Source organism: Hyphomicrobium sp., from assembly GCF_019753045.1.
GTDB lineage: Bacteria > Pseudomonadota > Alphaproteobacteria > Rhizobiales > Hyphomicrobiaceae > Hyphomicrobium_B.
Genome location: NZ_JAIELN010000020.1, coordinates 1 through 56,651, shown reverse-complemented (window position 1 = coordinate 56,651; position 56,651 = coordinate 1). Strand labels below are relative to the sequence as shown.

Sequence of the window (56,651 nt, the reverse complement as noted above, 5' to 3'; positions counted from 1 at the left end):
ACTGGGACCTCGACCCCGTTCCCGCGTTCGCGGCGATCGGACCATCGACTGACTTCTAAAGCGCAGGCTAGCACGCTTGTCGGCGCTTCCTTCCTCCCTGGACCTGCTCGCCCACACTCTGCGATCGGGTTACTTGAGACCGGTGGCTTCATCGGCCGCCGGTCTCTCTTTCATTACCAAGACGGCGTCGCGATGCTGACAAAGCACGCGATGTCTTCTCAGTTCTTCGTGCCCAACAACACCCAGTCAAAGAACTCGGTACATAAAAAGGATCTGCATATGACGATCGGGCGGACGACATCGCGGTTTGGTTTGGCGACGGCTCTTCTAATGGCGGTATCGCCCGGAGCGTTCGCGCAATCGAGCATTCTCAATGCTTCGTATGACGTCTCGCGTGAACTCTACAAGGAAATCAATCCGGCATTCGTTGCGAGCTGGAAGAAGTCGACGGGAAGCGACATTGGAGTCAAGCAAGCGCACGGCGGATCGACAAAGCAGGCGCAAGCCGTCGCCGAAGGCCTCGAGGCCGATGTCGTCACGCTCAATCAGCCGACGGACCTCGATTTCCTCGTGAGCAAAGGCGTTATTGCGAACGACTGGCGTACGAAATTCCCCAACGGCGCCGCACCCTACACGACCACCACGGTCTTTCTCGTCCGCAAAGGCAATCCCAAGGGAATCGCCGATTGGGATGATCTGGTGAAGTCCGGCACGTCAGTCGTAATTCCCAATCCGAAGACCTCAGGGAACGGACGCTATACCTATCTCGCGGCTTGGGGCTATGCAGTCGACAAGCTCGGTTCAGACGAAAAGGCGCGAGATTTCGTTGCCAAGCTTTTCGCCAACGTTCCGGTATTCGACGGCGGCGGACGCGGTGCCACGACAAGCTTTACACAGCGCGCCATCGGCGACGTTCTCGTGACGTTTGAGAACGAAGCCGCTCTCATCAAGGCCGAGGTCGATGGGCAGAACTTCGACGTCGTTTATCCCTCGCTCAGCGTCGAGGCGGCGCCGCCAATCGCGATTGTCGATACCGTCGTCGCGAAACGCAAGACAGCGGATGTCGCCAAGGCCTATCTCGATTTCCTTTATTCTGACGCGGCGCAGAGAATAATAGCCAAGCATCATTTTCGGCCGCGCAACGAAGCCGTGCTGAAGGAAGCGAACCTGCCGGCCATCAAAACCTTCTCGGTAGAAGACAAACTCGGTCCTTGGGCAACGGTCCAGAAAACGCACTTTGCCGATGGCGGCGTCTACGATCAGATTACGACCAAGCAGAATTGATCGGGTCTGCACACGCCTACGCACACAATTGGCAAGCCGCGACAACCTGCGCGGCTTGTTTCCTCCCATTCAGTCCCTCGTCGAAGCTTCAATTGACTGTTAGAAGCGCTACGGGACGCAGCCGTTCGCATTCGCGTCACCGGGACAAGGGAAATGGGGAGAGGTTCCGATGGGTGATCATTTTTGGCCGGCAATGTATCCGGGCCTGATAGTCGGAATCCTCTACGGCTTATCGCTGCGCGGAGTATTCAATACGGTCGTCGCCGCACTCGGCGGTCTGGTGGGCGCAGCCATCGCCTACGCGGGGTTACTCGCAGTCGACCTCAACGACGGCCTGCCTTCTGTGATTGGCTTGGTTGTTGCAGCCTTCGCCGGCGCATACCTTTTGACGAACATTGCACAAAGGTTTCGCGTCTCCGGCACGAAATCCTGAGCGTCGCTGGCCAAGCGGCCTGAAATGCACATCTTCCGCGAAGGCTTGCGTTGCCGCGCGGTAGTTTTCCCCTATGTCATGGATGCGTCGCGTAACTGTCGTCGAAATTTCACTGAATCCTGGAATGCAGCGGTTGGATTTTTAACCGGGTAGGTGAGATGGCCGATTTCGTCACGGCGGCGGCTCTAATCTTCTGCGTAGCGGCTACGGCAACACATCTCGTATCGGTCGCACTGGCGTTATCGCGCGTTATGTCGTCTCGGACCCGCCCGCGCGGCTTGAGTGTCGAGCCCGTCAGCATCGTCCGGCCTGTGTGCGGTCTGGATCATTTCGACGAAATGACATTGCGCTCGACCTTCGAGCTCGCCGATGGCACCTATGAGGTCATTTTCTGCGCTGCTCGCGAAGACGACCCGGCAGTGCCATTCGTCCGGAAACTGATCGCGAAATACCCGCATATCGACGCGATGCTGCTCATCGGCGATGACAGGCCGACAAGCAATCCCAAGCTGAACAACATCGTCAAGGGCTGGGCAGCCGCGCGGTATCCCTGGATCGTTCTCGCCGACAACAATGTGTTGATGCCCGAGAACTACCTGGGTGATCTCTTCCGCAGCTTCGAGCCGGGCGTCGGTCTCGTTTGCTCGCCGCCCGTGGGCAGCCATCCGATAGGATTTTGGGCCGGACTCGAATGCGCGTTCCTCAATACGTATCAAGCCCGCTGGCAAAGCGCCGCCGATACGATCGGCTTGGGATTTGCGCAAGGCAAGTCGATGCTTTGGCGCCGCGATATTCTCGATGAGGCAGGTGGCGTCGAAGCGCTGGGCGCCGAGATTGCCGAAGATGCCGCCGCGACGAAGATCGTCCGCGCACATGGTCTCCGCGTGCGCCTTGTTGACCGCCCGTTCAAGCAGCCGCTGGGTCCAAGATCCGTAAAGCAGGTGTGGGCGCGACAAGTACGCTGGGCGAGATTGCGCCGCGTCACGTTTCCCGTTTTCTACGCGCCGGAAATTCTTTCGGGCAGCATGCTGCCGATCGCATCGGGCTTCGCGGCAGCTTCGAGCATCGGTCTCGATCCGCTGACGGTGCTCGCAGGCCTGATTGCAGTCTGGTACGGAGCCGAAGCGCTTTTGGCGAGCGTCGCGGGCTGGCACTTGAAATGGCAGTCGCCGATTGCGTGGATGCTGCGCGACGCACTGCTCCCGCTGCTCTGGGTCGAAGGCTGGGCCGGAGACACGTTCGTCTGGCGCGGCAACGACATGAGCGTCGCCAAAGCAGACGCGGCCAATTCAAGCCGCGAACTCGCCGTCACGTCGAAGAGCATGTAGGGGTGACGGCCGCGAGGTCCTACTTCGTGAGCGCTAGGGCCGGATCTGGTGAAAGGCCGACCGTGCGTCCTCCAAAGCCCGCCGCGTCGAAATATTTGGTCTCGCCCACAACCTGATAATTGAGGATCGTCCGCAGGCCCGAAGACGACGGTCCCGACACGATCGTCTTGCGCTCCCACGTCGGCACTGTTCCCGCCGGCAACGCTTCCGTCAGCGCTCTGCCGACGAGTTTGCCATGACTTTCCGGCATCAACCCGAGGATCGCAGCAATCGTCTGCCCGATGTCGGCGTTGCTCGCGGGCGCCTCGCTGACGAAGCCCTTCTTGAAGTCGGGACCGAACGCCGCCATGAAGTTGGCCGTATCGGCACGGCCGAAGCTGCCATGCATTCCTTGGCCTTGCTGCAGACCGGTGTCGGCGACCTCAGCGGTGCAGAGAACCGGTTCTGCGCATCCCGTCGACACGCTTTTGAAATTGACGACGATTGATGGCCGCGGCATCAGCGACGAGCCCCGAAGATTGATCGCGCTTAACGGCAGCGTACCGGCGAAAGTACCGAGGCTATCGTCGATAAATAGCCCGCTGACGTAGTCCTGCGTGAGCAGTGCATCGATCGTCCTCTTGGCCAAGCCCGAGTCGCCGCTCGGAATATAGATGAGATCCGAGCCGCCATTTGCCGCGACGACAAGCTTCGGCGCATTCGCATCTTCGCCGATCAGGCCGTCTGCGTTTTTCGGATGCGTTCCGCCTTCGACTTTGGCGTTCCCGGCTTCGGGATCGTAAAGCGGCAGGTTCAGAGCCGCCGCAATGTCGATCGCCAGAAATCCCGGAGGCAGCAACCCCGCAGGCACGTCCGCGTAGCTTGCGCGAGCCGCGGCGCTGGTTTCACTTTGTTTCGAGATCGTCGAGAAGCCGTGGTCCGCCGAGACGACGATATCGGTCGTGTCGGAAAGCTGAAGGTCGTCGAGCGTTCGCCGGATCGCGGCGAGGTTTGAATCGGCATTGCGGATCGCCGCCATCGACGTCGGTCCATTGATGCCGGGCTCGAGCTTCAACAGACTGTCGCCCTGGTTATGCTGTGTGCCATCCGGATCGCGCGACCAGAAGACGATGACGAACGGCTTTCCGTCGGATTTGAACTTCGGCAGAACGACCCTTGTCAGGGCGGCAGCGAAATACCCCTGCTGAACGACATTGGCGTCCTTCGTTCCGGGCTCGTGGGAATTTCCGCTCTCTTTGTTCGTAAGCCGGCTCGGAGCCTCCACCGGCAGCCCCTGCGCTTTGAGACCGTCGCTCACCCACGATGCGAGTGGAATGCCTGCAGGCGTCCCCGTCGCATCATCGACGATGACGCTTTCGCCGCCACCGCGCGACGTGTGATCGAAAACGAGCGTCGGGCCAATCTTGCCGATAGCAGCCGTGTTGAACCCGGCGCGATGCGCCACGTGAAGGATCGTCTCCTCGTCGATGAAGTTGCCGGCAAAATGCTCGTCGATATCACCGATCACGCTATCGTTCTCGATGAAGGACATTCGAGCCGAAGCGGCCGTGCGGATCGGAAAGCCCGCATAAAGCACATTTCCGAAAACGCTGGTGTCGCCGAGGTAGTGCCCGGTCGCCATGCCGCTGGAGTTCGGCATCGTGAACGTCGGAAAAAGCGAATGGCTGTTGGCGAAGTTGACGCCCTTGTCCCGAATGTCGGCAAACGTCGGTGCCGTCTCGGGCGTCACGATGCCGGCCCGCAGCCCGTCCGGAACAAACAGTACGACGTTGTGCCTGGGCGCGTCCGCAAAAGCGGGGACTGCACTTACGAGTTCGGCCAGACATGCAATCGCGATAAAATATTTGGTCTTCATCTTCGCTCACTCATTCGAAAAGGAAATTGCATTTTTTATATCGATAAGCCGCGAGCGTAACGCCCGACAATGAACCTCTGATGTCGCGCGGACCATCGCGAAACCGCGGGGACGGGAGCAGTCGATCCGTTCAGCCTTCGGCCGTGCTCTTCCGCGGTAGAAATATCCGTTCAATTATGCCACAAGACGCCCCTCAATAGCAGGCATAGGGGGGCCTCGTGCGCTTTCTCGTCTTTCAGCACATTGCGTGCGAGCATCCTGGCATCTTCCGTAAGTTTTTCGCCGCCGATGGCATTTCATGGGACGCTGTCGAACTCGACGAGGGCGAGGCCATTCCGGCGCTCGAAAACTATGACGCGCTTTGGGTGATGGGCGGACCCATGGACGTGTGGGACGTCGAGGAATGTCCGTGGCTCATCGAGGAAAAGCGTGCGATCCGGCGCTGGGTTCGCGACCTCGGCCGTCCTTTCGTCGGGCTCTGCCTCGGGCACCAGCTCCTCGCCGATGCGCTCGGCGGCACATGCGGACCGCAACGTCCTTCTGAAATCGGCATACTCGACGTCGCGCTGACGCCTGAGGCCGGCAGCGATCCGGTGTTCGGCGATCTGCCAAAGCGGTTCAAAGCGGTTCAATGGCACTCGGTGCGCGTGGCCCAACCGCCGGAAGGCGCTGTCGTGCTCGCGCAATCGGACGTGTGCCCGTGTCAGGCAATGCGCGTCGGCCGCAATGCCTGGAGCATGCAGTACCACGTCGAGATCGAGGAAAATACGATCGCGGACTGGGGCAATATCCCTGCATACGCCGCGGCTTTGGAGCGAACGCACGGACCGGGCGCACTGCCGCGTATGGCCGAGACGGCGAAACCTCACACGGCGAACTTCGCTGCCGATGCAGAAAAGTTCTATCGCAACTTCATGCGAGAAATCAGTTCGCGCTAACGCCCGGACCGAAATTATCGGCGCTCCGTGCGATGCCTCCAGCGAAATCGATTTTATCCAGAATGCGCCAAATGCGTTGCGTTCACTGATTGCTGTGATAGCTTGAAATACCGCTAACTTAGCGGCCTAATTGGTTGTGATTGGTACAGGGTCCGCATGTCCAAATTGGACACCGAGCAACTAACCGGAGCCGCAGCGGACGCAAATGTCTGCAGCGCCTGGCTTTGTCCCAGGCGCGATCCACTTTTCGGAATTATGCTGATCGTTTAGCGCCACGCGCCGGAGACCCGGTTCGTGGCGTTTGTCGTTTTATCACGTCGCACGCGGATCAAACTCAAGCATCGGGGGATGCGCATGGCAGCGACTTACGAACCAGCCACCGGGGCAGATTCCGGAAACACACTTCATCGAGCCATCGATTGGCGTGGCGCCTTCTGGGTGGCGAGCGGAGTGCCCGCTCTCGTCCTCTTCTCGATTGGCGGCATCGCCGGCACCGCGGGCAAGCTTGCCTTTGTTGTCTGGACTGTCTCCATGATCATGGGGTTCTTGCAGTCCTTCACCTACGCAGAGATAGCTGGGCTTTTTCCTAACAAATCCGGCGGTGCTTCGGTCTATGGCGCGACGGCTTGGCTCCGCTATTCCAAATTGATCGCGCCGCTATCAGTTTGGTGTAACTGGTTCGCATGGTCGCCGGTTCTGTCCCTCGGATGCGCAATCGCGGCCGGCTATATCTTGAATGCCGTCGCTCCGATTCCGGCCTTCACAGCTCAATCGCCGGAAGTCATCGCTTGGCTCGCTGATCCCGCGAATGCCGGTAAAGCTGCGGCGGACGCTATCACCGCCGTAACCGCGGTTCACACGCCAGCTATCCAATCGTTCAATGCACTGAGCGTTGCGGTGCCGGGTCTTGGAACGCTGAACTTCAACTCTTCCTTCTTCATCGGCGCCGTATTGATGTTGATCGTCTTCGCTATTCAGCATCGTGGCATCCTCGGCACCGCGAACGCGCAAAAGTACATCGGCCTCCTCGTCATTATCCCGATGTTGATCGTCGGAATCGTCCCGCTCATCAACGGCCAGTTCCACGCGTCGAATGTCGCGGGCCCGTATCTCCCGGGTACCGGTGATAACGTCGGATGGACGCTTTTCTTCGGCGCTATGTTCATCGCCGCGTGGTCTACCTACGCCTTCGAAACAGCAATCTGTTACACGCGGGAATTCCGCAATCCTCGAACCGACACGTTCAAGGCGATCTTCTATTCCGGGCTCCTTTGCCTACTGCTCTATATTCTGGTGCCCTTCACGTTCCAGGGCGTTCTCGGCGTCGAAGGAATGAAAGATCCCGGCATCGTGGCGGGCACGGGCGTCGCCGACGCCATGGCCAACATGGTCGCCAGCGGTAGCGCATTCATCAAAGAACTCTTCGTCGCGCTTATGATCTTGGCGCTGGTGCTCGCGATCATGACGGCGATGGCCGGATCATCGCGAACGCTCTACCAGGGCTCAGTCGATGGTTGGCTGCCGCGCTATCTCAGCCATACCAACGAGCACGGTGCGCCAACGCGCGCCATGTGGACTGACCTCGTCTTCAACCTGTTCCTGCTCGCGATCGCGTCCGACTCGGCCGGCTACTTCTTCATCCTCGCGGTATCGAACGTCGGCTACATCATCTTCAACTTCCTCAACCTCAATGCGGGTTGGATGCATCGCGTCGATAGCGGCCATATCGACCGCCCCTATCGCGCGCCGACGTGGCTGATCGGATTGAATACGGTACTCGCGTTCGTCAACGCGCTCTTCATGGGCGCGGGCGCGAAAGTCTGGGGCTATTCGAACGCGCTCTTGGTCGGCTTCATTTTTGCCGGACTCATCATCCCGGTCTTCGCTTTCCGGCACTACGTGCAAGACAAAGGTCATTTCCCGAAAGGCGCGCTCGAAGATTTGGGATTGACCGGTCAGGATCTCGGCGAGCGGAAAGCCGGCATACTTCCTTACGTGGCGCTGCTCGGCGGCCTCGCCGTCGTGCTCGTTGCGAATTGGTACTTCCAGATGCCGCCAGCGTGACGGAGGTCGGGCTGAGTTAGTGGCAACACGTCCTGCGAAGGGCCGAAACGCCGGACCCTCACACCGCCGCGAGTGATTAAATTCGCGGCGCGCTGATGTGCGCCGAATTCGATTCTGACTGTTTTCTTTTAACGAAAGGGGGAAAGCAAATTGCTCGAACTATGCTGCCGGAATAATCGGCGATTGCCTTGAATTTGGCCTTGTACGGATCAGGACAACAGCAGCATAATTCAAAAATTATCACTCACAGGAAAAATCGGGCGATGCCGATTTCCTACGTTGATGTCAACAAAGTTGGCTTGGAGGCTAACCAATGTACCGTTCTGTCAAACGTGTTTTGACCGGTGGAGCTTGTGCTGCGTTGCTGTCGTTGACGGGCCTGCCTCTAGCCATGGCGGCACCCGAATCCAATGATCCAATCAAGATCGCGCTCTTCGATTGGACGAGCGTCAATCTCAACGCCAAAATCCTCGGCGGCATTCTCACCAAGCTCGGCTACAACGTCGAATATCCGACAGCGGACTACCTTTCGAGCCTTACGACAGGTCTCACCAACGGCGATATCGATATCGGCGTCGAATTTTGGGACACGACCGCAGCTGAGGCCATGAAGGCATCGGACGCGACGGGTCAGACCGAACGTCTCGGCGCGCTTGGCCCCAAGGCGAAGGAAGAGTGGTGGTATCCGCTCTACATGAAGGAAAAGTGCCCGGGCCTCCCCGATTGGAAAGCACTGAAAGATCCCAAATGCGCTCAGGCATTTTCAACGGCCGATACGGCCCCGAAGGGTCGCTATCTCGGCGGGCCCGTAACGTGGGAAGGCTTCGATGACGAGCGTGTCGAAGCGCTTGGTCTGCCGTTCACTGTCGTGCACGCCGGAACCGACGGCGCGATGTTCGCGGAGCTGGATTCAGCATATCAACGCAAAGCGCCGATCCTGCTGTGGATTTACTCGCCGCACTGGGCGCCCGCAAAATATCAGGGCGAATGGGTGCAATTCCCGGAATACGAAGCGGCCTGCTACACCGACCCGAAGTGGGGCGTAAATCCGGACAAGAAATACGATTGCGGCAAACCGCACGGCGAAATCTGGAAGTACTCCTGGAAGGGCCTGAAGGATAAGTGGCCCGGCGCATACAAGGTCGCCAAGGCCTACACGATCGACGTCAACGAATTGAACAAGATGTCGGGTCAAATCGATCTCGAAGGCAAATCGATTGACGACGTTGCCGCCGCGTGGATCGCCGCCAATGAGGCGAAGTGGAAGGAATGGGCGAAGTAAGAACCGGATTTTTTCTTTGCCGCACGTACTGAAACGACCAGAACCGGCGGCCTTTTCCAAGGCTGTCCGGTTCTCTTTGTTTAGAAGCAAATCCCAAGCGAGCGCATGAGGCAATCTGGAATGAACGATCAAGCGCCGATGCGCAAAGAAGCGGAACTGACCGAAGACGACCGGCCGGTGAAGCTGCGATGCAAGAATGTTTGGAAGGTGTTTGGCGCCGGAGCTGAAAAGTTTCTTGCCGATCGCGCGGGCATGGTGACGTCGGAAAATCTCAGCGAGGCCAAGCTCGTCGGCGCCGTACGGAATGCGTCGATTGAAGTGAAGCGCGGCGAAATCTTTATTGTCATGGGCCTGTCCGGATCGGGGAAGTCCACGCTCGTACGCTGTCTTTCGCGCCTCATCGAGCCGACGTGGGGAAGTGTCGAGCTCGACGGCATGGACCTTCTCAAAGCAAAGCCCGACGAGCTCATCGAAATTCGCCGTCACCGTATGGGCATGGTGTTCCAGCACTTCGCGCTGCTGCCGCATCTGACGGTGCTCGACAACATCGCATTTCCACTATCGGTGCAGGGCGTGGATCGCAAAACGCGTGAGGCCCGAGCCCGAAAAGTCATCGAGCTTGTCGGCCTCAATGGACGCGAGCAGTTCTATCCGCGCGAGCTGTCGGGCGGCCAGCAGCAGCGCGTCGGCATCGCGCGAAGCCTCTGCGTCGAGCCGGAGATCTGGTTTCTGGACGAACCGTTCTCGGCGCTCGATCCGCTCATTCGCAGAGAGATGCAAACCGAACTGCTTCGCTTGCAGAGCGTCCTCAAGAAAACGATCGTATTCATCACGCACGACTTCGATGAGGCGATCCGGCTGGCCGATCGCATCGCTATCATGAAAGACGGAGAAATCATTCAGACTGGCACCCCCGAAGAACTGGTCCTGCATCCGGCGACGGATTATGTCGCCGAATTCACACGCGACGTACAACGCGCCAAGGTCATGTCGGCTGCGCGACTGATGCAGCCTGTATCGCCGTCCGCGGATTACGGTGGAACGGTGCAGGCGACCGATAAAGTGTCGACGTTCTCGGCGCGGATCGTCGGCGTCCGGAAAAACTTCCTCGTGACCGGAGCCGACGGCAAGCCACTAGGAGAAGTGACGCCGGACGCGGTCATTGATTTGCTCGCCGATCGCGATCTGACGCGCGAGGTACGTATATGACCGTCGCCGAGACTTCCATCATGGCGCGGCCCGCACCGATATCCGCATGGACGCTCGTATGGATCGCGGCCATCGCCGTCGTTGCAATTCTCTACATGATGCCCGGCATCGCACCTTGGGCCGTCAAATATCCCTCCGACGCCGTCATCCCGGTCGCTGACTGGATATCGGCGTTCATGGCGTGGGTGAAAACCAATTTCACGTGGTTGACGCGAGGCATAACGGACATCTTCAATGTCCCGCTTCAGTGGGCCATCTCTCTGCTCGCGAAAGGTTGGAAATTCGGCTACGGCCCCGACGCTCTCGTGCTTCCTCGCCTCTCGTGGATTGGTATCTGCGCCGCGTTCGCGATCGCAGGCTTTGCCTTCGGTGGCGGCAGGCTCGCCGCACTCGCGGCAGGCTGCATGATTTATATCGCGCTATTCGGACAGTGGGATAGCGCCATGCTGACGTTGGCGCTCATTGCAATCAGCGTCCCGCTTTGCGTCGTCTTCGGCCTCGGGCTCGGCGTCGTCGCCTTTCGTAAGCCTTGGTTCGACCGCGCCATCATTCAGCCGATGCTCGATCTGATGCAGACGATGCCGACATTCGCCTATCTCATCCCGATGCTGCTCCTGTTCGGCAACAGCCCAGTGTCTGGCATGCTTGCAACGGCGATATTTGCCATGCCACCGATGGTCCGCGCGACAGTGCTGGCGCTAAAGCGCGTACCGCACGAGATCGACGATTTCGGTGAGATGGTTGGATGCACTGAGCGCCAGAAGTTGCTGAAGGTCCTGCTGCCGTCTGGTCGCCCGACGTTGATGGTCGGCGTCAATCAGGTCATCATGCTTGCGCTCAACATGGTCATCATTTCCTCGATGATCGGCGCAGGCGGCCTCGGCTATGACGTTCTGCTTGCTCTTCGGGCTTTGAAGATCGGGCAGGGCATGGAGGCAGGGCTCGCGATCGTTGCGCTCGCCATTGTTCTGGACAGACTGAGCCAGGCGGCCGCGCGCCAGCGGCCGTCCGTCCACGTCGCCGATCAGAATTTCGTCAACCGGTATCCGATGCTGACGGCCGCGGTCGCCGTTATCGCCGGTACAACTGTGCTGAGCCTTTTCGTGCCCGCGTTCGCGTCGGTTCCGGCCGCCATCAAGATGTCGACGGCGCCGTGGTGGAAGGCCGTCGTCGATTGGGTGAATATCCATTTCTTCGATGCCATCGAAGCTTTCCGGACATTCCTATTGCTCTACGTCCTCAATCCGATCCGGGATTTTCTCGTCGAATTCCCTTGGCTCGGAATGGTCCTTCTGGTGGGCCTCGCCGGCTATCGCCTTTCCGGTCCGCGGCTCGCCATACTCGTCGTCCTGATGACGGCTTTTTGCGCCGCGACCGGACTCTGGGAAAAGTCGATGGCGACACTGTATTTGTGTGGCGTCTCGGCGGTGATAGCCGCGATATTCGGCATCGCGCTCGGCATAGCGGCGTCTCGAAGCGATCGGTTTGCGGCCTTCCTCATGCCGATTTGCGACACGCTGCAGACGCTTCCGTCCTTCTGCTTCATCATTCCGGTCGTGATGCTGTTCCGCGTGGGTGACGTGACGGCAATGATCGCAACCGTCCTTTTCGCGATTGTTCCTGCGATCCGCTACACCAATCACGGTATCCGGCAGATCCCGGAAAATCTCATCGAAGCGGCGACCGTATCCGGCTGCACACCGCGTCAGATGTTCTGGCGGGTCCAGCTGCCGTTGGCGCTGCCGGAAATCATGCTGGGATTGAATCAGACCGTGCTACTCGCGCTTAGCATGATCATTATTTGCGCGATGATCGGAACGCGGGATCTTGGACAGGAAGTGTTCATTGCTCTCGCGAAAGCCGACGCCGGGCGAGGCCTCACGGCTGGCTTTGCCATTGCATTCATCGGCATCGTTGCCGACCGCCTCATCAGGGCATCGACCGATCGATTGCAGTCGCGGCTAGGCCTCGTCTAAGAGGCCTAACCGCACGTTCAAGCTTACTGAAGCACGCGTTCGATGGCGATGGCGGTCGCTTCGCCGCCGCCGATGCACGCGGACGCGATTCCCTTGGTGACGCCCCGATGCTCGAGCGCGTGAAGCAGCGTCACGATGAGCCGCGCGCCGGTCGCGCCAATCGGATGCCCGAGGGCACATGCGCCACCATTCACGTTGAGCTTGTCACGCGGGATCGAAAGTTCTTTCTGCGCAGCCATGGCAACTGCCGCGAAGGCTTCGTTGATCTCATAAAGATCGACATCGCCCGCCGACCATCCGGCCTTGGCAAGCACTTTGCGCATCGCCGGTATCGGAGCGGTCGTGAACCACGCCGGTTCTTGACTATGCGTCGCGTGGGCGCGGATCTCTGCAAGAATGGGAAGTCCTTCACGCTCGGCGATCGAGCGGCGCGTAAGAACCAGCGCGGCGGCGCCATCCGCATTCGCTGAGGCGCTCGCAGCGGTTATCGTTCCGTTCGGCCGGAAAGCCGGTTTCAATTTCGCGATCTTCTCAGGCGAAACCTTCAGCGGGTTCTCGTCGTCCGAAACGATTTTTTCGCCATCCTTGGCCGCAATTTTAATGGGCGCAATTTCGGCTTTGAAAGCTCCGCCTTGGACCGCGGCTCGTGCACGCGTCAAAGTCTCGACGGCGAAGGCATCCTGGTCCGCACGTGTGAACTGGTAGGCTTCCGCCGTGGCTTCACCGAAATCACCCATGCTCCGCCCTTTTTCATAAGCGTCTTCAAGACCGTCGAGCAGCATGTGATCCAAGACCTGCCCATGGCCCACGCGGAAACCGGTGCGCGCCTTCTCAAGAAGGTACGGCGCGTTCGACATGGACTCCATGCCGCCGGACACGATGATATCCGCAGAACCGGCCGCCAGTAGATCATGGGCGAGAAAGGTTGCCTTCATTCCGGACCCGCAAACCTTGTTGATCGTCGTCGCGCCGGTCGCATCGGGAAGCCCGGCAGCCCGCGCAGCCTGACGTGCCGGAGCCTGACCCTGGCCGGCGGTCAACACGTTACCGAAAACGACCTCGTCGACTTTCTCCGGCGAAAGTTTCGCGCGCTCGACCGCGGAGCGGATCGCATGCGCGCCGAGTTCTGACGCCCGGAGAGGCGCGAGGTCCCCCAAGAAGCGGCCTAACGGCGTCCTCACTGCGGATACGATGACGATCGGGTCTTGCGACATGTCTTGGATCCTCCCTCGATTGGCTATGCACGCCGTGAAGAATAATATATGATGACCGTAATTAAATAAGGCGAGGCCCGCCGCAACGCCGATGTTGCCGCACCCGGTTGCCGCGAATGCGCAGGTGAACTGGCAACCGCCTCGACACAGCAATGACTTGTGCTAATCAAGGCGTGGGTGGAACCACGACAATAATGAAAATAAGCGCCAAGCAGCCGCCAAGTCGGATGCGCGGGGCGAAGGAGGAAAAATTATGCCGCGAGTATCGCGCAAGCAGGCGGATCAGCACCGGAAAGACGTTCTCGATGCAGCGTCCCGGCTTTTTCTCGAGCACGGCATAGACGGCGTCAGCGTTCCCGATGTGATGGCTGAGGCCGGCCTCACCCACGGCGGCTTTTACGGACATTTCAGTTCGAAGGAGGCGCTCGTAGCGGAAGCATGCGCGAAGGCGTTTGAAGATCGGCGTAGCACTTACGAAGGGTTCATCGAGCGAAACGGCTCGGACCGGAAGGCAGCGCGAGCCGAGTTCATCAAGCGCTATGCATCAAAAAATCACCGCGACTCTGTTGGCCTCGGCTGTCCCGCGGCGGCGATGTGCGGCGACCTCGCGCGCGAAAATCCGAGAGGTGCAGTGCGCGCAACGTTCGCGGAATCGATGGATACATTAGTCGATAGGCTTGCCCCTGTATTGTCAGGAAAAAAGAAAGCCGCGACGCGTGAAGAAACTCTGGCGCAGCTCTCGATGCTCGTCGGCGGACTGGTGCTCGCGCGGTCAACCAAAGGTCACCCAATCTCGGATGAGATTTTGCAGTCCGTTCGATCCGCGCTCATCGACGAATAGCCTTCGCCGACACTTTGCCGGTCGGCCGGTATTTACCGATGTATTGTGCCGACCGAGACATGGGCCCACAGGATCCCATTTACTTTCAAGCGAGAAGCCGGTTTTATTCTAGAAACGGACGCGAGCGGATTATTTTCGGCGTTCGCCTTGCTGTCGAGAATTTTATGCAATTTTTCAATAGCTGGAACTGTTTTAGTTATACGTACGGATGACTTGGAGGTCGGCTATACCGAGCTATACTCTAGCAAGTGTCCAACCAAGGTTGCCAAATCATGGTCAATGGAGTGGCCAGACATCGAAGCCATTACCCGGCGAAGGAGACCGCCGATCGGCTGGCAGCCGCGGCATCCCAACATGGGCAAACTCTCCTGGCCCGAATCGATCATGCAGCCGCAGCGAAGAAAGTCGGACTCGAGCTTCTCCCGACAGAAGTGCTTTTTTTTGGCAACCCAAGCGTGGGTACGCTGCTTATGCAGCAGTCCCAAGAGATCGGATTGGAGCTCCCGCTGAGGGTTGTCGTTTGGGAGGACGATGAAGGCGTCACGTGGGTGGCGCATCTCGATTTGGACTGGCTGGTAAGCCAATACGGAATAGCGTCCGCCGTTGAGCCGACTTTAGATAAAATGTCCGCCATGTTAAAGGCGGTGCTCGAAGAAGCGACGGGGGAGCAATGTCTGTAGCGAACGAGCTGTGCTGAAGGATTTTTTAAGGCGCACTCTGGAAGGAACACTACTGAGGCAACAAAAGGTAAGGAACTACGAGTCATGAAAGCGGAATCCGCCAAGGCCCGACGTAAGCTCCCACTCGATACGCCCTCTCGCTTCGCCGACAATGCCATCAAAGATCTTTCTGGTGCACTGACGGCGCTTCTCGCAGATTTTTTCGCCATATATATCAAGACCAAGAATTTTCATTGGCACATGTCCGGCCCGCATTTTCGCGACTATCACTTGCTGCTGGATGAGCAGGGCGATCAGATTTTTTCTGCGACCGATGATATTGCGGAGCGCGTTCGCAAGATCGGCGGTACGACACTCCGCTCCATTGGCCAGATCAATAGCCAGAAGCGCATCCTCGATAACGATGCGCCCTTCGTTACCCCCAATGACATGCTCTCCGAGCTGAGGGACGACAATCTCCAACTCGTCGACGAAATGCGGCAGGTTCACAATCTATGCGACGAGCATGGCGATGTGGCCACTGCAAGTCTTCTCGAAAACTGGATCGACGAAGCGGAGCGGCGCGTGTGGTTCCTATTCGAGGCGACCCGAGACATTTCTCATAAGGCCTGAGGTCTTCGCCCGAAGACGCTCAGCTCACGAAGAAATTAATTTGCTTAAATGTGGCGCCGGAACTTCGTTTCGGCGCCACATTTGACGCCGGTAGCCCATCAAGGCCGGTCGATCTGAAACATCCCGTCCGCCGATGTATACCAGCCCCGGCCGTGCATGCGCCCGATGAGATCCATCGCGATGGTATCGACGTAAAATTTCTCAGGGTCGAGAATGAACGCGTCTTCGACGTGCGCCTGCACGACTTGGCCAAGCGCAATCAGCTGATTTGGAAACTCGACTGGCGTATGCAATCGGCATTCGAATGCAACCGGACTTATGGCGATACGTTCAGGTTTGACCTTGAGCGACGGCCGCGTTTCGAGATTGGCAATCTCGAGTTCGTCAACACCTGGCGGCACGACGCTGGACGTCAGGTTCATGGAGTGCGAAGCGCTGCGCGGAACTAAATTGACGACGAACTCGCGCGTGTCGAGAATATTCCGTGCCGTATCTTTCATGGTGCCGTCGCCGCCGGGCGAGATCCCGAGCGCGAGCAACGGCGGATCTTTGCTGAGAGCCGTAAAAAAGCTGAACGGCGCCGCGTTGCGGACGCCGTCCTTGGATGTGGTGGTTACCCAGGCGATGGGCCGCGGTACGATCGTGCTGGTCAGAATCTTGTAACGATCGTCCGCGGTCATTTTCTCGAAGTCGAATTCCATTTCAGTACCTGCTTTCGGGCGCTCCGATGCCTTGCAAGATCTTTTTGACGTGGTCGACTTCGTCTTGAACGATAGTGTGGCCCATGCCGCGATAGATTTTCTCGGTAACATCGCCCCCGAGCTTTGTCAGCAGCGCCGTCGATTCATGCACCCGCGCCAGCGGAATGTGAGAATCGACATCGCTGCAGCCAAGAAACACGGGCGTGCCCTCAAGAGTGCCCGCGTCGTTTCTCTTCATGCCCTCAGGCCCGATGAGACCGCCGCTCAATGCGACAACCCCGCCGAAGCGACGCGCGTTGCGAGCCGCGAACTCGAGCGCGAGGCAAGCACCTTGAGAAAATCCCAAGAGAACGATGCGCTCGGAAGGCATGCCTTCGCGCTGAAGATCCTCGACCACGCCGCCGAGCGTTTCGAGCGCACGGCTGAGATACGGCTCGTTTTGCGAAATGGGACTCATGAACGAATACGGATACCAGCTTCCGCCCTCCGCTTGCGGCGCGACGTAGGCGACGTCGCGCGCATCGAAGGCGTCCGCGAGTCCGAGGATGCCCTCGGCACTCGCGCCGCGTCCATGAACCATGTTCATCGCCGCGCGGGCGGCACCGATGGGTGCGCCCGCGCGGATGAGGTCTGTCGTAAGCGTCGTCATGCTGCTTGCTCCAAAGGCTCCAAGACGGCTTCGATTTCTTTGCGGCGGCCTTCGAGGAATCGCGGCAGCTTCAAGGATTGGCCGAGAGAAGCCAGAGGCTCATCGACTGCGAATCCTGGCTCGTCTGTCGCGATCTCGAAGAGAATGCCGCCCGGCTCGCGGAAATAGATTGACCGGAAGTAGTCCCGATCCCTCTGCTCCGTGGGACGGATGCCGTGGTTCTCAACGAGCTTCTTCCGCATCTCGGCCTGCACTTCGTCGTTCGCAGCGCGGAACGCGACGTGATGGACCGAGCCGCGCCCCATGTGCCCAGGGAGAAATCCCTTGGCTTCACGGATCTCGACGATGCCGCCGGCCACCGTACCGTTCGCGACGAACCGCTTGATGGGTCCCTCGCTGTCGGTTTCGGTAAATCCGAAAACATCCGTCAAGATAGCTCCCGTCCGTGTCGCGTCCTCGAGCAGAAGACTGACACCATGGAAGCCGCGCAGTGCGTGCTCTGCCGGGACGTCTCCGCCCTGCCAGGCCGGTTCCGCTTCGGCACCGGGTACGCCAACGAGACTGAGGCTCATGCCGTCAGGATCGCTGAATGCCAGGACCGAACGCCCGTAGCGCTTCTCGATCGCCTCATGCGGCACGCCCTTCTCGACGAAGCGATGCGCCCAATAGCCGATCGCGCTTTCCGGCACGCGGAACATCGTCTGCTGCGCAGTTCCGACGCCGTTGCGTCCACGCGGAGCATGATCCCACGGGAAGAAGGTCAGGATCGTACCCGGATTGCCTGTCTCATCTCCGAAATAGAAATGATAGGTGCCCGGATCGTCGAAGTTGACCGTCTTCTTGACCAGTCGGAGGCCAAGAACCTTGGTGTAGAAGTCGAGATTGCGGGACGGATTGCCAGCAATCGCAGTCACGTGATGAATTCCAGACATGACTTCTCCTTTCTCGTTTGCACGAGATTTGCTGTGTTGCTTTCCAATGTGGTTAGTCGCTCCGGCGCTTCAATCGTCGCCGGCGGAACTAGACCGTCGCCAATTCGGCGACGATCCGTATGCGTATGTTAGCCCTTCAGGCGTCCTGCAATCTGCGCGACGTGACGGCCCTGGAAGCGCGCGCCTGCCAATTCGTTCGCCGACGGCTGTCTCGAGCCATCGCCGCCCGCAATCGTCGACGCGCCATAAGGCGAACCGCCAGTGATTTCCGCCACGCCCATCTGACCCGCGAACGAGTAAGGGAGCCCGACGATCACCATGCCCTGGTGCAGCAGCACAGTATGGGTCGAGAGAATTGTGCTCTCCTGGCCGCCATGCTGAGTGGCCGTCGACGTGAAGACGCTTCCGACTTTGCCGATCAACTTGCCGGACAACCAAAGGCCGCCCGTCTGATCGAGGAAGTTCTTCATCTGCGCCGGCATGTTTCCGAACCGCGTCGGGACGCCGATGATGATGGCGTCGTAGTCAGCCAACTCGTCGACCGTCGCGATCGGTGCAGGTTGATCGAGCTTGAAATGGCTCGCCTTCGCGACCGCCTCCGGCACGAGTTCCGGCACGCGCTTGATCGTCACCTCGGCGCCGCCTTCCCGGGCCCCCTCGGCCACGGCCCCCGCCATCGTTTCGATATGGCCGTAGCTCGAGTAGTAGAGAACGAGAACCTTCGTCATTGCGTGCCTCCGAGACCTGTGAATCTGCTGGACGACGCTCGGCCGCCCGATAAAGGCACCATATGTCTGTTGACCGGATGGGCTCAATCCGTCAAAATTCAATCATACTGTTTCCAAATAGGATGCAATGGACAAGCTTGAGGCGATGAACGCGCTGGTGAAGGTGATCGCGAGCGGTAGCTACGCGGAAGCCGCGCGCCGCCTTGGCCTCACGCGGTCCGCCGTCAGCAAGGCCGTCATGGAGCTGGAGGAGACCCTCGGCGCGCGGCTTCTCGATCGCACGACGCGCCGCGTAACGCCGACGGAAGCCGGTCTCGCCTATTATGAGCGCTGCCTCGCAATCCTCGCCCAGGTCGAGGAGACGGAAGCGCAAATATCCCGCCTGCACGACGAGCCGAAGGGCACGCTGAGGGTCAACGCGCCGATGTCGTTCGGCACGCTTTATCTGGGTGACGCCGTTGCCGACTTCATGATCCGCTACGACGATCTCAAGGTCGAACTGATATTGACGGACAGGTTCATCGACCCGCTGGAAGAAGGCGCCGATGTGACGGTTCGGATCGGCACCCCGGCCGACTCAAGCCTCATCGCGCGCCGCATCACCCCAGCACGCATGGTCCTTGTCGCATCGCCGGGCTACATCGAAAAACACGGCGCGCCGCAGACGCCGGCCGACTTGGTCGATCACCGCTGCCTGAGTTACGGCCATACAACGTCACTGCAACGCTGGCATCTGACCGAAAACGGCGAGCCGATTTCCGTTTCGATCGGGTCGTGCATGGCGTCGAACAACGGCGACGCGTTGCGCGACGCGGCTGTGAAAGGCATCGGCATTACGATGCTTCCGATGTTTATCGTGGGAAAAGACATCGCCGCCGGCCGATTGAAAATCGTCCTGCCGGACAATTGTCCTGCCGATCTGACGATCCACGCGCTTTACGCGCCCAATCGATACCTCGCAGCGAAAACCCGCGTATTTATTGATTTTCTTGTCGATCGCTTCGGGAAAAGGCCCCCGTGGGACGACTGGGGCAGCAACGGTTAGACTGGGTGGCCTACGGCCGCGGTTTTCGCCGCAGCAGATAGGTATCCATGATCCAGCCCTTGCGCTTCCTTTCTTCCGAGCGCGCCTCTTCGATCGCCTCGACGCATTCCTTGAGTTTTCCTGAGATCAGGATTTGATCGGGCGTCCCGAGATAGGCGCCCCAGAAAATATCGACGTCTTCATCGATGAGGGCTCGGAGACCCGATCCATTGTCGAGCATGACCACGGTGGTATCGACGCCGTCAGGCAGGCCTTCGTTGAGCCGTCTCCCCGTCGTGATGTGGACCGGCTCGCCGATCGGGTTCAGTGCAATCTTGTGCTCCGCCGCGAGCGCTTGAACGCTAGTGATCCCGGGAATGATCTTGTATTCGAACGCCAGCACGCCTTCAGCGATGATGTGCTCAATCACCCGCACGGTGCTGTCGTAGAGGGAAGGGTCACCCCAAACGAGGAACGCGCCCACCTCGCCGTCCGCAAGCTCATTGCCGATCAGATCGGAGAAGATTTTCGCCTTGTCTCGGTGCCACGCCTGCACGCCGGATTTATAGTCCCGCGCATCCGCGTCTCGCACGGGCCCCGGAACCTCGACAATGCGGTACGATTTGTCCTCTATGAACCGCTCGCAAATGGTTCTTCGAAGATTGATGAGGTCTTCCTTCTCCTGTCCCTTGTCGAGAAAGAAGAAAACGTCGGCCTCGTTCAGCGCCTTGACGGCCTGCATCGTCACGTAATCCGGATTTCCGGCGCCGATACCTATGAGAAGAACCGTCTTCATGACCACGCATCTCCATATTGAGCGACGACGAAAACCGTAAATCCTGTGATTTGTCGATGGGAAGCGCTGGGGTGATTGCGTCGCGCCCCGTTCGGTGCCACTTCACGCAAGACGCATTCGCAAAGGGAATTGCCCGCCTATGGCCAAGCGCATTGTATTGGTAACCGGATCACTGGCCGAGCCCCGGGTAAAGCGTATCGCCGGCGAACTCAATGACGCTGATCTGGAACCGATCGTCGCCTGCGTCGGCGTCAAGGTAGCCGCGTTGATGACGACGGAGATCGTCGAACGGCGGCTGAAGCTCCCGGAAAATGCCGACAGGGTTATCCTTCCCGGCCGCTTTCGTGGCGATATCGACCGGCTCTCCGATCACTTCGGTACGCGCTTCGAACGCGGCCCCGAAGAGATCGCCGATCTGCCGGCCTACCTTGGTCAGACCGCTCGAAAGGTCGATCTCTCGGAATACGACGTCACGATCTTCGGCGAAATTGTCGACGCGACGCTGATGACGCCGGAGCAGATTGTCGAACGTTCGCGCAAGATGCGGGCCGATGGCGCCGACGTCATCGATCTCGGCTGTCTCCCGGATAGCCCATTTCCGCATCTCGAAGCGGCAATCGCAGCGCTGCACGCCGACGGCGCGAAGGTGAGCGTGGATTCCTTCAACGCCGAGGAACTGTCCAGGGCAACGCGCGCGGGGGCGGACTATCTTTTCAGCCTCAATGAGAGGACCATATCGATTGTCGACGAAGGCCCAGCGACCCCGATCCTCATCTCCGCCGGCGCGGCCGATATGGACTCGCTCGATCGCGTGATCGATATCATGATCGCCAAAGGTAAGCCGTTTTACGCCGATCCCATTCTTGATCCGATCCATTACGGATTCACGGCATCGGTTGCGCGTTACTATGATCTGCGCAAACGCCGTCCCGATATTCCGATTCTCATGGGAATCGGCAACGTCACCGAACTGACGGACGCTGATACGACCGGTATCAACGCGCTGCTGATGGGCATGTGCTCGGAACTTCACATCACGGCGGTTCTCGCCGTGCAGGTAAGTCCGCATTGCCGGACGGCGATCAAGGAATTCGACCGGGCGCGACGCGAATTCTATGCGGCGCGCAAGGCGGAAGCACTTCCGCAGGGATTTGGAGAAGGCCTCATGGCCCTCAGAGACCGGAAGGGATTTGCATCGACGCCTGCGGAAATAAAGGCGCTCGCGGCCGAGATCCGCGACCAGAATTATCGCATCGAAGTCGCGGAAGATGGCATCCACATTTACAACCGCAATGGACATCACGTCTCGGAAGATCCGTTTCAGCTCTTCCCGCATCTCGATACGCGTGCAGATCCCGGCCACGCGTTTTATCTCGGCGTCGAGACCGCTCGCGCCGAGATCGCATACCGGTTGGGGAAACGCTACGCGCAGGATGAGCCGCTTCAATTCGGCGTCGTTGCCGAGACGAAGGGCGCCGCCGACGATGCGCACTTGCTGAAGTTCAAGGAGGCGGGAACCACTCTGCCGAAGTCGTCAAAGACCGATTGATGGGGCCGCACTGAGGGCTGGCTTTCGAAAGAGAGCAATGGGCTGGGCGAATTGGCCTATCGAATCGAGCCGGAATCCCGAATTGGCGAAATAAATCGGAAAAGCGTTTTTTCTAAAGAAATGACCCGGAATGGGTCGAATTGGAAAATAAATTAACTTTTTGTTTACCGAAGCATTGCGGACTCTCTATATAGCCAGAATCATTAAACATCGGACCGAATGCAATGGCGTTTCTCAGGTTTGTGGCGATTGCCCTCATATGTGCCGCAGCAACTTTGGCTGACGTCCGCAGCAGCTTCGCTCAGGGCCTCAGCGATGCCTCGTTGGTGATCGGCACGAATTGGTCGGGCGGGTACATGGCGCTTGGCGGTCACTTGGGTAAGGCCATCGCCAAGCAGCAGGCCTACGCACGTACCCGTGCCAAGCCGACCGTGTCGCGCCAGCGGCCGCGAGTTCGCAAGCCTCAGAAGGTCGTTGCCGTCGCCTACCGTCGCGACGTAACGGCCTCATACCTGGTTGCGGAATCTCTGGATCAGACGGGGTTGAACATCGCGGGCCTTCGCTTTCGCTCCCAAGAGCCCTAGCGGCACGCGACACTTGTGCTCAGTACCGTCGTCCTCCGCGTGATCGGGCGCGTGTTTAGGCTGGATTCTCGCCGTCGCAGGAGGCGTCTCGACGAAATCTGAAGATAGGGGTTTCCAGACGATTTTTTTGTGCTATACGGCGGGCAGAGGCCGCTCCGAAACGAGCGGCCTTGTTTATCCTACGGACGCGCAAGCCATACCGGGCCGCGCGTTTTGGTGACGCGGGGTGGAGCAGCCCGGTAGCTCGTCAGGCTCATAACCTGAAGGTCGTTGGTTCAAATCCAGCCCCCGCAACCAACTGAAAAACAAGCAAAAATCGATTTTATTGCGCCATTCAAAATGGCAAATTTCGATGCTGGGGTACCAATAGGGTACCACGCGCGCATGATCGGAGATGGCCGCTTCCCGAATCCCATGCGCTTAGGGGCGCGTGCTAAAGGCTGGCCGGCTCGCGAGATAAAGAGGCACCCCGAACTACTCCACGCACAACGCCGACGACCACGCCAATAGTAACGATGGCCCCCGAGATACCGGGCCAACGCGCTCATTGCGAAGATTACGGACAGAATGCCTGCGATCCTTCGGCCTGAGGATCGGGCGACGTGGCTTGGTGAGAAGGACGCTTCGCCAGCTGACGTGAAGGCTGTGCTGCGTACCTTTGAAGACGACGGTTGTTGGACGATGACGGAGCAGGCGCCGACGAGGAAGGCGAAATCGAAAAAGTACGAAGGACAACCGGGATTGTTTTAAGGCTGGCGAAAACTAATTCGAATCATCGCATCCCATTTGGCTAGCTCGGAGGCTTGCCTGAACAGCCAAATCAAATTTTCTTTCTGCCACGTAAGCACGTCCCTCGCTCATTATGGCATTGCAAAGTTTGACATGCGCACTGGCATTCGACGGTGTGCAGACGTTAAATTCATCGCAAGAGACGGCTGCTGTACGCGAAGTCGTCGGCGCGGTGACCGGACGTTTGCTCGAAAAGTCGGGTAGCCCAATAACAGTCGCGATGACAACAGCGAACCCGATTACCCATAGGGCCAGCTCTCCGGCGCTGACGTGCTTTTGACCCCAACTTTCTGTTTCGTCAGACACAATACAGCTCCCTACCCAACGCATACCCCAATGCCTTGGATTTCCCGATAATTTGCGAGATAAAATTTTAGATAAGGACCGTAGTTAAAATAAGAATTGGTGCCACCGGCCGCATTGGGCGGTTCCTGATTCAACAGCCGGAACGCCCGCACTTTTCTGAACGCGCTGTCGCTTTGATGTGGCGGCAGCGCGTCGCAGTTCTAAACGCATAATTATGCCTTCTTGGCCATCAACTCCTTGATCAGCGCGTTGATCGTGTCGGCGGGCACAAGCGCGGACATCGAAATTTCCGCTGTCAAATGCCCACCGCTATCGAAGAGGCGTGCGCTCTCAATAATAGGATTGTACTTCATAACTTCTTCTGGAATAGCCAAGGACAATTTTTGCGGGTCAATCGCTTTTTGCAGAGCATCGTAGGCCTTGTCATTGATGTTGATACCCGCGATCTTTAAAACGCCTTTTGTAATGAAGGCCAGATTCCCCTTCAACTCGATGTCCGGTTTGCTAAACTGAACACCAACAGCATGCTCATTGTTTTTGACGAGATAAACTGGCAAGTCCGCATCGAAAGGCTGTGTCACGAGAATTGTCTTGATGGGATTTCCTGGCCAAGTCCTGACCACGGGCACCTTGGTTTTAATGCCGAAGCCAACGTTCCGAATCTCCCAATCGAGCTTAGAGTTGGGGACAGGATTTTGAACGCACTGCCACATGGTAACGCTGCCGCCTATTGAGAAAACAGCGCCATCCGCGGTTGGCTTAAGTTCTTTGCGAGGGATGGATACGACGGGATTATTTGGGCTGTAACTGCCACAGTTATTGCTCGGCAAATTGAACGTATCCACGATAGCACCGATCTTTTTCTGAAGATCAATCAAGTCGCCCAGAACTCGAACATGCAGTGAAAGTTTACTGTCGGTGGTTACGAGCTTGACAAACGAAGTCGCAGATATGGTCACAGGCACTCCGTTGACATCTTGAGTGTATTCGACCGGACCAATTGCCACTTCGTCATTTGACTGAGCGTTTGCATTGGGGACGACGGCAAGATAAAGCGCTGCCGCGAACGCTATGAAGCGCACTCGCATCACTAGAAATTCTCCGTTTTAAATATTTGCAATATAAGAAACGTGAGTATTCTAACATCAAACCATGCAACAAGTGGCGGCTACGGCAATTTAACAACGTATACCGAGTAACATTTAAGAGAGCGCTGGAACTTGCGCCTTTGCCAATTTCAAGCGAGTGAACGCCGTCGGAGCGTGTGAAGTTGTTTTCCATGCTGCAAAAGCCGAACCTTAGCCTTCCCATCCTTGGCATCTCAATGAGCCCGCTCCATCACTAAACTTGCGTATCCTCTCGCGCATCTTCACTCTCGCTGACGTCAATTCTGTTCTAAAGCGAGCCGAAGATGAGTGACGCCAGTGCAATAACGATCGCAGCAATTATCGATAGTAGCGGTGCTACAGCCGGCGCACGGGCTTTCAATAACGCGCTCGGATCTATGCGCAGCGGCGTTGCTACGACCGGAAGCATCGTTCGCAGTTTCGCCTCGCAAATCTTTTCGGTTCAAGGCGCACTTGTCGGGCTCGCGGGCGCGTTCAGCTCCAAAGAATTTATTCAGGCCGGCGACACTTTCGCGATGACGAAATCCCGGCTTGCGCTGTTTGCGCAAGAGGGCGTTACTGCGACAAGCATTCTGGACGCCTTGACGGCTGCGGCTCAGCGCTCAAACGCGCCCGTCGGCGCGCTCGCCGATATCTATTCGCGGAACGCCGCGGCGCTCAACAACCTGAAAATTTCGACGTCTGATCAGGTTCGGCTAAACGAAACGCTCTATAAAGCGCTCGTCGTTTCCGGCAACGCTACGCAGAGCGGCAAAGAAGCGCTGATTCAGTTCTCTCAGTCGTTGAATTCGGGCGTGTTTCGCGGCCAAGAATTCAACTCGGTAAACGAGCAAGCGACCGAGATTATTCGTATTCTCTCGCGCGAGACCGGCAAGACGCAGGGCGAACTTCGGAAGCTCGCAAATGACGGCATGCTGACGGCCGAAGTCGCGGTTAGCGGGGTTCTGAACGGCGGCGGTTCAGGCGGCTTCGATATAGGCGGAATGTTCAGCGGCCTATTCGGCGCGGGCGGCGACGTCGGGCTTGGTTCGTGGGCGCCGACTGTCACGGCGTTCGCATCCGGCGGCATCGTCGATAAGCCGACGAACTTCGCGTTCAACGGCGGCATGGGCGTAGCGGGCGAAGACGGTCCGGAAGCGATCATTCCGTTGAGGCGCGGCCCGAACGGCTCGCTGGGTGTAAGTGCGAGCGGAATGGGCGGATCGAACGTCACGAACGTCGCCATCACGATTACCGGCGACGCGACCGAAGCGACGATCGCGAAGATGTATCAAGCCGCCGAACAGATGTTCGCCAAGAACGCGCCGGGCCTCATAAATGACGCGGCCGGCGAAGTCGCTAAGAGATATCGCAACAACAGAAATTATTTGGTGCGGTGATCGGCACGCGAGACTGCCGTAAATCTCAATTACGTTAGCCGACGAGCAATCGCGAATGAGACAATTCGATAGACTTCAAGGTGTCACACGAGCGATTTCAAAATCGCATGCAGTACATTCAAGAACAATTCAGTGCTGGGGATAAGAAGTAAGAGGTAACCCAGCGACGCGAACGCTAAGGCGACCACGAGCCAGCCTCTCCGGCTTATTTTCTGCCGGAAATAATGCTCGATCAACATCGACCGAAGAAGACCTTCGAACTTATTTTTCGCACCAACCCAATGAACACCGTCGCCGGTTTATTGAGCCATTGTTTCCGGACTCCGCCGAAAAGCACCAAAGCCGAGCGGGGGCCCGTAACGTTGCGTTTGGCCGGACGCCAGTAATTCAGACTCTCGAACGGCCACGGACGAAGAGCCAAAAATTACGGTCTACTTAATGGTCTCAGCGGGGCTGTAGGCTTTCGTAGTAGGCGTTCGCAATGAGGCCAGAAAGCTGCTGCTCAAATATCGGCATCCGTCGAAATAGTTTTGTACGTCAACAGACGCTCACGGAACGCATCGATTTGCGCAAACGCAGTTCCGAGCTGAAACTCCGCTCCAGCATCAACCCTGGAGTTCCTCAAATGATACGAACATCCGAATCTTCTGATCGTCCTGTCGCGCCGGCTGTGCGGTTGCTGGGCCTTTCAGCAGTCATGCACATGACTAGCGCATCGCGGGCTTCGATTTATGCTTGGATGCAGGAGGGGTCATTTCCGAGACCAAGGAAGCTTGGAAATCGGCGCGTCGCGTGGCTCGCGAGCGAAGTCGAGGATTGGATCAATGGACTGAAAATCGCCGCCTGAAAAAGAAAGGCCGATCCGGGGTCTAGCCGGTCGGCCTGAAATTCTAATTGGAACCGAGAGTGTTGCTGATCGGGCGGTGGCGCCGTATCTAAAGCGAACTCCAGCCCGGAGGCTTACGATTCGAGTTAGAAACGGGCTGCCGAATGCTTGAGTGATTTCCTTGCGGTAAGTCGAAACGTTGCCGAGTGGGTGCCGGCCATTGAGGGCGCGCTTGCTTTTGAGGCGCATTTTGCGCAGTTTGCGTCTGATGGCCGTCAACCGCCAGACGCCACGGGCTTCCGGGCTGATAGGCGAGCGCACGCATATCACCGTCTAGGCGCACAAAGTCAGTCTCAAAAATGCGCGCAACCGAGCGGACAAGGTCCTGATCAGAAGCGGAAAGAAAATTCGAAACGGATCGATGAACCGGCCGAACCTGCAAAGTTCCCAATACGTCCACATCTTCGAGCGTATCCATTCCTGCACTGAGCAGTCCAAAGGTCGCCGCGACAGCTTCTTTGGCATCTTGCATAATCACAGCCATCGCTATCTTTGCGCCCTCTTTTAGAAGCGGGAGTGATGTACGCGCTAGTGCTAACCGGCTGGAGCATTGCAACCTATCGGCTATTCGAACCCACCGCTCGCGCCACGTCTTCTCGAGTTCTAGCGCATCCGTAGGCGAAAGACGGCCCTCGCGGAGGCGATCTTCGATCTCGCGCAGATGCGTACGCAACGGCGTAAATTCTTTCCGCAATTCAAAAATTTCAAATACGATTTGTTCGAACGTTTTGCTGCGTTGAATGGCGCGCAACGCGATCGGAGGAATCGCAACCTGCGGCAGCGCGGCCATTGCTTGATAGTGGCGCCTGATTTCTGCGGCGATGTCGGAGAGCCGTCGGTATTGAGCCGCTAAATCCCAAACAGTGTTTTCAATGCATGGCCGACGGACCAAGCCAAAGTGTTGGAGCTGGCGCAGCAGTGGCGTGGCCGGAATCCCGAAATGAGCTTCGCCGCCCAACACGCGCCTTGCTTCAAAGGTTGCATCCTCAACAGTTGCCGTTGTTAGCCCTCGTTCAATTGCAGAAATGGTCGCTCGAAGCTGTCGAGGATCACTAGCAAGCTCCGGGATTTTGAACGCCTCGTCGAGCGATACAAAAATGCCCGCATCAAAAAATGGCTTTAACGCTAGAGCCTGGGCTCTCGACAGCCGATCACGTTTACCGACGATAATAATTTGATCGCGAAGAACAACTTGTTCTGCAATCGTGCAGTAATCTGCAAATTCTACAGCGCTAAATCGCGCCGAAAGACTGCAAAGAACCTGTGCCGTTCCTCGCGCGTCTAAAAGGCCGGTATTCGAGCTGAAGCGGTGTTTCAGGGTCCCCATATCGCTCAGTCCTGACGCGGAATCGCGGCGTACCTCTATTGAGGCTTATCACGAGTTTTCCGAGTTTCAAACGGCACGGACCGATGCTGTTATCCATTCATCACGCGAATTCTGCATGGTCGATTGACACGACATTTGCGTCCGCAACGCCCGCAATGATTCGTTCCAATTGCGCGCCCCATTTCCTCAGCGCGTCTCTCTTTTCAGGATCATAGGTATATTGATCGTACACCTTGCCCGTAACCGTGCCGCGGCGGACGCTGATGTGGTTCAGTACAAGCGAGACAGTATGCGGATTGATTCCGAGCTTTGCCATTCCGGTTGCAGCCGTGCGCCGCAAATCGTGAATGCGAAAGTTTCCTATACCGAGCGCTTTGCGTGAGCGTTCGACGGCCTTCGTTGGCGCGTGCGGATCAATCGTCTTCTCGGCATCGGTAGCGCTGGGGAAGAGCCAAGTCTTATTGCCTTCACTTAGCGCCATGGCTGCGCGGATCAGCTTCACTGCCAACGGCGATAGGGGTACGCGGTTCGGCTCGCCGTTCTTTGTCCGCTCGCGCGGAATGATCCAAATGGGCGCCGTATCGTTCAGGTCCAGCTCGGACCTTGCGATGCCGGCGACCTCTCCAATGCGCTGGGCTGTGACGAGCGAAATCTGAATGGCCAATGCGGTCGCGCGAGTCATACGCAGTTCGCGTTCTCCAACCACGCGCTCGCCCGTCGGCGATCCCTTAGGCAATTTTCGGCGTTCGACTGGCGTCGCCTCGAGGGCAGCCCACAGCTTCCGTATTTCATCGACCGTTAGCTCGCGCTCTCGCGCCTTCTCACGTTTGATCGGCGGCGATATGCCGACGGTCGGATCAATTTGAAGAACGTCGCGACCGACGGCCCAACGAAAAATTGTGCGCACAACTTCAAACACACGGTTCGGACGATGCGTCATGCGACGTGGAGCTTTCGTCGCGCCTTTATTGGCGGCGGCAGCGTTTCCGCGGCGCTGGGGTTTCGCAAGGCGCTTCTGCTTCGTTGCCGGTCGCTCTCCCGCGCGCGCATCGTCTTTGGCCCCGACGATGTCCAGAAGCCGAATAATATCCCGCTTCCGAACCTCGACCGCTTTCATTGAGCCGAGCTCGGGATTGATATGCCGAGCAAGCATCGATTGATCGTCGCGAAGGGCGCGCTCCGACTTATTGACTTTGCCGTGCCGCTCGACCCAATCTTCCGCCAGCTCCCTAAACGTAACCGCCTCTTTGCGTGCGCGCTTGCCCGCGGCGGGGTCTTCGCCGCGCGCAATCTCACGCTTTCGGTCTTCCGCCCAATTGCGAGCGTCATCGAGCGAGTATTCGGGGAATGTTCCTAGGGTGATGATCCGTTTGGCGCGATCGCTCTGCCGGCGATATCGAAGCGCCCATGACTTCACGCCCGATTGGCTGAGACGAAGCTCTAGGCCCGATACGGCAGCGTCTCGAAAATCGGTGCGGTGGCCGTTTGCTTTGAGGGTTTCAACGAAGCGGGCTGTGAGCTTGCGGGACATTTCGAACTCGAACTATTAGGGTACCAGCGGGGTACCAAGAAAGCGTGGATTGCGCCAGACTAGGGCGGACGATGCCGGACTGCCATTAACCAGCTAGTAATATGTAAAAGCACGATAAATGTCAGGCCATCATCGCCGAAATATAATATTTGCCGATGAGCGTAAATGGGAGTGTCAACAGGCTCATAACCTGAAGGTCGTTGGTTCAAATCCAGCCCCCGCAACCAGCATCTCAAAACAAATCTTAATCGCGCTCGCTGCTGCTGCGCCCCAAAACCCGGAAGTTGCCCGCCGGGTTTCGAGGTAGCTCGTCGTTACCGTGACCGATGCTTAATACTGCTTCTCACACCAGGAAGACGTGGAAGACTTGCAACCCGTGGGGAAGGCTTTCGCCATTTTTTCCGCCGCAGCCCACTCATCTGTATCGATGCTGTTGTTCACGTCGGTGTCCATCGCCGTAAAGGTCGGCGCCGGATCGAGCTTCAGCTTCGCAACGTTTGCCTCCCACTCTGTGCGGCTGATTGTGCCGTTGCCATCGGTGTCGAGGATTTTGAAATTATCAGCCCAGCCGCCGGCAACGGCGGCCGTTGCCGACAACAGCAGAATAGAAACAAAAGCGCCCCATTTTTGGGCCATGGTGCTGTCTCCCTAACTTCGTTTGTTCGGTTGTCCTTCTGTTGCCAACTGTCGGCTGGTGAACTCCCGAAGCCCTTGCCGGCAACCCCGCTAGCGGCGCTCACTACCGGCGCTCAGGCAATGGCAACCTTGCCAAATACAAGCGTGGTATTTCGGAAGTGTCATAGGGAAAGTCGGAAGACGCTGTTGCCAGGCCGATTTGACCAACGCGCTACTCAGCCCGATGCACGAAGGCCGCGACCAAATCTGATCGCGGCCCCTCGGCCCTAGTGTCTCAAAATGTGGACGATCATGAGCAATTCAATGCTCGCCACAAATCCCAATAGCCAGATCAGCAGAAGTCGAGATCGAGCTTTTCCTTGAGCTGCGCCTCCCGCTCGGAGATTTCTGGCTGCGAGCTTTCGGTCGTCGAGTTGATGTCATCCATGACGTTTGTCCGTGTTGAGCCATACGCTATCGAGTGTCGATCCGAAGACGACACTTGGCGCATGGGCTGCGTTCAAGAGATTGTGGAGGGTTGATCCGGCTCAGCTTAACGGTGGCGCGCGTGGATCATGCGATGTTCGTTCGAGGTAATAATACGCACCGAGCCCGCAAGAGCGCGGGGTGTGGCTTGCGCACGAGCGCTCCGACAGCCGCGCGGTGACTGCAATCGCCAAAGCGGCGGACTTGTTTGAAGCGACGCTCGAGACCAGGGCAGCAGCACAGACTGAGATTTTGATAGTGTTCATTTGCTAACTCCTAAGTGTCGTGCCTTTGCAGGAATTCAGAACATCAAAGATGCGTTCGAACTGCTGCAGAGGAGGAGCACGTCTGTGGGCTCGACGGGGCAGAACTGTGTCTAGCAATTTACAAGACTGATAAGCTCAAACATCAACTTATGCGCGGATGCTTGGAATTCGGGAGATTGCGCGCCGTGCTGCGGCCTATCAAACTTCGTTACGAATTTCGCATTGTCTACGTGGACGAACAGCACTGAAACTCTCGACGTATTCAGGCCGCGCGATTGTGCGGACGACCTTTGAAATAAGCGCCATCACTCGATGGCAGCAGTACGAGCGTCTCAAGGCAATGCGACAGACATCGGTGTGGGTGAGCTTAAGAAAGAAATTCGCACCCCGAACAATAGACGCTAAGGGGATGCACACCGCGCATGCGTTCCGCAGCCAAGCCATTCGGCGCGGATCAATTGGCCATCGGAGTTGTTTCTAGCCGAAGCGTTGTCTTCCTCAATTGAACGCGGCTGCCGGACGTCGCGCGTGACGTCCGAGGATTTGGCGCACTTGCTTCTCGACGTCGGCTTTCTGGAAACGGGCAGGCACTTCGATCAACGCCACACCAGCAGTGCGGAACGCTTCGCGCTTGACTGCGTCGCGCAATAACGCCGTGCCCTGGTAATGCCCGGCGCCCTGGTATTCCACTACCAGCACCGCATGTCCTGCCGAGTTCACGATGACGAAATCGGCGCGTTTGCCGTTTATGGATCTATACGCGAGGTCGCAAGCTGTCTCGCCCCAGAGCTGACGCTTTGGCTTCAGGATTTCTCCGAGGTTCGTCTGTGCCATGACGCGAAAACCGGATTTGAGATCCCGCGCGACAGCTTCAAGCACAAGCAGTACCTGAAACTCGCTCTTGTTCAGCAGTGGCTGCGTCTCGAACTGGACACGAGATACGAACTTCAACTGCTTCCGCGGATCGGCCACGTCGTCGTTTGATATTGAAGGCGGGAAGCCTCGGGAACGTCGTCGCCGTGAGTGTTGGAAAGCGCCGAGAGAAACGAGAATGACAAATAAGACGAACAGCAACCCGAGGCCGACAGGGAGATCAACAAGGGATCGGTCGGCTAAGAGCGTTTCCATGCCTGGTCCTGAGATGGTTTCGAAAAGCGAACCGTATGCACAGGGATATTTATGTTTTCTTGCCGCCAAGTCGCGGAAATCTGCGTAATTCCTCAAGAAACTGTTTCAGGCTAAAGAGCTGTCAGCAATTAACTTGCAGAAGACCAACCTTAGAGCGCATCGACCCATTAACAAGGGTGCCGTACCGTCCGCTTCCGTCTCGCCGTCTCTAAAACCGTCCGCTCTTCTTCGTTCATCGCCGGCGGAAGTTGGGAGAACATCGATGCTTGATCTGTTCCTTGCAATTGCCCACCACATTTTGATCTTCATGCTGTTTGGTGTGCTGTTCGCCGAGCTTCTATTGGCGCAGCCCGGCTTGGATCAGACTGCGGTGGCGCGGATTGCATCAATCGATCTTTGGTACGGCGTCCTCGCTGCACTTATCGTTGCCGTCGGCTTCTCGCGCGCTTTCTTCGCCGCGAAGGGATGGGATTACTACGCGCACAACATGTTTTTTTGGGCGAAGATCGGCACATTTGTTGTCATTGGGTTGTTGTCGGTGCCGCCGACAGTCGCCTACATAAAATGGAGGCGCGTCGGCCGGTCTCCGAACACCGAGGACATCCTAACGGTTCGTCGATTTTTGTGGATCGAACTCGCGCTCTTCCCGCTTCTTCTAATTTTCGCGGCCGCGATGGCTCGAGGTTATGGCGAACTCGCTCCGTAAGTCTGTCGTATGCGGACGCGGTGTTTTTTGCCCTCAGATACATATCTATTTTGCGAGCTGATCGGTGACACGATTGAGCCGAAGCGGGCACTGCGGGCCGCCGGATGGGTGGCAAATGCGGCACGCGTTCCGGTTCCTTTCAGGATAACCGGCTTGCCGCAGGCCGATTCTGTTGTCGCCGGCCACGCGCTCAACTAGCTTCCAGGCTGGGAAAATCATTTCGGAGGGGCAAATGCGTTCTTTCAAACTAGGCTTAGCCGCCACGGCACTGATCTGCGCCCTTTCGGCGTCGGCTCAGGCTGATTGCGTCAAGGTGGGAGCGGTTGGCGAAGCTATGACCCACGATATCGCCGTGCTCTTTTCAACGCACGGTCTTGCAAACATCATCTATGGGCAGGGCCGCGTGGGCAAGGGCCCAGTCCACACGAAATGCGAAGACGGCTCAGGTACAACGACGTGCCACTCCTCGCAGACGGCGTGCAAAGTGACGACACCCAAAACCTGCCTAGGCGCTTGGCTTTGCTTCCCCGCGTGACCCCGTCGCTCCATGCAAATAAAGAATAGCGCGACTTCGGAAGAGGGCTTCGATCCGTTCAGGGACGCTTCGTTCACTGGGTCGGAAGAGGATAGCGGGCCAGCGATGAAGTTCATCGCGTTGGGCCCCTTTTTTTTCGACCCAGAGCGCGCTTGGCGACGTCGCCGAGGTAAAGATGCCGACTTTGCCGAATAAGCGGACATCCGCCGTCATTCGGGAAGGCCTGCTTTTCTCAGGCCATCCGCAAGTATAGCAAAGTCTTCCGGGCGATGGATCGGCAGCCAATCCTTGAGATTGGAGATGCGGAGCGCGGGATCGAGCTGATGCAAATTATCCATAGCTCGCCGGGCTTCGACTTGTCGGCCGGCCAGCGCATGGCTCGCTGCGATAATAGCGATCGCCATCAGAAAGCTCGGCAAATTCCTGTACGCCTTCTCCGACCAGGACGACGCGGCGTCGAAGCGCCCGGCGAAAAGATGCGCCATCGCGATCCCGGCCTGCATCCGATACAACTCCGGGTCGAGGGGGCTCAAACGCATGGCGCGCTCGAAATGCGCGATGGCGCCTTCGGATTCTCCCTGCCAGGCTCTCAGGAATCCGCCGAGGAACCACGCCGAAACGAGGTTCGGATTGAGGACGACAGCCCTGTCGAGCAATGCGATGCCGCTATCCAGGTCGCCTGCGAGATGCGCGAGCGCGTGACCGCCTCGCGTGAGCGCGACGGCATCATCCCGACCCAGCTCGACGGCCCGCTGGGCCAATTGGACGCCGACGGCGCTTTCTTGCGCGCGATCCTTCATCCAGCCGTTGACCTTGCGCCAGAAGATACACCACGCCCCCATTCCGTAGGCAGATGCAAAACCTGGATCGAGATCGACCGCCCGATGGAAAAGAGGCAGAGCCGCATCGACGGCCTCCCTGTCCCCTCGGTGCAAGTGCGCCAGCCCGCGCAGATAGCAGTCATAGGCGTTGAGGCTCGCCGTCGGTTTCCGCTTGGCACGCTCAATCTCTGCCAGCTCCATCTGCGGTGCAATCGCGCCGACGACGCTCGCAGCGATTTGGTCTTGCAGCTCGAAGATGTCGTCAAGGGTGCCCTCGAACCGCTCGGCCCAGATGTGAGCGCCCGTACGCGCGTCGATTAGCTGGCCCGTGATGCGCACGCGGTCCGCCGCTTTGCGCAGGCTGCCTTCCAGGACATAAGCGACGCCAAGTTCTAGCCCGACCTGTTTCACGTCCACAGCCCGGCCCCTGTAGGTGAAGCTCGAGTTGCGCGCGATGACGAGCAACCAGCGAATGCGCGACAAGTCTGTGATGATGTCCTCAACCACGCCGTCGGCGAAATAGTCCTGCTCGGGATCGCCGCTCAGGTTCTGGAACGGAAGGACGGCGATGGAGGGTTTGTCGGGAAGGGCTAGGGCCGCCTCAGGAATCTCACGCGATGCGATGAGGTCGCTCTTCGGGGAGCCGACGTCATCCGACGTTCGTGTCGTCCTGACATCGCCGACGAAGCGGAATCCCTTGCGCGGAATCGTTCGGAGCAGGTTTTGCTCCTCGCCGCTATCGCCGATCGCCTTGCGCACCGCGTTGATGTGACTGGTGAGTGTCGACTCGGAGACGATCCGTCCACCCCAGACCGCATCCAGCAGCCCGTCCTTGCTGACGACGCGCTCGCGGTTTTGCACCAGATAGGCCAGCAGGTCGAAGACTTGCGGTCCGATGGCAACTGCTTCGGATCCCCGGGTGAGCTCCCGCGTATCGAGGTCGAGCACGCAGTCTTTGAATATAAATCGCATGTCGGCGCTCCGAGGTCGGTGCGCAGCACGTCGATCTGGGCAAGCCCTTGATAGCACAGTGGTCATCTCCGAGCCCTCGTCATGCGGTTGGACGAAAAAGCAAGGTAAACCCAATGACAATTCAAGGTCGCTGCAAGGCTTTTTGGCCGGCTCGCAGGCAATCTCCTCTCATACAAACGAGCCGTTGCGGGCAACGAGAAGGAGAGCGGATTAATGAAGATTGTCGTTATTGGTGGCAGCGGCCTTATCGGAAGGAACCTGGTCGGGCGGCTGCATCGAAAGGGCCATGTAGTCGTTGCAGCTTCGCCAGCTTCGGGCGTCAACACAATCACGCGCGAGGGGTTGGCCGAAGCGCTTTCAGGCGCTCAGGTCGTCGTCGACGTCGCGAATTCACCGTCCTTCGAGGACAAGGCGGTTCTGGAGTTCTTTGAGAAATCCGGCCGTAACCTGCTGGCCGCCGAAGCCGCAGCCGGGGTCGGGCATCATGTTGCACTCTCGGTCGTCGGCGCCGGTCGCAATCCGCGACAGCGGCTACCTTCGCGCCAAGTCAGCCCAGGAGAACCTCATCAAGGCGTCCAAGATTCCGTACACGATCCTGCAATCGACACAGTTCTTCGAGTTCGTCGGCGCCATCGTTCAATCTGCCGTAGACGGCGATGCGATACGCCTGTCGCCTGCGCTTCTGCAGCCCGTGGCGTCCGATGATGTCGCAGCCGCGCTGGCCGATATTGCGGTCAGCCCGCCGGTGAATGGCACCGTAGAGATCGGTGGCCCAGAGAAGATTCCCCTCGATGCGATCGGCCGCCAATATCTGGCCGCCAAGGATGACAAGCGTCAGGTGATCGCTGATGCCAGGGCCCGCTACTTCGGCACCGAGCTCAACGACAAATCGCTCACTCCGAGTGACCGCCCTAGCTTGGGGTCCATTCGCTTCGAGGACTGGCTGAGCCGCTCGTCGGCCCACGCCTAGTCGCCACGGGAGAACTCATTCCCGGCTCCGCACGATTTGCCGATTGGGCATCACGAACTCAGAAAAGGAGAAGCACATGACGAAGACCGCACTGCTGCTTGCGGCCGCTGCAGTTTTGTTCGCGACGAGCGTCGCCGCGCAGGAGACGATCGCTCCGGGAGCGAAGGTATCCGTCGTTTTTGACCAGGCGTTGCCGAATGTCCCTGGCAAGAGCATGCGCGTCGTGCTCGTCGAGTACGACCCCGGCGCCGGATCGCACTCACATCGTCACCCGTCCTCGGCCTTCATTTATGCGCGCGTGTTGGAAGGAGCAATCCGCAGCAAAGTGAACGACGAGCCCGAGCATACATATCAGGCTGGCGAGAGTTGGATGGAGAAGCCGGGCGATCATCACCAAGTGAGCCACAATGCGAGTGATACGCAGCCGGCCAAACTTCTCGCCGTCTTCGTGGTCGACACGAGCGACCGCAAGATCGTCATTCCCGACAAGTGAGTGTCGCCGTAGGGCCGTGGTGGTCCGGTCGATTGCCTGGCGATGTCGAGCGCTAACTTAAGCCTGGCTAAAACGAGATCCGACGAATTGGTTTCATCGGCAGTCGTCCATCGCGACGATTTCTTTTGACTGAAGCGCAAACAATATGCAGATTACGAGTGTGACGGTGCTTTCGTTGGCCTACGCCAACGCGAGCTAAGAGGGAACACGGTGAGATGGAAACATCGATGCCGTGGCTGCGCCCGCAACTGTAAGCGGCAAGTCCTCTCCACGAAGCCACTGACATTCCCCTCTTTGGGAATTTGGGAAGGCAGGAGATGGGACGTTCGAGCCGCGAGCCAGGAGACCTGCCGCCACAAGTCGTCCATCCTCGGTGCGGGCCGCACTTAGGAACGGTAACCCCGGAGTGGCGACTGATGTGCAACCGATCGGGAGCAACGTCAGGGCTGGCGCGGGACATGAACATCTAGATAGCAAACATACGTTTGAGCAGGCCTTTATTGGTCAAGCATAATCGCGTTTTCGCCACCGGCGAGAGCGCGAGCGTACGTCGTGCTGTTTTTCGCCATATCTGCCGAAGTTCCCGTCATTAAGTCTGATGACGGGGGAACTATGTCAGTAAAAGCGCCGGAAACGGCGGTAAGTAAGACGCTAAAAGCAGCGCTTTTCTCTGTGGGCGCCGTGTTAGGTGCCGGTGCGGGGTTAGGGCCAGTGCGCGCGCAAGAGGTGACCGACCTCGAGGGCGTGACGATCTATTCGGCAAACCAAACGCCGACAGATGCCGCCAAAGTCGGCTCCACGGTCGAGGTGATCACCCAAAAGGAAATTGAAAGCCGTGGCCAGACCTATGTGAAGGACTATCTCGCGACACTGCCGGGAGTAAGCTTCTATCAGAATGGTCCGCCCGGAACGCAGGCGGGCATCTTTATTCGCGGTGCTGCGAGCAAGTACGTCAAAGTCCTCGTCGATGGAATGGACATCAGCGATCCGTCGGCTCCACAGACCGCGGTGTCGTTCGAGCACCTTCTCGTAGGTGATGTGTCCCGCATCGAAGTGGTCAAAGGTTCGCAAAGCACGCTGTACGGAGGCGATGCCGTCGGCGGTCTGATCAGCATCGAAACGAAGGCTGCGAAAAAGCCAGGATTTTCGCAGCAGGGCAACATCGAGGGCGGACAATACAATACCATCAACGGCGCTTACACGGCGGGCTATCTCGCCGCCAACGGTAGCAACATTGCGTTGTCCGTGCAGGGCGTCGGTACCGACGGCTTTTCCGCCTACGCATTTGGTCGAGAGGATGACGGCTCTCGCAACCTGACCTTCTCTGGCCGTGGCGAATACTTCCTCACACCCTCGTGGAAAGTGTTTTTTGCCGCGCGCGCGCTCGATGCCAAGTATAACTACGACGGTTACGCGCCCCCGACCTATTCATTCGGCGACACGCTCGACAACGGCACGACGACGCAACAAGTGGGTCGTGTCGGCACGGAATTCTCCTTGTTCAACGGAGCGTTCCAAAACACCCTAGCCATTCAAGGCATGGAGGTCCGCCGCGAGACCTTCAACGATAAGACTCGAACTGGCTGGTATGACGGCGATCGCATCAAAGGCGAGTACAAGGGCGTTCTGACGTTCAACGAAAAGCTATCGCTGCTTGCGGGCGCGGATTGGGAACGCACTGGCGCCTCGACGAGCAGCAACCCCAACCGCGCGACCGCAGATCTCAACGGCTATTACGCACAGCTGATGGCGGAGCCGATTCAGGGACTGGTGTTGACTGGCGGCGGCCGCATCGACGACCACAGTACGTTCGGAGATTTCGACACGTATCGTCTGACTGGTGCATATCTGGTGCCGGGGACCGAGACGAAGTTTCATAGCAGCGTCGGAACCGGCTTTCGTGTGCCAAGCCTATATGAGCTCTACGATCCCTACTATGGTCGTACGGACCTGCAGCCCGAAACGAGCTTCAGTTGGGATGCAGGCGTTGAGCAAGGCTTTGCCCATGGCCGATACAGGATCGGCGCGACCTATTTTGTGCTCGACACTGACAATCTGATTATGTGGGCTCCAAGCGGCTACTATAACGTGCCCGGCTTGACCCATCGGAACGGTGTCGAAGTGTCTGGCGCGGCGGTAATTTCATCAGGCCTGACATTGACCGCCGGCTACACCTACACCGACGCGACAGACGCTAGCGGTGCACGCCTAGTCCGCGTTCCGCGCCATGCATTCTCAGCTGGTGTCGATATCGTGCCGATGGACAAGGTCGCACTCAACGTGACGGCGCAGTATGTCGCCGACGTGATCGACAATTCCTTTGACGCGCGAGGCATTGTGGCGCTCACCGACTACGTCCTCGTCAATGCGAAGGCCTCTTACGAGTTCTCTCCCGGATGGAAAGTGTACGTCCGTGGCGAGAACTTGCTCGATGAGAAATATCAGACAGTGCTGGATTACGGCACACCTGGCGCGTCGGTTTATGGCGGTCTCTCAATGGCGCTGCCGAGCGACTGACGCGCGGAAGGCTCATGCGCGCAACTGTGCATGAGCCTTCCCTCCCGATCATGAAAATTGAACAGTGGTGATGAGGTCCGTCGTGTCGAATAATGTGCATGACATCACGCAACAACGGTTGGGGCTTGGCCCCGACCCATCGTCAGTTGACAGAAAAGCCGACGGATCTCCGAGCCGCGAATACTGGGAGCTGCCGCTGGATGAAGCGTTTCTGCAAGCTTTCTTGCGTGATGTGTTCCAGAACCATTGGCAAGGGCTCTGCTTCGGACCGCTCATTCAAGGGGCGGCGTATGAGCTTCGCTGTCCTGGACCCCCGACAAAGGTCTCACTGTTCGATGGATATCTGACCGTGATGTTCGAGCGGGGCGGCCACTTTCATCTGTGCATTGGGGAGAACAAAGGATCGGAGCGGTTTCCGGTTAGCGATGCCTTGCGAGCGCACCGGCGGCCGTCGAAGGCACGCATCTTTCGCGGCTTCGGCGCCGATGGCAAGCCGGTGACTTGGGGATTTGAAATGACGAATGGCAAGGACGAGCCAATGATTTCAATCTTTTTTCCAAACCCCTTTATCAACGAAGATGACAGTCTTTCGGAGACGCCCCAGTGGTCGCGTCTCGAGACGTGGCGGACCATTTCGAAAACATGGCTTGGTCGCGACGCTGAAGCGCTCGACAGCGATGGTAAGGGCTTCCGGGCGGGCGCCAGCCATTGAAGCCGTGAACGCCACATGATGGTCAGTGCAAAGATGCTTGGAGTTGGAACAAGACGTGGTCGAAAGGCGGCGGCGATGTGTGTTGGTGCGTTGTTGTCGCTCACGCTGCACGGCTCCGTGTTGGCTTCCTTCCTCTATTGGGTCGACCAGAAGCCGGGCGCTGTCGAGCAGCCGACCGAGGCTATCAGCCTTGAAGTTTTGAAGAGTGAAGTTTTGGAGACGGTGAAGGCATCACCATCGGTCGCGGCTGTCTCGGTGCAGTCAGTGGAAGCGACGAGCGGCGAGGTTGCGGAAAGCAGCGCGGCCGCGCGCCCAGTCGAAGTGAAGGAAACGCGCGAGGACCGGCCAGCGCACGACATTGAGGTACAGGTGACCGAACTTGAAGAGAGCTCGTCCGAGCCCGAGGGCATTGACGTGGTGCGCGGCGCGCTAGACAGCGAGATCGGCGCCGGCCTCGAGGTGACGGAAACGGAACCGAATCCAGCGGAGAAAGCAGTAAGGAAGCTACTCAAACGCCGGGAACTGCGCCCCGACCGAACGCGTCCGAGCGATACAAGGCAAAAAGGCGCGGCAAGCATCAGGGCCAGCAGCAGATCGAAGCAAAGCGCGGGCCGCATTTCGGCGAGCGCCGGGTCGGCCGTGAACTACGCGGCCCTCGTCCGGGCGCGGGTCGTGGCGCAGAAGCCTTCTGGCGGCGGCGATCACGGCACTGCCGTCGTGGAATTCAGCGTATCGGGATCCGGAGCGTTACGTTCGGCACGTATCGCGCGCTCCTCGGGCAATTCGAGTCTCGACGGGAGGGTTATGGTAGCAGTGCGCAACGCTGCTCCTTTCCCGCCGCCGCCGGCCGGTGCCAATTTGAATTTTGCCATGCCGTTTTATTTCAAATGAGCGCACCACGCGCCACCAAAGCAGTAGCAGAAAAGTAGAAGAGCAGCCTAAATGATCAAGACCCACAAATGGAGAAAGAGATGATCGGAGTTTCCCGTTCAAATGCGATGAACGACAAGGCGATTGTAACGCCGATGCTTTGGGTGGTGCTGATTGCGGTTTTGAGCGTCGTCGGCAGTTATGTCTTTGCCTGCGCGGCGCCATTTGCGGCGATCGGGGCATTGGCGGCACGTAAAATGGATCGCGGCACTGGCTTGACGCTCGTTATGTTGGCCTGGATCGCAAACCAGGTCGTCGGATATGGACTTCTGGATTATCCGCAAACCGCCAATTCGTTCGCCTGGGGAGCTGCCATTGGCGTTGCTGCCGTTGCAGGGTTCTTTGCCGCCCGCTCAATCGGCGCCATCGTATTAAGAAACTCGATAGCTACGATAGCAAGCTTGATCGCTGCTTTCGCCGTCTATGAGATTGCTCTTTATGCTGCCGGCTTTGTGATCGGCGGAGAATCCGGAGCCTTCTCTCTTGAGATCGTGACGCGCATTTTCATCGTCAATGTCGTTGCATTCGCCGCAGTGCTCGCCCTCTATCGCGTTGCTGAAGCGCGCCGTTGGAGCCATCCGAAGGAAGTCGCGGCTCACGCCTAGCGTCCGGCCGAAGCTTAGGTGAGCAGTTTTACCCGGCGCGGTTCCGACCGCGCCGGGTTTTTTGTTGCGACATGTGCGGTTCTCGCCGCCATGTATTTTTTGACCCAAATGAAATTATGGTTTGGAGTCGGCAGATATAAAATCGATGAGGCGGGTCAGTCGTCAAGTTACAGTAGCGGTATCGCTGTTGTCGAGCGGATGAAAATCGAAGCGCTCGTTCCTCTCCAAATTTGAGTGCGGGCCGGATCTCATCCCTCTTGCGCGTCTTGAGCCCGCAATCCGGATTGATCCAGATCTGCTCGGGTACGAGATGGGCGCGCGGCTTGCTGCAGATCAGCGTCTGCAGTGACCTCATAGGCCTCCACACCGCGAAGTTTGGCACGCATTCGGTGCGACGGACCCAAGCGGCGCTGATCTGCAGGCGATGCGAAACCCTCATGCCCCTTCGACATCCCAGGCCCTGGCGACGAGAAGGGACGTTGCCACTCATGTCGGATGTTATATTATACGATTAGCGACGCGTGGGCGTTTTCTGTTGGGGGTGTGGGGAATGAAGAGTCATATTTCTGTTGTAGCTGTTGTGTCGCTCGTATCGTTGAGTCCGGCGTTCGGCCAAGAGGCGGGGCATGAGCCACAGCTATCGTCGGCAAGCGGTCAATCGAACTCAGTTTCAAATCCGGCAAATCTTCCGCCAGTCATCGTCGCGGAACCCAAGAAGAAGCCGGCACCTACGGCGAAGCGTGTCGCCAAAAAGAATAACGCGCCGCAAGCGGAAACGGCCGCACAAAAGACAACTGCGAAACCTGTTCCGAGCCCTGAGGAATCTCTGCCGACGGCTTCGAGTGGCAATCTCTTGCCGCCTCCGGGAACGCTCATCACGCCTCAGGTTGGACTGAACGCAACCACCGTTACGACGGCGCCGAATTTATTGCCGACCCACGGTGCGACGATCACGGATACCTTGGACCAACAGCCAGGCGTTGCCGGGTCCGTATTCGCGCCGGGCGCCAATCGTCCGATCATCCGGGGTCTCGATAACAATCGTGTCCGAATCCAAGAGAACGGGATTGCGACAGGCGACGTTTCGGATATCAGCGAAGATCACGCCTACCCCATTGATCCCTACAGTGCGGATAGCGTGACGGTCGTTCGGGGGCCGGCGACGATACGCTATGGTTCTCAAGCTATCGGCGGTGTCGTGAGTGCCGAAAATCAGCGCATCCCGACGTACATTCCTTATAATGGCTTCAGCGGCGAGATCATGGGGGGACTGAGTTCCGTCGATGGCGGCCGTGACGGCGCCTTCAAGGCAACCGCAGGATCGCAGGGCTTCGCGATCCATGCCGACGGGTTCGATCGCAAATCGAACGATTACGACACACCAGATGGCAAACAGGCGAATTCCTTCGTCGACAGCCATGGAGCCTCGATCGGCGGATCGTTCATTTGGCACGATGGATTCTTCGGCGTCAGCTATACGCGGTTCGACAGCCTCTATGCCATTCCCGGCGTTGAATCCGCGGAAGCCAAATCGCGCATCGATATGGGGCAAGATAAAATCAACGCTAAGGGTGAGTGGCGTAATCCAGGGCTCGGACTCGCGGCGATCAGAACGTGGTTCGGATGGGACAACTACGCGCATAACGAGCTTGATTTCGATGCTGAGGAGAACGCGGACACGGTCGGCTCTCGCTTCACCAACAAATACACAGAAGCCCGGCTCGAAGCTCAATCGGTGCCGGTTGCCACGGGTATTGGCGCGCTCACCAGTACGGCGGGCATTCAAATCAGCAACCGGAAGCTCGTGGGCACGAGTTTCGAGGGCGACAGCCTGCTCGAGCCCAACACCACCGACGTCATCGGCGGCTACCTACTGGAGGAACTGCGCGTCACAGAACCGTTGAGGTTCCAGGCGGGCTTTCGCATCGAGCACGATAGCGTACACGGGACGATGTATGACGATATTTTCAACCCGACATCATCCGATCTCATCGGGCAACACAAAACATTCGACCCAAAAAGCGCCAGCCTTGGCCTTCTGTACGACCTGCCCTTCGGAGTCGTTGCGCGCTTGACCGGACAGTACGCGGAGCGGGCTCCCGTGGCGCAGGAACTCTTCTCCAAAGGCGCACATGACGTGACGGGCACGTTCGAAATCGGCAATCCCGATATCGGCATCGAAAAGTCGAAATCGATCGAGCTCGGCTTCGGCAAGACTTCAGGGCAATGGCGCTTCGACACCTCCGCCTATTACACGAAGTACGACGGATACATCTTCCGCGATCTCACCGGTGCAATGTGCGGTGACACCATCGGCACGTGCGGGAGCGGCGATCCTGGCAATGAGCTCAATGAGGTGATCTTCAACCAGCGTGACGCGACGTTCTATGGCGTCGAACTCGCAACTGAGTATGACGTCGGACACGTCCTGCGGGGGGTGTGGGGTCTCTCAGGTCAATATGATTTTGTGCACGCAAGGTTTTCCAACGGCGAGTATGTGCCGAGGATGCCGCCCCATCGCATTGGCGGCGGCCTTTACTACCGCGACGACGCCTGGCAGGCGAAGATTTCTTCTCTGTATGCGTTTTCACAGGATGAAATCGCACCAAACGAGACCCCGACCGCCGGTTGCACGCTGGTCAACGCCGAGGTGAGTTACACAATGGCGTTGGATGCGCGCGACCCCGTCGCTCCTCGAATGACTATTGGGCTCAAGGGCGAAAACCTTTTGAATGATTACGTAAGAGACAGCACGTCGTTCAAGAAAGATGAGGTGCTGCAGGCTGGCGCGAATGTGCGCTTGTTCGGCAGACTTGCGTACTGAGCCGTCACCGATGGCCATGTTTGTGGCGCAGTCGTCTCAAGACGATCGTTCACCCTGATGCAACGATTGAATAAGGGCCGCGACCAAATCCGATCGCGGCCCTTCGGTTTAATGTCTCAGAATGTGGACGATCATGAGCAATTCAATGCTCGCCACAAATCCCAATATCCAGATCAGCAGAAGGCGAGCTCCGAGCTTTTCGATGAGCTGCGCCTCTCGCTCGGAGATTTCCGGCCGCGAAGGTTCAGTCGTTGAGTTGATGTCATCCATGACGTTTGTCCGTGTTGAGGCATGCGCTATCGAGCGTCGATCCGAAGACGACACTTAGCGTGCGTGCTGTGTTCAAAGGATTGAGGAAGGTTGATCCGGATCAGCCTAAAGGTGGCGCGCGCGGATCATGCGACGTTCGTTCGAGATAATACGCACCGAGCCCGCAAGAACGCGGCGTGTGGCTCACGCACAAGAGCTGCGATGGCCGCGCGGAGAATGCAGTGTCCGGGCTCGTAGAGCTGAACTGCTTCGATCCTCCGGCCGGCTTTATGAAAGAGTGCGAACTCGGAACGACCTGCACGCGCGAAGGCGAGAGGAACCTGGCGTCCTTCTCGCTCCAAAGGGAGGCGAGTTGTGTTCCCGCTTCGACGTGACGTTGGGCAGCATTGGTCGCTTGCAGCGTGCCGACGGCAAAACACGCCCAAATGAAAATTTGGATTAGCGACCTGATTGACATAGGCGGCTTTTAGCAGAGTGAGATCGGCATTTCCACGTCGATGCCTGGGCATAGCGAAGCCCCATCGTTGAGTTTACGTCGCACTCGGGAGCCACTCGAACCAGCCATCGCGCGGGGTGCGGCCCAACCTCGACAAGGAACATTAGCGAGATTGAGACGCAGCAGAATGAACATCAACGTCTCGCTATCGGAGGCGGGAAAAAATCCCTGCAAAATCAGCATTGATAATAGCTTATCGCTCGCTAGAACGAAATCATGTCAGCAAGTCAGGTGAGTGCGAACAGCCGTGAAGCTTCTCGTCGTGGAGGACCACCCGATCGTCATCGCCGGTTGTCGCGCCTTGTTCCCGAAGGATGACGGAGTGACGATGGTGGAAGCAAGGACGGCTTCAGCGGCGCGCATCGCGATGAAGGAAGAAGCGCCCGACGTCAGCGTCATCGATATCAATCTTCCGGATGGCTCCGGCCTGGAATTGACTCGGGAATTCGTAGCCCAAGATCCAGACGTGCGGATTGTCGTCTTCTCCATGAGCGACGCACCGATGCTCGCCATACAAGCCATCGAATGCGGGGCAAAAAGCTATGTCAGCAAGAATGGCAACCCATTCGATCTGAGGGACGCTGTCCTTGCGGTTGCGCGCGGAGACACCTGGATATCGGATGATCTCACTCAGGAGATGGCGTTGCTTCGGGCTAGTGCGCGCGGAACGACGTCATTGCTGAGCGATCGCGAGCACCTGGTGCTCAGAATGCTGGCGAGTGGCCGGAGCATGGCCGAAATCGCCAATGACATTTCGGTTTCTTATAAGACGGTTGCGGCCGATTGCGCGGCGCTTCGCACGAAGTTCAGCGCACGGACGTCGTCCGAAATGGTTCGAATTGCGGTCGAGTTGAAGCTCATCTGACAAGCGGCGCTCTCGCCCTCAACTCGTCGGTTCGGCGCAAATGAAGCTCCGGCTTGAGAGCATTTATGAGAATTATTCCCGATTTTTCTTCCGAAATATCACCTTAGAGCGGGAATTTATCCTCTGCTAAGGTGCAACTAGTGACGCGTGCTGGGAATTCATCCTGAACTTGCAGAGTGGATCGCCATGGATTTGCGACGATCGCGATCCACGAACAGGAGGTTATTCGAATGAACGTGAAGTTGTTGAGCGCCGCTGCGCTGATGGCTGTCTCCGGGATCATTTGCGTCAATCACTCTACCCCGCTCCTGGCGGCTTCCTCATCCCTTACGGCCCTCGATCCCGATAACGACGGTACGATCGATGTAACCGAGGCAAAAGCAGCGGGAGCGAAGGTTTTTGCTAAGCTCGATCCCGATAACGACGGCACTTTGGATGCGAAGGAGCTGTCCGGCCGGGTTGACGAGGCTGCCCTCAAGTCTGCCGACCCCGACAGCGACGGAACCATCGACCAAAAAGAATACGACACGCTGATCGAAGCGCGCTTCAAGGCCGCCGATCCCGACAACGATGGAACGCTTGACGACAAAGAGCTCACCACAGATGCCGGGAAATCATTCTTGCTTCTGGTCGAATAATTTCTTGGCCGCCTGGTCTGCAGGCAAGTCGCAACCAGGCGGCCCCTTTCTCAAGTTGTCGAAGATCTCGTTAGTCCGAAACGCGGCAAGGTTTTTTCGCACGCTGCCTAGTGCGGCCGGTTATCGCGTTTGGCCTGGGCTCGCGCATTGGCCTTCAAGATGCTGCCAACTTTGCTGCCCGGAGTGCGAACGCGCTTTGGCCGCGCGCCTTTAGCTTGTTGGCCCGGGTTCGCCGTTGGGTCGCCCTGCGGATGATGAGTAAATTGGCTCGCGCGGTGGAGAGCCAACGCGCGGTGCGCAGCTTCCACGTTCTGCGCGCGGACATCTAAGTTGTGAAGACGCGCCCGTTCCTTTTTCACGACCTTGAGAGCGTGCGCAAATACCTGCTTCCGCTTCGCCGGTTGGTCGGCGGTTCCCGGAAAACTCTTGCCCCGAGGTTCTGCCGTTCCCTTCGCCTCGCGGCGTTTTTGGCGAGCAAATGTTTTCGCCTTCTCGCGATAGCCCTCGAGCCGCAAAGCGAGATTTCTGAGACCGTCGCGGTCCAACGCATAAATCGCCGGATGGTAGGCCGATTTCACGGCCTCGTATTCCTCATGGTTCAGCAGGCTCTTTGCGTCTTTTTCGGAAATGGACATGCCGCACCTCAAAATCAGAGAGAGGCCCCCCAGACTCCGGTGGGGCGCGACGAGGCTATCAAGAAGCGGCGCCCGATCAGCCGCTCCGACGCTTCGTCGTTAATGGAGCGTAGGGGAAGTGTTCAAGTCGGGAACGCTAAGTCCCTGGCCCACATCCAAAGGACCGATTTTACCGAGGGGGCGCTCGGGGTTCGCGCTTTCTGAGAGCGATGCCGCTCGACTTAGCCGTGCAGCGTGTGGCAGACACGGGCTTTCGGTGATCGGAGGTCCTATGCATCGCCACGTCAGACTCTTTGCCATCGCTTGCATCCTGATCGCGATTGGCTTCGTGGCCGGCCGCTTCATTATGTACAACCAGGTTGCGCACTACGACGCCACCCATCCGTGACCGTGACCGTCGGTCCAAGGCGGCTTCACGCAAGCACGGCGATCAGCGGACCTTGAACGCACTTTTGCAGAGCGTTGTCGGCAAGTTCGGTTGGCGCGATGAAGTCTATTCGGAGCTGCGCCAATCACAGTTGCCCTCTTCCGGACTCACAGAAATTTTCACGGCTCTGTCTTTTCCCGATTGTCACCTCACGGGCCGCCGATAGATTGATCTGACGGACCGCGGAACAACCCGCTCCTGAGGCCGGGAGGCTCAGAGGTACCCATCATGGGAAGCTACAGGGCAATCGTCATCGTCGAGCGCTCGAGCAATCATCGAATGCGGTTTTGCGATGCGCGCCAAAAGCGAAACGGCAGCGCATACGTCTTCGGATCATACGGCCACGCACTCGAGTTCGTGCGGACGACGAAGGCCGCTTCAGTCGTCATTGAGTTCGACGTCGAAACCGACACGTTGGACTTCTGCGACGCCGTCAAGGCACTTGAGGTTCCGGTCGTGGTCTCGGCCAACAGTTTGGAGCCTCGCGACCTATCGCAATACGGGATAAGCGGATCGGACGTATTCTATCCGGCGCACCCGAGCCGAAGAAGAGCGTCCTGAAGCACCGGTCGCGTCCGCCGCTATGGCTTGTCAGGGCGTTTGGGGACAAGGCTCGAACCTGCGAGCATTTTGCGGACGACCTCGATCGCGGATTTCGTCGCCTCGATATGACCTGGCGCTTGAGCCGGACCGCCCTTCAGGCGCTCCGCAAATGACAAAGCTTGCCGCTCTCTAATATCCTTCGAGACGCGGAAATCGACCCAAATAACATTGTCTCTAAACATGCCACCGGCGCCTCTTACGCTGTGCTTCATTGCAACGAGTGCAATCTGCGTGCCTCGCTAGGGCAGGTGCTTCTTGGCTCGTGGTTGAATCGGTTCGTCACTGTCCAATCCTCAACGATCGGCTGGCGAAAGCTGATCGGTGTCCACGCGATCTAACCTCCCTATTGGTTAATCTCTCTGAGATAAGAAGCCTCGGCTCGGGGATCTTCCCGCGTCGCGGCCTGCAGGCAGTGCGTCGGTCGGTGAGCCAATCGGGGACTGTTCTATGAAGCGTATCTTCCTTTCAGTATTGTCGTCGCTGTTTCTCTTGTCGGTGTTTTCGCTCGCAGCGTCCGCCGATCCAATCGACGTATCGACGATCAGCTGCGAGAAACTCGCTTCGGCCTACGCAGCAAAGACGAAGGATGATATTTCGTTCGTGAACGGCATACTGAATTGGATGGGCGGATACCACGCGACCGCCGATCAGGGCACCGTCGTCGATTGGGACAAACTCTCGGACTCATTCAACAAAACCGTTGAATTTTGCTCCGAGCACCCGGGCATCGGCGTGCTGTCGGCGACCGAAAAATTCATGGGCGAAAATATCGAAGACGCGAGCCCTGAGAGCGTCGACCTCGCTATCGTGACGTGCGAGACGGTTCTGACGAACAAGGACGTCCAGAAAAACATCGGCGATACATTCATGTGGCTCGCCGGCTATCACGCTAGCTACAACAATGGCTCGACGATTCTGGATATCGAGAAGTTCATCAAGCAAACGAGCGACATCGCCGATTACTGCGCGGCCAATCCGAAGATGAGCTTGGTAACGGCCGCCGAGAAATTCATGAGTGAAAGCGAGTAGGCCTTCTACTTGAGATGATTCGGAATGGGGCGGCTTTCCCGCTCCTTTTCCTATTTCCTTTTTCGGCGGTCATTCGATTTATTCGTCGGGCTAGGCCCGGCGTATTTCTGACCGGGTTCTTTCTCGACCTGATCGGCGGAATAAACCTCTAATTAACGACCGCACCCACCTTACGAAACTGTATGTCAAAACGGCTCATTTGTTCATCTACGTGACAGGCAAACCACCTTATGACCTGGGCACCACGTCGATGAGACGTTTCAAAACTCAGGAGCCAAAAAATGAAGACAGCTTTGACAGTGGCGATGGCCGCAGTCGCGATGATGCTTGGCGCAGGCGTTGCAGGCGCAGCCGAGAAGGTCGTGAAGCATACGCATCATTCCCATCATCAGGCCCATGCGACGCATAAGTCTGGAAAGCACTATGCCTCGAAGCACACCCACAAGCACATCGCTTCGAAGCCCGGCAAGAAGCACTATGCATCGAAGCATACGCATAAGCACCTCGCCGCAAAGCGCACGCACAAGCCTGCTGCTTAACGATCAATGAGGTGAGCGGCACCCGCCTCTCACCTCGTTTTCTTCGGCGCATTTTGCGACGATCCCGCGGTATCTCGCCTTAACTCAGCAACCGTAGTCCTGCATGCAGCGGCCGTATTTGCCGCCATCCGTTCCCCACTGCTCGAAGCAAGCGTTTCGCGCTTCGCGACAGCGATTGGGGGCCGGACCAGGAGCCGGCTGGTTGCCATAACCCATTGCTTCCCACGGGACGTCGACGATCACGCCGACATCCGAACCACCCCATCGGCCGCCGCCACGACCACCGCCGCCGCCACCATGTCCATCCGTCTTCCACACGATGGAATTGTCCATCAGCGGGATCACGCCGACGGAAGCGGCCATCGCGCTGCTCGCGATGGTCACGCAAGCTGCGAAAGCGATTGCAATTGTCTTCACGGTTTCTCTCCAACTGACGTGGCGATGCAAACGGCATCGTTGAGCACAATGATTGCTGCTGCCTATCAATCGCTCGGCCGAGAGGGAGGTATTTGGGCGCAGGGTTTCGGGGGCTCGAATGAGCGCCCCAAAGGAGGACGAATCCCGGGCATCGGCCCCGAGGCCTAAGAGCGTCTTCTGGCCCGCGGGTTCAGTCGCGCGCGCTTTGCAGAATGGCGTCGCTCAACATTTGCGATAGCCCGATCAGCTCATGCAGGCCCGTTTTGTCGTCCTGCAAAATTCCGAGCGTGACGTTCTGGCCGTCGGTGTCCACACTTGCGTAGCAAATCGCTTTGAGATCGCCGCATTCCGCGCGAGCTAAAAGCTCCTTCAATCCGGCGATAATTCGCTGCTTTTCTTCCAACTCTTTCTTTGCGCGCTCGCCACTCAGAAGAACCAGTTTTCCCATAGGCTCACCTTCCGCATCAGCAACAGAAGTTCAGACCAAAGTCATGCTGGCACGCGTCGGCCATGGTCGTCTTCAGCGCTCTCGCTATTTCGCCCTCTTTTTGGGTCATCGGAAGACAGTTGCTAAAGCAAGTGTTACACGGCGGACTCGCCGTCCACTTGGAGCAGAGCGGGATGATCGGTGGCGATGACAAATCTTGGGCGCCCTCTTCACCGAGCGCGCGGGATGCGCCGCCGAACCCGCAGTTTCGCAATCAGACGCAACCCGGTTTTCAAAGGATGCATGGGGGCCCGGCGTCCGGAGGCGTTGCCACCATGCGCGGCACGCATTATCGATCGGGGAAACGGAGGGGAAGATGAAAACAATTCTCGCAACTGCCGCGCTCGCGTTGTTCGCCGCGTCGCCTGCCTTTGCGCAAACGCGGCTTCGCACGCCGACCCCGAACTCCAATGCGCCGATGATTAGAATTCCCCCGTCGAGCCTTCCCGGTACCGGCGTGTCCGAACTGAATACATCCTCGCCCGAGGCCACGTACCCGAAGCCGATAAAGCAAGACTACGACCCGCTGTTCAATGACCCGACGCAGCGGAACCCGAGCCTCCGCAAACGCTAGTTGTTGCCCTCGAGACGCGGGGCCATGACGGAGATGTCCTTCATGGACCGAAGCGTCTGGCGGAAGCCTTTTGGCGCTGGCGCTGCGAAATGCATGCACACTGACGATCTCTGCCGGTGGTCAGCACGCCGCACGTAATCCGGGAACGAATCAAGTGCCGCTACGTTGAACTTTCCGAACACGGGAAGGACCCAACGCATGAAGATTGCACAGGTTGCGCCCTTGATTGAGAGCGTCCCGCCAAAACTATACGGGGGAACCGAGCGCGTTGTTTCCTATGTCACCGAAGAACTCGTGACCCAAGGGCACGAGGTAACGCTCTTCGCAAGCGGTGACTCCATAACGTCGGCCAAGCTGGTGCCCTGTTGCGAAAAATCGCTTAGGTCCAATCCCGCCGTACGCGATCCAATTCCTTATTACATGATGATGGTCGACAAAATTCGCCGCATGGCCTCGACCTTCGATATCATCCATTTTCACATCGATCAGTTCCAGTTTCCGGTCTTTCGGACGATCGCGCACAAAACGCTGACGACACTTCACGGACGCCAGGATCTTCCGGACCTGCAGCTCCTCTATCGCGCGTTTCCCGAGATGAGCCTCGTTTCCATTTCGGATTCCCAGCGTGAGCCAGTGCCCTACGCCAACTTCGCCGGAACGGTCTACCACGGCCTGCCTGACGATCTGCACCGTCCGACATTCGATCCGCGCGGCGGCTATCTCGCTTTCTTGGGGCGCATCTCCCCCGAAAAGCGGCTTGATCGTGCGATTGAAATCGCTCGCGCCGCGGGCTTCCCGCTCAAAATCGCGGCCAAAGTCGATGCGGTAGACGTCGAATATTTCAAGGCCACGATCAGACCTCTGCTTCACGGTGATGACATACACTTCGTTGGCGAGATCAACGATCGGGAGAAGACGAAATTTCTCGGAGAAGCGTCCGCATTACTCTTTCCGATCGACTGGCCGGAACCTTTTGGCATGGTGATGATTGAGGCAATGGCCTGCGGCACTCCGGTTCTCGCCTTCGACCGTGGGTCAGTCAGAGAAGTTGTCGACGAGGGCGTAACAGGCTTCATCGTGGATGATGTCGAAAGCGCCGTCGCAGCGTTGCCCGGCGTCCTATCACTCGATCGCAGGCGCATTCGCCGTCGGTTCGACGAGAGATTTACAGCTGCATCGATGGCTCAAGCTTACGTTGCGCTTTACGAGCGCGCTCCTGCTGCGACCGGCCGCTTACCGGCCTCGCGCAGCGATGAAGTCCGTCCCGTCCACGAGACCCTCGTCAACTGACGCAGTGGCACTTGCCACTTTAAGCGCCTAACATAGCGCTTCGGCGTGGTCTTTTTTTAACGGAGTTTTCGGATGGCAATTGCGCCATCACGGCAGCCGGATCATCCGCCTGAACACGAGCCTGAGCACATCCACGCTGAGGCCGATAGTTCGCCGCGAGCCCACGAAACACTGAAGCACGACGATGCTTTTGTTGTCGTCGATACGCATGGGGACATCGGCGCATTTGGCAATCACGGAGATGGCTTCTTCTTTAACGACACGCGGTACCTATCGCGCCTCGAGCTGCTGATAGCGAGGCGCCCACCGTTGCTTCTCGGTTCGACCCTCGACAAGAACGACCTTCAGCTCTGCGCCGACCTCACGAATACCGATGTCTACTCGAACGGTTCGCTATGGCTTCATAAGGACGTCGTCCACGTTTTCAGAACGACATACGTCCGCGATGCAAGCTTGCGGCAACGGCTTGTTTTCACGAACCACGCGAATGTTGATCTTTATTTGCCGGTATCAATCTTTTTCGACAGCGATTTCTTGGACATCTTCGAAGTGCGCGGTATGCGCCGCGAGAAGCGTGGAACGGTCCGCCGAACGACGGACACGCCGAATACCGTCAGTTTCAGCTATACGGGGCTGGATCGCATCGTTCGGAAAACGTCCGTTCATATGAATCCCGAGCCGATGTCTCTGAAAGAGACATCGGCATTCTTTCGGCTGCACATCCCGGCGAAGCAGTCGCGACGCATCTACGTGAGCGCGTTGGCCGAGGGCGATCGCCTCAGTCCACCGTGCTCTTATGTGAAGGGATTGCACGATGCGTACCTGCACCTCCGCCGAACCGAGATGCAGGCGGCAAGCATTGAGGTTTCACATCCCGATCTCAATCATGTGCTGAAGCGTTCGATGGCGGATTTGCGCCTGTTGATCACGCATACCGCAGACGGCCCGTATCCCTACGCGGGAACGCCTTGGTATTCGACGACTTTCGGCCGGGACGCGCTGATAACGGCGCTTCAGGTGCTATGGATCGATCCATCCATCGCTCGCGGAGTGCTTCGTCGGCTCGCCCGTTTTCAGGCAAGCGAACACGATGCGGCAGCCGACGCTCAGCCCGGAAAAATTCTCCACGAAATGCGAAACGGCGAAATGGCGTCGCTGCGCGAAGTTCCTTTTGGTCTCTACTATGGCAGCGTCGATTCGACCCCGCTCTTCGTTGTCTTGGCTGGAGCCTACATTGCGGCGACAGACGACAAGAAATTCCTTAGCGAAATCTGGCCGGCGGTCCTCAAGGCTCTCGAATGGATAAACGGCCCTGGCGATCCGGACGGCGACGGGTTCGTCGAATACGCACGCGAAACCGAAGATGGATTGTCGAACCAGGGATGGAAAGACAGTCACGACTCGATCTTCAACAAGGATGGAAGCCTCGCAGAGGGGCCACTCGCGCTGGTCGAAGTGCAAGGCTATGTGTACGAGGCCAAGATTGTTGCCGCGCGCATGGCCTCAATGCTTGGCGATGATGCGTTGAGCCGCCGCCTGAAGGCCGAAGCTGTCGATCTGCAGAGAAAATTCGAGGAGAAGTTTTGGTCGTCGGACATCGGCATGTACGCGCTTGCGCTCGATGGCCGCAAAAATCGTGTCGACGTCCGATCGAGCAACGCCGGTCACGCACTGAGTTCCGGCATCGCCAGTTCGGACCGGGCATCGCGCGTCATTAAGCAGATGTTGGACGCGACCTTCTTCTCTGGCTGGGGCATCAGAACGATCGCGACCACCGAAGCCAGATACAACCCGATGTCCTACCACAACGGGTCGATATGGCCGCACGACAACGCGATGATTGGTGCAGGTTTCGCGCGCTACGGAAAGTCAGAGCAGATCGAATCCGTATTCAACGGGCTGCTCGATGCTGCTCTCAACATGTCCCAAGGCAGACTGCCCGAGTTGTTCTGCGGCTTTCGGCGACGGGCTGGGCGCGCGCCGATTCTTTATCCGGTGGCATGCTCGCCGCAAGCCTGGGCGAGCGGCTCGATGCCCTATCTCTTGGGGTCGTTGCTGGGTATCGAAATCGACGGCGCTTCGCGGACCGTAACGCTGAACTCTCCTCATTTGCCGGAGAGAGCAGGTGAGATAACGGTGCGAAATATACGTGCCGGCGAAGGGGCCGCCGATTTTGTCTTGCGACGGAAAAACGACGACGTGACGATCGATGTCACGAACTGCATCGGTGGCGCGAAAGTCGTCTTGGCATAGATCCGCTCTCAACGTCCGTCGGCCAATCCCTTACGCTGCCGCCGATTTGAGGCGCCGAACTTCGAGATCGACGAGCGATTTGTAAGCGCCGGCCTTGCTGATCAAGGTTTCGGGCGTATCGTCTTGCACCACCTTACCGTTCTGAATGACGACGATGCGGTCAAAATTCCGGAGCGTCGAAAGACGGTGCGCAATGGCAATAACCGTCCTTCCGTTCATCAGCGTCGTGAGAGCCTCTCTGATCAACTCTTCCGAATGACTGTCGAGCGAAGACGTCGCCTCGTCGAGAAGGAGGATCGGCGCATTCTTCAGAAATGCCCGCGCGATCGCAACCCGTTGCCGTTGTCCGCCTGAGAGTTTCGCGCCGCGGTCGCCGACGATCGTGTCGAGGCCTGCCGGCAGCTGCTCGATGAAGTTCTCGCACCGCGCCATCCGGGCCGCTTCCATAACCTCATCATCGCGCGCGCCGGGTCGCCCATAGCGAATATTCTCCCGGAGCGTACGATGGAAAAGGCTCACGTCCTGAGGGACGACGGCAATGGCTTTGCGGAGAGCGTCGTCTGGCAACAACGCGCCGACTTCGCCATCAATCAGAATTGCGCCGGATTGAACGTCATAAAATCTCTGGATGAGCGAAAAGATCGTCGATTTCCCTGCGCCTGACGGCCCGACGATACCAACACGCGTTCCAGGCTCGATCTTGAGATTCAACGCCGAGAAGACTTGCTTGCCATCGGGATAGGCAAAACCGACATCACGGAACTCCACCGCTCCGCGCGCCGCAGCCACACGCTTCGCGGATGAAATGACCGGGAGCGCGTGCGGCGTCAGGAGCGTCCGCAAGGCTTCCGAAAAGCGCGCCAGGTGCTGCGTGACGTCAACGAGAGCAACGGCCAGATCGCGCGTAGCACTCAAAATGGAAATCCCGAGTGTCGAGACGAGCACGACGTCGCCGGCGGTCGCCTCGCCTCGCTGCCAAAGAACGATTGACCAAGCGAGAACGCAACACGTCAGCACTGCCGTTGCGATAGCGTGAAAAATTCTGAGCCGTTCGAGGAAATATAAGCTTTCCTTCCGTGCGCGCACCTCGCGGCTGATGACGCCCCCGAGACGGCGATGCTCGCTGCGCATGCGCCCGAAGGCCTTCACCACCGAAATATTCGAGATGACGTCGATCATGTCGCCATCGACGTTTGCGGCTTCGCGCGCATAGGCGTGGTGAAGCGGCGTGCCGCGAGCTGCCCAGTAGAACATGAAGACGACAATAACCCCGACGACGCCGGTCAACGTCAACGCCATCGCGACACTCACGGTCGTGAGATAAATGATGGCGACGACGGTCGCGACCAGCGGCGGCATGGCATTGAACGTAACCATGGTCTCGGTCGTATAGAGCGCGTTTGCGGTGGCTGTGATTCTGCTCGTGAGAGCGCCGGGCGCCTGCCCTTGAAAAAAGCTCGGAGCGTGACCCGTCAAATGCCGGAAGAGCTTTCGCCGCACGCGCCCGGAAACGCCGGTAAAGGT

The 56,651-nt window shown here is 58.1% G+C and carries 54 protein-coding genes, 1 tRNA gene, 3 pseudogenes and 1 riboswitch; of the genes and pseudogenes, 37 read left to right on the top strand and 21 right to left on the bottom strand.

Features of this window, described 5'->3' with window-relative positions; all coding sequences use genetic code 11:
• Positions 1-279: 279 nt before the first annotated feature.
• The 3 genes from K2Q04_RS19370 to K2Q04_RS19360 all read left to right on the top strand — a co-directional run bounded on the left by K2Q04_RS19370 (position 280) and on the right by K2Q04_RS19360 (position 3,045).
• Positions 280-1,284, top strand: coding sequence for a sulfate ABC transporter substrate-binding protein (locus K2Q04_RS19370; protein ID WP_291166770.1), 1,005 nt, complete (start codon positions 280-282; stop codon positions 1,282-1,284).
• 169 nt (positions 1,285-1,453) lie between these two features.
• On the top strand, positions 1,454-1,717 hold the full coding sequence (locus tag K2Q04_RS19365; RefSeq protein ID WP_291166587.1) for a hypothetical protein: 264 nt from the start codon (positions 1,454-1,456) through the stop codon (positions 1,715-1,717).
• Between the two features lie 158 nt (positions 1,718-1,875).
• Entirely contained in the window at positions 1,876-3,045 is a 1,170-nt protein-coding gene (locus tag K2Q04_RS19360; RefSeq protein WP_291166585.1) for a ceramide glucosyltransferase, read from the top strand.
• Positions 3,046-3,064: 19 nt separating this feature from the next.
• Here K2Q04_RS19360 and K2Q04_RS19355 read toward each other — a convergent pair whose 3' ends face one another.
• Complete coding sequence (locus tag K2Q04_RS19355; RefSeq protein WP_291166583.1) at positions 3,065-4,900, bottom strand: alkaline phosphatase family protein; 1,836 nt, start codon at positions 4,898-4,900, stop codon at positions 3,065-3,067.
• Between the two features lie 218 nt (positions 4,901-5,118).
• Here K2Q04_RS19355 and K2Q04_RS19350 point away from each other — a divergent pair, with 218 nt between their 5' ends.
• From K2Q04_RS19350 to K2Q04_RS19330, 5 genes are all read left to right on the top strand, one after another.
• Positions 5,119-5,838 (top strand): type 1 glutamine amidotransferase, encoded by a 720-nt coding sequence (locus K2Q04_RS19350; RefSeq protein WP_291166581.1) that lies wholly within the window; start codon positions 5,119-5,121, stop codon positions 5,836-5,838.
• A gap of 354 nt (positions 5,839-6,192) precedes the next feature.
• Positions 6,193-7,902, top strand: a complete 1,710-nt coding sequence (locus tag K2Q04_RS19345; protein WP_291166579.1) for an APC family permease — start codon at positions 6,193-6,195, stop codon at positions 7,900-7,902.
• A gap of 391 nt (positions 7,903-8,293) precedes the next feature.
• Positions 8,294-9,184, top strand: a complete 891-nt coding sequence (locus K2Q04_RS19340; protein WP_291166768.1) for an ABC transporter substrate-binding protein — start codon at positions 8,294-8,296, stop codon at positions 9,182-9,184.
• A 120-nt stretch (positions 9,185-9,304) separates the two neighbouring features.
• A complete protein-coding gene (locus tag K2Q04_RS19335; RefSeq protein WP_291166577.1) occupies positions 9,305-10,393 on the top strand; it encodes a glycine betaine/L-proline ABC transporter ATP-binding protein in 1,089 nt (362 codons plus the stop codon).
• Complete coding sequence (locus tag K2Q04_RS19330) at positions 10,390-12,369, top strand: proline/glycine betaine ABC transporter permease (protein ID WP_291166575.1); 1,980 nt, start codon at positions 10,390-10,392, stop codon at positions 12,367-12,369. Before K2Q04_RS19335 ends, K2Q04_RS19330 begins: the two co-directional genes overlap by 4 nt.
• A gap of 23 nt (positions 12,370-12,392) precedes the next feature.
• Here K2Q04_RS19330 and K2Q04_RS19325 read toward each other — a convergent pair whose 3' ends face one another.
• Positions 12,393-13,583 (bottom strand): acetyl-CoA C-acyltransferase, encoded by a 1,191-nt coding sequence (locus K2Q04_RS19325; protein ID WP_291166573.1) that lies wholly within the window; start codon positions 13,581-13,583, stop codon positions 12,393-12,395.
• 253 nt (positions 13,584-13,836) lie between these two features.
• Between K2Q04_RS19325 and K2Q04_RS19320 the strand changes: the two genes are divergently transcribed.
• The 3 genes from K2Q04_RS19320 (at position 13,837) to K2Q04_RS19310 (ending at position 15,716) form a co-directional block, all read left to right on the top strand.
• The gene (locus tag K2Q04_RS19320; RefSeq protein WP_291166571.1) at positions 13,837-14,424 is read left to right on the top strand and encodes a TetR/AcrR family transcriptional regulator; all 588 of its coding nucleotides are present in this window, start codon (positions 13,837-13,839) and stop codon (positions 14,422-14,424) included.
• 272 nt (positions 14,425-14,696) lie between these two features.
• A complete protein-coding gene (locus K2Q04_RS19315; RefSeq protein WP_291166569.1) occupies positions 14,697-15,104 on the top strand; it encodes a DUF302 domain-containing protein in 408 nt (135 codons plus the stop codon).
• A gap of 84 nt (positions 15,105-15,188) precedes the next feature.
• Positions 15,189-15,716 carry a DNA starvation/stationary phase protection protein gene (locus K2Q04_RS19310; RefSeq protein WP_291166566.1) on the top strand — a complete coding sequence of 176 codons (528 nt, stop codon included), beginning with the start codon at positions 15,189-15,191 and terminating at the stop codon, positions 15,714-15,716.
• 98 nt (positions 15,717-15,814) lie between these two features.
• Here K2Q04_RS19310 and K2Q04_RS19305 read toward each other — a convergent pair whose 3' ends face one another.
• The 4 genes from K2Q04_RS19305 to wrbA form a co-directional block, all read right to left on the bottom strand.
• Positions 15,815-16,417, bottom strand: coding sequence for a flavin reductase family protein (locus K2Q04_RS19305; RefSeq protein ID WP_291166565.1), 603 nt, complete (start codon positions 16,415-16,417; stop codon positions 15,815-15,817).
• 1 nt (position 16,418) lies between these two features.
• The gene (locus K2Q04_RS19300) at positions 16,419-17,066 is read right to left on the bottom strand and encodes a dienelactone hydrolase family protein (protein WP_291166563.1); all 648 of its coding nucleotides are present in this window, start codon (positions 17,064-17,066) and stop codon (positions 16,419-16,421) included.
• Positions 17,063-17,998, bottom strand: a complete 936-nt coding sequence (locus tag K2Q04_RS19295; protein WP_291166560.1) for a ring-cleaving dioxygenase — start codon at positions 17,996-17,998, stop codon at positions 17,063-17,065. The genes K2Q04_RS19300 and K2Q04_RS19295 overlap by 4 nt, the downstream gene beginning before the upstream one ends.
• 128 nt (positions 17,999-18,126) lie before the next feature.
• A complete protein-coding gene (gene wrbA / locus K2Q04_RS19290; protein WP_291166558.1) occupies positions 18,127-18,726 on the bottom strand; it encodes an NAD(P)H:quinone oxidoreductase in 600 nt (199 codons plus the stop codon).
• 127 nt (positions 18,727-18,853) lie between these two features.
• Here wrbA and K2Q04_RS19285 point away from each other — a divergent pair, with 127 nt between their 5' ends.
• Complete coding sequence (locus tag K2Q04_RS19285) at positions 18,854-19,771, top strand: LysR family transcriptional regulator (RefSeq protein WP_291166556.1); 918 nt, start codon at positions 18,854-18,856, stop codon at positions 19,769-19,771.
• Positions 19,772-19,781: 10 nt separating this feature from the next.
• Here K2Q04_RS19285 and cobF read toward each other — a convergent pair whose 3' ends face one another.
• Complete coding sequence (gene cobF / locus K2Q04_RS19280) at positions 19,782-20,546, bottom strand: precorrin-6A synthase (deacetylating) (protein ID WP_291166554.1); 765 nt, start codon at positions 20,544-20,546, stop codon at positions 19,782-19,784.
• A 139-nt stretch (positions 20,547-20,685) separates the two neighbouring features.
• Between cobF and K2Q04_RS19275 the strand changes: the two genes are divergently transcribed.
• The 5 genes and pseudogenes from K2Q04_RS19275 to K2Q04_RS19260 form a co-directional block, all read left to right on the top strand.
• Positions 20,686-22,095 (top strand): DUF6513 domain-containing protein, encoded by a 1,410-nt coding sequence (locus K2Q04_RS19275; protein ID WP_291166552.1) that lies wholly within the window; start codon positions 20,686-20,688, stop codon positions 22,093-22,095.
• A gap of 224 nt (positions 22,096-22,319) precedes the next feature.
• A complete protein-coding gene (locus K2Q04_RS19270) occupies positions 22,320-22,679 on the top strand; it encodes a hypothetical protein (protein WP_291166550.1) in 360 nt (119 codons plus the stop codon).
• 220 nt (positions 22,680-22,899) lie between these two features.
• A tRNA-Met gene (locus tag K2Q04_RS19265) sits at positions 22,900-22,976 on the top strand.
• A gap of 42 nt (positions 22,977-23,018) precedes the next feature.
• Positions 23,019-23,189, top strand: a complete 171-nt coding sequence (locus K2Q04_RS22265; RefSeq protein ID WP_366935775.1) for an AlpA family phage regulatory protein — start codon at positions 23,019-23,021, stop codon at positions 23,187-23,189.
• Between the two features lie 33 nt (positions 23,190-23,222).
• Positions 23,223-23,429, top strand: a pseudogene (locus K2Q04_RS19260) (SOS response-associated peptidase family protein); the annotation flags it as partial.
• 557 nt (positions 23,430-23,986) lie between these two features.
• Here the strand turns inward: K2Q04_RS19260 and K2Q04_RS19255 are convergent.
• Positions 23,987-24,862 carry a hypothetical protein gene (locus K2Q04_RS19255; protein WP_291166548.1) on the bottom strand — a complete coding sequence of 292 codons (876 nt, stop codon included), beginning with the start codon at positions 24,860-24,862 and terminating at the stop codon, positions 23,987-23,989.
• Between the two features lie 323 nt (positions 24,863-25,185).
• Here K2Q04_RS19255 and K2Q04_RS19250 point away from each other — a divergent pair, with 323 nt between their 5' ends.
• Both K2Q04_RS19250 and K2Q04_RS22260 read left to right on the top strand, forming a co-directional pair.
• Positions 25,186-26,280, top strand: coding sequence for a tape measure protein (locus K2Q04_RS19250; RefSeq protein ID WP_291166546.1), 1,095 nt, complete (start codon positions 25,186-25,188; stop codon positions 26,278-26,280).
• Positions 26,281-26,761: 481 nt separating this feature from the next.
• Positions 26,762-27,127: an AlpA family phage regulatory protein gene (locus K2Q04_RS22260; RefSeq protein ID WP_366935770.1), complete on the top strand. Its 366-nt coding sequence runs from the start codon at positions 26,762-26,764 to the stop codon at positions 27,125-27,127.
• Between the two features lie 88 nt (positions 27,128-27,215).
• On the opposite strand, the gene K2Q04_RS19245 is transcribed toward K2Q04_RS22260, so the two are convergent.
• The 5 genes from K2Q04_RS19245 to K2Q04_RS19225 form a co-directional block, all read right to left on the bottom strand.
• A complete protein-coding gene (locus K2Q04_RS19245) occupies positions 27,216-28,493 on the bottom strand; it encodes a hypothetical protein (RefSeq protein ID WP_291166544.1) in 1,278 nt (425 codons plus the stop codon).
• A 100-nt stretch (positions 28,494-28,593) separates the two neighbouring features.
• On the bottom strand, positions 28,594-30,024 hold the full coding sequence (locus tag K2Q04_RS19240) for a site-specific integrase (RefSeq protein ID WP_291166543.1): 1,431 nt from the start codon (positions 30,022-30,024) through the stop codon (positions 28,594-28,596).
• A 330-nt stretch (positions 30,025-30,354) separates the two neighbouring features.
• Complete coding sequence (locus tag K2Q04_RS19235; protein ID WP_291166542.1) at positions 30,355-30,660, bottom strand: hypothetical protein; 306 nt, start codon at positions 30,658-30,660, stop codon at positions 30,355-30,357.
• 527 nt (positions 30,661-31,187) lie between these two features.
• Positions 31,188-31,391, bottom strand: a complete 204-nt coding sequence (locus K2Q04_RS19230; protein ID WP_291166540.1) for a hypothetical protein — start codon at positions 31,389-31,391, stop codon at positions 31,188-31,190.
• Between the two features lie 498 nt (positions 31,392-31,889).
• Positions 31,890-32,363 carry a DUF2726 domain-containing protein gene (locus tag K2Q04_RS19225; RefSeq protein ID WP_291166538.1) on the bottom strand — a complete coding sequence of 158 codons (474 nt, stop codon included), beginning with the start codon at positions 32,361-32,363 and terminating at the stop codon, positions 31,890-31,892.
• A 418-nt stretch (positions 32,364-32,781) separates the two neighbouring features.
• Here K2Q04_RS19225 and K2Q04_RS19220 point away from each other — a divergent pair, with 418 nt between their 5' ends.
• Together K2Q04_RS19220 and K2Q04_RS19215 are read left to right on the top strand one after the other, a co-directional pair.
• The gene (locus K2Q04_RS19220; protein ID WP_291166537.1) at positions 32,782-33,225 is read left to right on the top strand and encodes a DUF2214 family protein; all 444 of its coding nucleotides are present in this window, start codon (positions 32,782-32,784) and stop codon (positions 33,223-33,225) included.
• Positions 33,226-33,457: 232 nt separating this feature from the next.
• The gene (locus K2Q04_RS19215; protein ID WP_291166536.1) at positions 33,458-33,760 is read left to right on the top strand and encodes a hypothetical protein; all 303 of its coding nucleotides are present in this window, start codon (positions 33,458-33,460) and stop codon (positions 33,758-33,760) included.
• Positions 33,761-33,969: 209 nt separating this feature from the next.
• Here K2Q04_RS19215 and K2Q04_RS19210 read toward each other — a convergent pair whose 3' ends face one another.
• Positions 33,970-35,553 (bottom strand): winged helix-turn-helix domain-containing protein, encoded by a 1,584-nt coding sequence (locus K2Q04_RS19210; protein WP_291166534.1) that lies wholly within the window; start codon positions 35,551-35,553, stop codon positions 33,970-33,972.
• Between the two features lie 213 nt (positions 35,554-35,766).
• Between K2Q04_RS19210 and K2Q04_RS19205 the strand changes: the two are divergent.
• The 7 genes and pseudogenes from K2Q04_RS19205 (at position 35,767) to K2Q04_RS19175 (ending at position 42,014) form a co-directional block, all read left to right on the top strand.
• Positions 35,767-36,523: pseudogene (locus K2Q04_RS19205) on the top strand (SDR family oxidoreductase).
• A 76-nt stretch (positions 36,524-36,599) separates the two neighbouring features.
• Entirely contained in the window at positions 36,600-37,016 is a 417-nt protein-coding gene (locus K2Q04_RS19200; protein WP_291166532.1) for a cupin domain-containing protein, read from the top strand.
• Positions 37,017-37,163: 147 nt separating this feature from the next.
• Positions 37,164-37,386: riboswitch (cobalamin riboswitch) on the top strand.
• Between the two features lie 341 nt (positions 37,387-37,727).
• A complete protein-coding gene (locus tag K2Q04_RS19195) occupies positions 37,728-39,533 on the top strand; it encodes a TonB-dependent siderophore receptor (protein WP_291166530.1) in 1,806 nt (601 codons plus the stop codon).
• Positions 39,534-39,615: 82 nt separating this feature from the next.
• Entirely contained in the window at positions 39,616-40,245 is a 630-nt protein-coding gene (locus K2Q04_RS19190; protein ID WP_291166528.1) for a hypothetical protein, read from the top strand.
• Positions 40,246-40,320: 75 nt separating this feature from the next.
• Positions 40,321-41,136, top strand: a complete 816-nt coding sequence (locus K2Q04_RS19185; RefSeq protein WP_291166526.1) for a TonB family protein — start codon at positions 40,321-40,323, stop codon at positions 41,134-41,136.
• 80 nt (positions 41,137-41,216) lie between these two features.
• A complete protein-coding gene (locus K2Q04_RS19180; RefSeq protein WP_291166524.1) occupies positions 41,217-41,780 on the top strand; it encodes a hypothetical protein in 564 nt (187 codons plus the stop codon).
• An 18-nt stretch (positions 41,781-41,798) separates the two neighbouring features.
• Positions 41,799-42,014: a hypothetical protein gene (locus tag K2Q04_RS19175; RefSeq protein WP_291166776.1), complete on the top strand. Its 216-nt coding sequence runs from the start codon at positions 41,799-41,801 to the stop codon at positions 42,012-42,014.
• Positions 42,015-42,045: 31 nt separating this feature from the next.
• Here K2Q04_RS19175 and K2Q04_RS19170 read toward each other — a convergent pair.
• A pseudogene (locus tag K2Q04_RS19170) lies at positions 42,046-42,135 on the bottom strand (hypothetical protein); the annotation flags it as partial.
• A gap of 195 nt (positions 42,136-42,330) precedes the next feature.
• Between K2Q04_RS19170 and K2Q04_RS19165 the strand changes: the two are divergent.
• A complete protein-coding gene (locus K2Q04_RS19165) occupies positions 42,331-44,604 on the top strand; it encodes a TonB-dependent receptor (protein ID WP_291166522.1) in 2,274 nt (757 codons plus the stop codon).
• Positions 44,605-44,712: 108 nt separating this feature from the next.
• Here K2Q04_RS19165 and K2Q04_RS19160 read toward each other — a convergent pair whose 3' ends face one another.
• A complete protein-coding gene (locus tag K2Q04_RS19160) occupies positions 44,713-44,874 on the bottom strand; it encodes a hypothetical protein (protein ID WP_291166520.1) in 162 nt (53 codons plus the stop codon).
• Positions 44,875-45,605: 731 nt separating this feature from the next.
• Here K2Q04_RS19160 and K2Q04_RS19155 point away from each other — a divergent pair.
• A complete protein-coding gene (locus K2Q04_RS19155; protein ID WP_291166518.1) occupies positions 45,606-46,235 on the top strand; it encodes a response regulator transcription factor in 630 nt (209 codons plus the stop codon).
• A 230-nt stretch (positions 46,236-46,465) separates the two neighbouring features.
• Positions 46,466-46,873, top strand: coding sequence for an EF-hand domain-containing protein (locus tag K2Q04_RS19150; RefSeq protein WP_291166516.1), 408 nt, complete (start codon positions 46,466-46,468; stop codon positions 46,871-46,873).
• Between the two features lie 107 nt (positions 46,874-46,980).
• On the opposite strand, the gene K2Q04_RS19145 is transcribed toward K2Q04_RS19150, so the two are convergent.
• Complete coding sequence (locus K2Q04_RS19145; protein WP_291166515.1) at positions 46,981-47,508, bottom strand: hypothetical protein; 528 nt, start codon at positions 47,506-47,508, stop codon at positions 46,981-46,983.
• A gap of 655 nt (positions 47,509-48,163) precedes the next feature.
• On the opposite strand from K2Q04_RS19145, the gene K2Q04_RS19140 reads away from it, so the two are divergent.
• A complete protein-coding gene (locus K2Q04_RS19140) occupies positions 48,164-48,496 on the top strand; it encodes a hypothetical protein (RefSeq protein WP_291166513.1) in 333 nt (110 codons plus the stop codon).
• Between the two features lie 20 nt (positions 48,497-48,516).
• On the opposite strand, the gene K2Q04_RS19135 is transcribed toward K2Q04_RS19140, so the two are convergent.
• Positions 48,517-48,720 (bottom strand): hypothetical protein, encoded by a 204-nt coding sequence (locus K2Q04_RS19135; protein WP_291166511.1) that lies wholly within the window; start codon positions 48,718-48,720, stop codon positions 48,517-48,519.
• A gap of 265 nt (positions 48,721-48,985) precedes the next feature.
• Here K2Q04_RS19135 and K2Q04_RS19130 point away from each other — a divergent pair, with 265 nt between their 5' ends.
• Both K2Q04_RS19130 and K2Q04_RS19125 read left to right on the top strand, forming a co-directional pair.
• A complete protein-coding gene (locus K2Q04_RS19130; protein ID WP_291166509.1) occupies positions 48,986-49,567 on the top strand; it encodes an HdeA/HdeB family chaperone in 582 nt (193 codons plus the stop codon).
• 281 nt (positions 49,568-49,848) lie between these two features.
• The gene (locus K2Q04_RS19125) at positions 49,849-50,106 is read left to right on the top strand and encodes a hypothetical protein (RefSeq protein WP_291166507.1); all 258 of its coding nucleotides are present in this window, start codon (positions 49,849-49,851) and stop codon (positions 50,104-50,106) included.
• A gap of 84 nt (positions 50,107-50,190) precedes the next feature.
• Here K2Q04_RS19125 and K2Q04_RS19120 read toward each other — a convergent pair whose 3' ends face one another.
• Both K2Q04_RS19120 and K2Q04_RS19115 read right to left on the bottom strand, forming a co-directional pair.
• Positions 50,191-50,523, bottom strand: coding sequence for a hypothetical protein (locus K2Q04_RS19120; protein ID WP_291166505.1), 333 nt, complete (start codon positions 50,521-50,523; stop codon positions 50,191-50,193).
• A 190-nt stretch (positions 50,524-50,713) separates the two neighbouring features.
• On the bottom strand, positions 50,714-50,971 hold the full coding sequence (locus K2Q04_RS19115; protein ID WP_092868458.1) for a hypothetical protein: 258 nt from the start codon (positions 50,969-50,971) through the stop codon (positions 50,714-50,716).
• Positions 50,972-51,326: 355 nt separating this feature from the next.
• Between K2Q04_RS19115 and K2Q04_RS19110 the strand changes: the two genes are divergently transcribed.
• The 3 genes from K2Q04_RS19110 (at position 51,327) to K2Q04_RS19100 (ending at position 55,127) form a co-directional block, all read left to right on the top strand.
• Positions 51,327-51,584: a hypothetical protein gene (locus tag K2Q04_RS19110; RefSeq protein ID WP_291166502.1), complete on the top strand. Its 258-nt coding sequence runs from the start codon at positions 51,327-51,329 to the stop codon at positions 51,582-51,584.
• 198 nt (positions 51,585-51,782) lie between these two features.
• The gene (locus K2Q04_RS19105) at positions 51,783-52,874 is read left to right on the top strand and encodes a glycosyltransferase family 4 protein (protein ID WP_291166500.1); all 1,092 of its coding nucleotides are present in this window, start codon (positions 51,783-51,785) and stop codon (positions 52,872-52,874) included.
• Between the two features lie 72 nt (positions 52,875-52,946).
• Positions 52,947-55,127, top strand: coding sequence for a glycogen debranching N-terminal domain-containing protein (locus K2Q04_RS19100; protein ID WP_291166497.1), 2,181 nt, complete (start codon positions 52,947-52,949; stop codon positions 55,125-55,127).
• 30 nt (positions 55,128-55,157) lie between these two features.
• Here K2Q04_RS19100 and K2Q04_RS19095 read toward each other — a convergent pair.
• Positions 55,158-56,651, bottom strand: a 1,494-nt coding sequence (locus tag K2Q04_RS19095; protein ID WP_291166495.1) for an ABC transporter ATP-binding protein, incomplete at its 5' end; no start/stop codon positions are given.

Coding starts and splice junctions, on each gene's coding strand:
- K2Q04_RS19370 (WP_291166770.1), top strand. CDS start 280: ATGACGATCGGGCGGACGACATCGCGGTTTGGTTTGGCGACGGCTCTT.
- K2Q04_RS19365 (WP_291166587.1), top strand. CDS start 1,454: ATGGGTGATCATTTTTGGCCGGCAATGTATCCGGGCCTGATAGTCGGA.
- K2Q04_RS19360 (WP_291166585.1), top strand. CDS start 1,876: ATGGCCGATTTCGTCACGGCGGCGGCTCTAATCTTCTGCGTAGCGGCT.
- K2Q04_RS19355 (WP_291166583.1), bottom strand. CDS start 4,900: ATGAAGACCAAATATTTTATCGCGATTGCATGTCTGGCCGAACTCGTA.
- K2Q04_RS19345 (WP_291166579.1), top strand. CDS start 6,193: ATGGCAGCGACTTACGAACCAGCCACCGGGGCAGATTCCGGAAACACA.
- K2Q04_RS19340 (WP_291166768.1), top strand. CDS start 8,294: ATGGCGGCACCCGAATCCAATGATCCAATCAAGATCGCGCTCTTCGAT.
- K2Q04_RS19335 (WP_291166577.1), top strand. CDS start 9,305: ATGAACGATCAAGCGCCGATGCGCAAAGAAGCGGAACTGACCGAAGAC.
- K2Q04_RS19330 (WP_291166575.1), top strand. CDS start 10,390: ATGACCGTCGCCGAGACTTCCATCATGGCGCGGCCCGCACCGATATCC.
- K2Q04_RS19325 (WP_291166573.1), bottom strand. CDS start 13,583: ATGTCGCAAGACCCGATCGTCATCGTATCCGCAGTGAGGACGCCGTTA.
- K2Q04_RS19320 (WP_291166571.1), top strand. CDS start 13,837: ATGCCGCGAGTATCGCGCAAGCAGGCGGATCAGCACCGGAAAGACGTT.
- K2Q04_RS19315 (WP_291166569.1), top strand. CDS start 14,697: ATGGTCAATGGAGTGGCCAGACATCGAAGCCATTACCCGGCGAAGGAG.
- K2Q04_RS19310 (WP_291166566.1), top strand. CDS start 15,189: ATGAAAGCGGAATCCGCCAAGGCCCGACGTAAGCTCCCACTCGATACG.
- K2Q04_RS19305 (WP_291166565.1), bottom strand. CDS start 16,417: ATGGAATTCGACTTCGAGAAAATGACCGCGGACGATCGTTACAAGATT.
- K2Q04_RS19300 (WP_291166563.1), bottom strand. CDS start 17,066: ATGACGACGCTTACGACAGACCTCATCCGCGCGGGCGCACCCATCGGT.
- K2Q04_RS19295 (WP_291166560.1), bottom strand. CDS start 17,998: ATGTCTGGAATTCATCACGTGACTGCGATTGCTGGCAATCCGTCCCGC.
- wrbA (WP_291166558.1), bottom strand. CDS start 18,726: ATGACGAAGGTTCTCGTTCTCTACTACTCGAGCTACGGCCATATCGAA.
- K2Q04_RS19285 (WP_291166556.1), top strand. CDS start 18,854: ATGGACAAGCTTGAGGCGATGAACGCGCTGGTGAAGGTGATCGCGAGC.
- cobF (WP_291166554.1), bottom strand. CDS start 20,546: ATGAAGACGGTTCTTCTCATAGGTATCGGCGCCGGAAATCCGGATTAC.
- K2Q04_RS19275 (WP_291166552.1), top strand. CDS start 20,686: ATGGCCAAGCGCATTGTATTGGTAACCGGATCACTGGCCGAGCCCCGG.
- K2Q04_RS19270 (WP_291166550.1), top strand. CDS start 22,320: ATGGCGTTTCTCAGGTTTGTGGCGATTGCCCTCATATGTGCCGCAGCA.
- K2Q04_RS22265 (WP_366935775.1), top strand. CDS start 23,019: ATGGCAAATTTCGATGCTGGGGTACCAATAGGGTACCACGCGCGCATG.
- K2Q04_RS19255 (WP_291166548.1), bottom strand. CDS start 24,862: ATGCGAGTGCGCTTCATAGCGTTCGCGGCAGCGCTTTATCTTGCCGTC.
- K2Q04_RS19250 (WP_291166546.1), top strand. CDS start 25,186: ATGAGTGACGCCAGTGCAATAACGATCGCAGCAATTATCGATAGTAGC.
- K2Q04_RS22260 (WP_366935770.1), top strand. CDS start 26,762: ATGAGGCCAGAAAGCTGCTGCTCAAATATCGGCATCCGTCGAAATAGT.
- K2Q04_RS19245 (WP_291166544.1), bottom strand. CDS start 28,493: ATGGGGACCCTGAAACACCGCTTCAGCTCGAATACCGGCCTTTTAGAC.
- K2Q04_RS19240 (WP_291166543.1), bottom strand. CDS start 30,024: ATGTCCCGCAAGCTCACAGCCCGCTTCGTTGAAACCCTCAAAGCAAAC.
- K2Q04_RS19235 (WP_291166542.1), bottom strand. CDS start 30,660: ATGGCCCAAAAATGGGGCGCTTTTGTTTCTATTCTGCTGTTGTCGGCA.
- K2Q04_RS19230 (WP_291166540.1), bottom strand. CDS start 31,391: ATGAACACTATCAAAATCTCAGTCTGTGCTGCTGCCCTGGTCTCGAGC.
- K2Q04_RS19220 (WP_291166537.1), top strand. CDS start 32,782: ATGCTTGATCTGTTCCTTGCAATTGCCCACCACATTTTGATCTTCATG.
- K2Q04_RS19215 (WP_291166536.1), top strand. CDS start 33,458: ATGCGTTCTTTCAAACTAGGCTTAGCCGCCACGGCACTGATCTGCGCC.
- K2Q04_RS19210 (WP_291166534.1), bottom strand. CDS start 35,553: ATGCGATTTATATTCAAAGACTGCGTGCTCGACCTCGATACGCGGGAG.
- K2Q04_RS19200 (WP_291166532.1), top strand. CDS start 36,600: ATGACGAAGACCGCACTGCTGCTTGCGGCCGCTGCAGTTTTGTTCGCG.
- K2Q04_RS19185 (WP_291166526.1), top strand. CDS start 40,321: ATGTGTGTTGGTGCGTTGTTGTCGCTCACGCTGCACGGCTCCGTGTTG.
- K2Q04_RS19180 (WP_291166524.1), top strand. CDS start 41,217: ATGATCGGAGTTTCCCGTTCAAATGCGATGAACGACAAGGCGATTGTA.
- K2Q04_RS19165 (WP_291166522.1), top strand. CDS start 42,331: ATGAAGAGTCATATTTCTGTTGTAGCTGTTGTGTCGCTCGTATCGTTG.
- K2Q04_RS19160 (WP_291166520.1), bottom strand. CDS start 44,874: ATGGATGACATCAACTCAACGACTGAACCTTCGCGGCCGGAAATCTCC.
- K2Q04_RS19150 (WP_291166516.1), top strand. CDS start 46,466: ATGAACGTGAAGTTGTTGAGCGCCGCTGCGCTGATGGCTGTCTCCGGG.
- K2Q04_RS19145 (WP_291166515.1), bottom strand. CDS start 47,508: ATGTCCATTTCCGAAAAAGACGCAAAGAGCCTGCTGAACCATGAGGAA.
- K2Q04_RS19140 (WP_291166513.1), top strand. CDS start 48,164: ATGGGAAGCTACAGGGCAATCGTCATCGTCGAGCGCTCGAGCAATCAT.
- K2Q04_RS19135 (WP_291166511.1), bottom strand. CDS start 48,720: ATGTTTAGAGACAATGTTATTTGGGTCGATTTCCGCGTCTCGAAGGAT.
- K2Q04_RS19130 (WP_291166509.1), top strand. CDS start 48,986: ATGAAGCGTATCTTCCTTTCAGTATTGTCGTCGCTGTTTCTCTTGTCG.
- K2Q04_RS19125 (WP_291166507.1), top strand. CDS start 49,849: ATGAAGACAGCTTTGACAGTGGCGATGGCCGCAGTCGCGATGATGCTT.
- K2Q04_RS19115 (WP_092868458.1), bottom strand. CDS start 50,971: ATGGGAAAACTGGTTCTTCTGAGTGGCGAGCGCGCAAAGAAAGAGTTG.
- K2Q04_RS19110 (WP_291166502.1), top strand. CDS start 51,327: ATGAAAACAATTCTCGCAACTGCCGCGCTCGCGTTGTTCGCCGCGTCG.
- K2Q04_RS19105 (WP_291166500.1), top strand. CDS start 51,783: ATGAAGATTGCACAGGTTGCGCCCTTGATTGAGAGCGTCCCGCCAAAA.
- K2Q04_RS19100 (WP_291166497.1), top strand. CDS start 52,947: ATGGCAATTGCGCCATCACGGCAGCCGGATCATCCGCCTGAACACGAG.